This window comes from Afifella sp. H1R (assembly GCF_021462425.1).
GTDB classification, from domain to species: domain Bacteria; phylum Pseudomonadota; class Alphaproteobacteria; order Rhizobiales; family Afifellaceae; genus Afifella; species Afifella aestuarii.
On the sequence record NZ_JAKEDY010000001.1, the window covers coordinates 1,075,693 to 1,131,633 of the forward strand.

The 55,941-nt window shown below is 62.4% G+C and carries 59 protein-coding genes and 4 tRNA genes (1 of these 63 only partly in view); 9 read left to right on the top strand and 54 right to left on the bottom strand.

Annotated features, from left to right (window positions below; translation table 11 throughout):
* The 3 genes in view from L0F51_RS05095 to hxlB are tightly spaced (at most 13 nt apart) and all read left to right on the top strand, a layout consistent with a single transcriptional unit that may run on beyond the window.
* Positions 1–1,055: the 3' portion of an ABC transporter permease gene (locus L0F51_RS05095; protein WP_234628222.1), read on the top strand. 28 nt of this gene lie to the left of the window's left edge; the window shows 1,055 of its 1,083 coding nt (coding positions 29–1,083); its start codon lies off the left edge, out of view; its stop codon occupies positions 1,053–1,055.
* Between the two features lie 8 nt (positions 1,056–1,063).
* On the top strand, positions 1,064–2,122 hold the full coding sequence (locus tag L0F51_RS05100) for an ABC transporter permease (RefSeq protein ID WP_234628223.1): 1,059 nt from the start codon (positions 1,064–1,066) through the stop codon (positions 2,120–2,122).
* Positions 2,123–2,135: 13 nt separating this feature from the next.
* Positions 2,136–2,696, top strand: a complete 561-nt coding sequence (gene hxlB, locus L0F51_RS05105; RefSeq protein ID WP_234628224.1) for a 6-phospho-3-hexuloisomerase — start codon at positions 2,136–2,138, stop codon at positions 2,694–2,696.
* Positions 2,697–2,753: 57 nt separating this feature from the next.
* Here hxlB and L0F51_RS05110 read toward each other — a convergent pair whose 3' ends face one another.
* The 3 genes from L0F51_RS05110 to L0F51_RS05120 form a co-directional block, all read right to left on the bottom strand.
* Complete coding sequence (locus L0F51_RS05110; protein ID WP_234628225.1) at positions 2,754–4,244, bottom strand: sugar ABC transporter ATP-binding protein; 1,491 nt, start codon at positions 4,242–4,244, stop codon at positions 2,754–2,756.
* A 21-nt stretch (positions 4,245–4,265) separates the two neighbouring features.
* A complete protein-coding gene (locus tag L0F51_RS05115) occupies positions 4,266–5,267 on the bottom strand; it encodes an autoinducer 2 ABC transporter substrate-binding protein (protein WP_234628226.1) in 1,002 nt (333 codons plus the stop codon).
* Positions 5,268–5,439: 172 nt separating this feature from the next.
* Positions 5,440–6,843, bottom strand: a complete 1,404-nt coding sequence (locus L0F51_RS05120; RefSeq protein WP_234628227.1) for a PLP-dependent aminotransferase family protein — start codon at positions 6,841–6,843, stop codon at positions 5,440–5,442.
* Positions 6,844–6,921: 78 nt separating this feature from the next.
* Between L0F51_RS05120 and L0F51_RS05125 the strand changes: the two genes are divergently transcribed.
* A complete protein-coding gene (locus tag L0F51_RS05125) occupies positions 6,922–7,857 on the top strand; it encodes a DMT family transporter (protein WP_234628228.1) in 936 nt (311 codons plus the stop codon).
* Positions 7,858–7,972: 115 nt separating this feature from the next.
* The gene (locus L0F51_RS05130; protein WP_234628229.1) at positions 7,973–8,926 is read left to right on the top strand and encodes a DMT family transporter; all 954 of its coding nucleotides are present in this window, start codon (positions 7,973–7,975) and stop codon (positions 8,924–8,926) included.
* A gap of 46 nt (positions 8,927–8,972) precedes the next feature.
* Here the strand turns inward: L0F51_RS05130 and L0F51_RS05135 are convergent, their stop codons facing one another.
* Entirely contained in the window at positions 8,973–10,505 is a 1,533-nt protein-coding gene (locus L0F51_RS05135; protein ID WP_234628230.1) for an acyl-CoA carboxylase subunit beta, read from the bottom strand.
* 208 nt (positions 10,506–10,713) lie between these two features.
* Here L0F51_RS05135 and L0F51_RS05140 point away from each other — a divergent pair, with 208 nt between their 5' ends.
* Together L0F51_RS05140 and L0F51_RS05145 are read left to right on the top strand one after the other, a co-directional pair.
* A complete protein-coding gene (locus L0F51_RS05140) occupies positions 10,714–11,544 on the top strand; it encodes a cytochrome b/b6 domain-containing protein (RefSeq protein ID WP_234628231.1) in 831 nt (276 codons plus the stop codon).
* Positions 11,541–12,302: a molybdopterin-binding protein gene (locus L0F51_RS05145; RefSeq protein ID WP_234628232.1), complete on the top strand. Its 762-nt coding sequence runs from the start codon at positions 11,541–11,543 to the stop codon at positions 12,300–12,302. Before L0F51_RS05140 ends, L0F51_RS05145 begins: the two co-directional genes overlap by 4 nt.
* Positions 12,303–12,334: 32 nt before the next feature.
* Here L0F51_RS05145 and L0F51_RS05150 read toward each other — a convergent pair whose 3' ends face one another.
* The 49 genes from L0F51_RS05150 to L0F51_RS05390 all read right to left on the bottom strand — a co-directional run bounded on the left by L0F51_RS05150 (position 12,335) and on the right by L0F51_RS05390 (position 53,628).
* Complete coding sequence (locus L0F51_RS05150; protein ID WP_234628233.1) at positions 12,335–13,093, bottom strand: ATP12 family chaperone protein; 759 nt, start codon at positions 13,091–13,093, stop codon at positions 12,335–12,337.
* 51 nt (positions 13,094–13,144) lie between these two features.
* Positions 13,145–14,053 carry a DMT family transporter gene (locus L0F51_RS05155; protein ID WP_234628234.1) on the bottom strand — a complete coding sequence of 303 codons (909 nt, stop codon included), beginning with the start codon at positions 14,051–14,053 and terminating at the stop codon, positions 13,145–13,147.
* 5 nt (positions 14,054–14,058) lie between these two features.
* Positions 14,059–15,054, bottom strand: a complete 996-nt coding sequence (locus L0F51_RS05160; protein ID WP_234628235.1) for an RluA family pseudouridine synthase — start codon at positions 15,052–15,054, stop codon at positions 14,059–14,061.
* Between the two features lie 241 nt (positions 15,055–15,295).
* On the bottom strand, positions 15,296–16,930 hold the full coding sequence (locus L0F51_RS05165) for a BCCT family transporter (RefSeq protein WP_234628236.1): 1,635 nt from the start codon (positions 16,928–16,930) through the stop codon (positions 15,296–15,298).
* Between the two features lie 393 nt (positions 16,931–17,323).
* Entirely contained in the window at positions 17,324–18,649 is a 1,326-nt protein-coding gene (locus L0F51_RS05170) for a replication-associated recombination protein A (RefSeq protein WP_234628237.1), read from the bottom strand.
* Positions 18,650–18,656: 7 nt separating this feature from the next.
* Complete coding sequence (locus L0F51_RS05175; RefSeq protein WP_234628238.1) at positions 18,657–20,102, bottom strand: DegQ family serine endoprotease; 1,446 nt, start codon at positions 20,100–20,102, stop codon at positions 18,657–18,659.
* A 203-nt stretch (positions 20,103–20,305) separates the two neighbouring features.
* Positions 20,306–20,731 (bottom strand): 50S ribosomal protein L17, encoded by a 426-nt coding sequence (gene rplQ / locus L0F51_RS05180; protein ID WP_092816606.1) that lies wholly within the window; start codon positions 20,729–20,731, stop codon positions 20,306–20,308.
* Between the two features lie 50 nt (positions 20,732–20,781).
* Positions 20,782–21,798, bottom strand: coding sequence for a DNA-directed RNA polymerase subunit alpha (locus L0F51_RS05185; protein ID WP_092816615.1), 1,017 nt, complete (start codon positions 21,796–21,798; stop codon positions 20,782–20,784).
* An 82-nt stretch (positions 21,799–21,880) separates the two neighbouring features.
* Entirely contained in the window at positions 21,881–22,270 is a 390-nt protein-coding gene (gene rpsK, locus L0F51_RS05190; RefSeq protein ID WP_092816604.1) for a 30S ribosomal protein S11, read from the bottom strand.
* Positions 22,271–22,292: 22 nt separating this feature from the next.
* On the bottom strand, positions 22,293–22,661 hold the full coding sequence (gene rpsM / locus L0F51_RS05195) for a 30S ribosomal protein S13 (RefSeq protein ID WP_234628239.1): 369 nt from the start codon (positions 22,659–22,661) through the stop codon (positions 22,293–22,295).
* 184 nt (positions 22,662–22,845) lie between these two features.
* Positions 22,846–23,502 (bottom strand): adenylate kinase, encoded by a 657-nt coding sequence (locus L0F51_RS05200; protein WP_234628240.1) that lies wholly within the window; start codon positions 23,500–23,502, stop codon positions 22,846–22,848.
* Positions 23,499–24,836: a preprotein translocase subunit SecY gene (secY, locus tag L0F51_RS05205; RefSeq protein ID WP_234628241.1), complete on the bottom strand. Its 1,338-nt coding sequence runs from the start codon at positions 24,834–24,836 to the stop codon at positions 23,499–23,501. The genes L0F51_RS05200 and secY overlap by 4 nt, the downstream gene beginning before the upstream one ends.
* 40 nt (positions 24,837–24,876) lie before the next feature.
* On the bottom strand, positions 24,877–25,383 hold the full coding sequence (gene rplO / locus L0F51_RS05210) for a 50S ribosomal protein L15 (protein ID WP_234628242.1): 507 nt from the start codon (positions 25,381–25,383) through the stop codon (positions 24,877–24,879).
* A 31-nt stretch (positions 25,384–25,414) separates the two neighbouring features.
* On the bottom strand, positions 25,415–25,603 hold the full coding sequence (gene rpmD / locus L0F51_RS05215; RefSeq protein WP_234628243.1) for a 50S ribosomal protein L30: 189 nt from the start codon (positions 25,601–25,603) through the stop codon (positions 25,415–25,417).
* A 2-nt stretch (positions 25,604–25,605) separates the two neighbouring features.
* Positions 25,606–26,190: a 30S ribosomal protein S5 gene (rpsE, locus tag L0F51_RS05220; protein ID WP_092816594.1), complete on the bottom strand. Its 585-nt coding sequence runs from the start codon at positions 26,188–26,190 to the stop codon at positions 25,606–25,608.
* Positions 26,191–26,252: 62 nt separating this feature from the next.
* Positions 26,253–26,600: a 50S ribosomal protein L18 gene (gene rplR, locus L0F51_RS05225; RefSeq protein WP_128294258.1), complete on the bottom strand. Its 348-nt coding sequence runs from the start codon at positions 26,598–26,600 to the stop codon at positions 26,253–26,255.
* A 39-nt stretch (positions 26,601–26,639) separates the two neighbouring features.
* Complete coding sequence (rplF, locus tag L0F51_RS05230; RefSeq protein ID WP_092816590.1) at positions 26,640–27,173, bottom strand: 50S ribosomal protein L6; 534 nt, start codon at positions 27,171–27,173, stop codon at positions 26,640–26,642.
* A gap of 27 nt (positions 27,174–27,200) precedes the next feature.
* The gene (gene rpsH / locus L0F51_RS05235) at positions 27,201–27,599 is read right to left on the bottom strand and encodes a 30S ribosomal protein S8 (protein ID WP_092816588.1); all 399 of its coding nucleotides are present in this window, start codon (positions 27,597–27,599) and stop codon (positions 27,201–27,203) included.
* Between the two features lie 10 nt (positions 27,600–27,609).
* Positions 27,610–27,915: a 30S ribosomal protein S14 gene (gene rpsN, locus L0F51_RS05240; RefSeq protein ID WP_092816586.1), complete on the bottom strand. Its 306-nt coding sequence runs from the start codon at positions 27,913–27,915 to the stop codon at positions 27,610–27,612.
* 44 nt (positions 27,916–27,959) lie between these two features.
* Positions 27,960–28,532 (bottom strand): 50S ribosomal protein L5, encoded by a 573-nt coding sequence (rplE, locus tag L0F51_RS05245; protein ID WP_128294259.1) that lies wholly within the window; start codon positions 28,530–28,532, stop codon positions 27,960–27,962.
* Positions 28,525–28,842, bottom strand: coding sequence for a 50S ribosomal protein L24 (gene rplX, locus L0F51_RS05250; RefSeq protein WP_092816583.1), 318 nt, complete (start codon positions 28,840–28,842; stop codon positions 28,525–28,527). The genes rplE and rplX overlap by 8 nt, the downstream gene beginning before the upstream one ends.
* Before the next feature lie 13 nt (positions 28,843–28,855).
* Positions 28,856–29,224, bottom strand: coding sequence for a 50S ribosomal protein L14 (rplN, locus tag L0F51_RS05255; protein WP_092816581.1), 369 nt, complete (start codon positions 29,222–29,224; stop codon positions 28,856–28,858).
* A 60-nt stretch (positions 29,225–29,284) separates the two neighbouring features.
* Positions 29,285–29,530: a 30S ribosomal protein S17 gene (rpsQ, locus tag L0F51_RS05260; RefSeq protein ID WP_234628244.1), complete on the bottom strand. Its 246-nt coding sequence runs from the start codon at positions 29,528–29,530 to the stop codon at positions 29,285–29,287.
* 10 nt (positions 29,531–29,540) lie between these two features.
* Positions 29,541–29,744, bottom strand: coding sequence for a 50S ribosomal protein L29 (gene rpmC, locus L0F51_RS05265; protein ID WP_092816577.1), 204 nt, complete (start codon positions 29,742–29,744; stop codon positions 29,541–29,543).
* Between the two features lie 10 nt (positions 29,745–29,754).
* On the bottom strand, positions 29,755–30,168 hold the full coding sequence (gene rplP / locus L0F51_RS05270) for a 50S ribosomal protein L16 (RefSeq protein WP_092816575.1): 414 nt from the start codon (positions 30,166–30,168) through the stop codon (positions 29,755–29,757).
* A gap of 40 nt (positions 30,169–30,208) precedes the next feature.
* Positions 30,209–30,907, bottom strand: coding sequence for a 30S ribosomal protein S3 (gene rpsC, locus L0F51_RS05275; protein ID WP_234628245.1), 699 nt, complete (start codon positions 30,905–30,907; stop codon positions 30,209–30,211).
* A 17-nt stretch (positions 30,908–30,924) separates the two neighbouring features.
* Positions 30,925–31,305 carry a 50S ribosomal protein L22 gene (gene rplV / locus L0F51_RS05280; RefSeq protein ID WP_092816571.1) on the bottom strand — a complete coding sequence of 127 codons (381 nt, stop codon included), beginning with the start codon at positions 31,303–31,305 and terminating at the stop codon, positions 30,925–30,927.
* A gap of 2 nt (positions 31,306–31,307) precedes the next feature.
* Positions 31,308–31,586 carry a 30S ribosomal protein S19 gene (gene rpsS, locus L0F51_RS05285; RefSeq protein ID WP_092816569.1) on the bottom strand — a complete coding sequence of 93 codons (279 nt, stop codon included), beginning with the start codon at positions 31,584–31,586 and terminating at the stop codon, positions 31,308–31,310.
* 36 nt (positions 31,587–31,622) lie between these two features.
* A complete protein-coding gene (rplB, locus tag L0F51_RS05290; protein ID WP_128294261.1) occupies positions 31,623–32,459 on the bottom strand; it encodes a 50S ribosomal protein L2 in 837 nt (278 codons plus the stop codon).
* A 3-nt stretch (positions 32,460–32,462) separates the two neighbouring features.
* A complete protein-coding gene (locus tag L0F51_RS05295) occupies positions 32,463–32,756 on the bottom strand; it encodes a 50S ribosomal protein L23 (RefSeq protein WP_092816565.1) in 294 nt (97 codons plus the stop codon).
* Positions 32,753–33,373, bottom strand: a complete 621-nt coding sequence (gene rplD / locus L0F51_RS05300; RefSeq protein WP_234628246.1) for a 50S ribosomal protein L4 — start codon at positions 33,371–33,373, stop codon at positions 32,753–32,755. The genes L0F51_RS05295 and rplD overlap by 4 nt, the downstream gene beginning before the upstream one ends.
* Positions 33,373–34,095, bottom strand: coding sequence for a 50S ribosomal protein L3 (gene rplC / locus L0F51_RS05305; RefSeq protein ID WP_234628247.1), 723 nt, complete (start codon positions 34,093–34,095; stop codon positions 33,373–33,375). Before rplC ends, rplD begins: the two co-directional genes overlap by 1 nt.
* 27 nt (positions 34,096–34,122) lie before the next feature.
* Positions 34,123–34,431: a 30S ribosomal protein S10 gene (gene rpsJ / locus L0F51_RS05310; protein ID WP_092816559.1), complete on the bottom strand. Its 309-nt coding sequence runs from the start codon at positions 34,429–34,431 to the stop codon at positions 34,123–34,125.
* Between the two features lie 62 nt (positions 34,432–34,493).
* On the bottom strand, positions 34,494–35,669 hold the full coding sequence (gene tuf, locus L0F51_RS05315; RefSeq protein ID WP_234628248.1) for an elongation factor Tu: 1,176 nt from the start codon (positions 35,667–35,669) through the stop codon (positions 34,494–34,496).
* A gap of 41 nt (positions 35,670–35,710) precedes the next feature.
* Entirely contained in the window at positions 35,711–37,801 is a 2,091-nt protein-coding gene (fusA, locus tag L0F51_RS05320; RefSeq protein WP_234628249.1) for an elongation factor G, read from the bottom strand.
* Positions 37,802–37,822: 21 nt separating this feature from the next.
* Positions 37,823–38,293: a 30S ribosomal protein S7 gene (gene rpsG / locus L0F51_RS05325; protein ID WP_092816690.1), complete on the bottom strand. Its 471-nt coding sequence runs from the start codon at positions 38,291–38,293 to the stop codon at positions 37,823–37,825.
* A gap of 11 nt (positions 38,294–38,304) precedes the next feature.
* Complete coding sequence (gene rpsL, locus L0F51_RS05330) at positions 38,305–38,676, bottom strand: 30S ribosomal protein S12 (protein WP_026381892.1); 372 nt, start codon at positions 38,674–38,676, stop codon at positions 38,305–38,307.
* Between the two features lie 987 nt (positions 38,677–39,663).
* Positions 39,664–43,881, bottom strand: coding sequence for a DNA-directed RNA polymerase subunit beta' (gene rpoC, locus L0F51_RS05335; protein ID WP_234628250.1), 4,218 nt, complete (start codon positions 43,879–43,881; stop codon positions 39,664–39,666).
* Between the two features lie 102 nt (positions 43,882–43,983).
* Positions 43,984–48,138: a DNA-directed RNA polymerase subunit beta gene (gene rpoB, locus L0F51_RS05340; protein WP_234628251.1), complete on the bottom strand. Its 4,155-nt coding sequence runs from the start codon at positions 48,136–48,138 to the stop codon at positions 43,984–43,986.
* Positions 48,139–48,289: 151 nt separating this feature from the next.
* The gene (gene rplL, locus L0F51_RS05345) at positions 48,290–48,670 is read right to left on the bottom strand and encodes a 50S ribosomal protein L7/L12 (RefSeq protein ID WP_092816657.1); all 381 of its coding nucleotides are present in this window, start codon (positions 48,668–48,670) and stop codon (positions 48,290–48,292) included.
* 51 nt (positions 48,671–48,721) lie between these two features.
* Positions 48,722–49,240: a 50S ribosomal protein L10 gene (gene rplJ, locus L0F51_RS05350; protein WP_128293441.1), complete on the bottom strand. Its 519-nt coding sequence runs from the start codon at positions 49,238–49,240 to the stop codon at positions 48,722–48,724.
* Positions 49,241–49,568: 328 nt separating this feature from the next.
* Positions 49,569–50,267 (bottom strand): 50S ribosomal protein L1, encoded by a 699-nt coding sequence (rplA, locus tag L0F51_RS05355; RefSeq protein ID WP_234628252.1) that lies wholly within the window; start codon positions 50,265–50,267, stop codon positions 49,569–49,571.
* Between the two features lie 4 nt (positions 50,268–50,271).
* Positions 50,272–50,700, bottom strand: coding sequence for a 50S ribosomal protein L11 (rplK, locus tag L0F51_RS05360; protein ID WP_092816651.1), 429 nt, complete (start codon positions 50,698–50,700; stop codon positions 50,272–50,274).
* A 168-nt stretch (positions 50,701–50,868) separates the two neighbouring features.
* Entirely contained in the window at positions 50,869–51,399 is a 531-nt protein-coding gene (gene nusG / locus L0F51_RS05365) for a transcription termination/antitermination protein NusG (RefSeq protein WP_234628253.1), read from the bottom strand.
* A 19-nt stretch (positions 51,400–51,418) separates the two neighbouring features.
* Positions 51,419–51,616, bottom strand: a complete 198-nt coding sequence (gene secE, locus L0F51_RS05370) for a preprotein translocase subunit SecE (protein WP_092816647.1) — start codon at positions 51,614–51,616, stop codon at positions 51,419–51,421.
* A gap of 132 nt (positions 51,617–51,748) precedes the next feature.
* Positions 51,749–51,824 (bottom strand) — tRNA-Trp (locus L0F51_RS05375).
* 190 nt (positions 51,825–52,014) lie between these two features.
* Positions 52,015–53,190 carry an elongation factor Tu gene (tuf, locus tag L0F51_RS05380; RefSeq protein ID WP_234628248.1) on the bottom strand — a complete coding sequence of 392 codons (1,176 nt, stop codon included), beginning with the start codon at positions 53,188–53,190 and terminating at the stop codon, positions 52,015–52,017.
* Positions 53,191–53,450: 260 nt separating this feature from the next.
* Positions 53,451–53,524 (bottom strand) — tRNA-Gly (locus tag L0F51_RS05385).
* A 19-nt stretch (positions 53,525–53,543) separates the two neighbouring features.
* Positions 53,544–53,628: transfer RNA gene (locus tag L0F51_RS05390), tRNA-Tyr, on the bottom strand.
* Positions 53,629–53,826: 198 nt separating this feature from the next.
* Here L0F51_RS05390 and rlmB point away from each other — a divergent pair.
* Positions 53,827–54,606 (top strand): 23S rRNA (guanosine(2251)-2'-O)-methyltransferase RlmB, encoded by a 780-nt coding sequence (rlmB, locus tag L0F51_RS05395; protein WP_255701357.1) that lies wholly within the window; start codon positions 53,827–53,829, stop codon positions 54,604–54,606.
* Positions 54,607–54,612: 6 nt separating this feature from the next.
* Here rlmB and L0F51_RS05400 read toward each other — a convergent pair whose 3' ends face one another.
* Positions 54,613–55,137, bottom strand: a complete 525-nt coding sequence (locus L0F51_RS05400; protein ID WP_234628255.1) for a BA14K family protein — start codon at positions 55,135–55,137, stop codon at positions 54,613–54,615.
* A 421-nt stretch (positions 55,138–55,558) separates the two neighbouring features.
* Here L0F51_RS05400 and L0F51_RS05405 point away from each other — a divergent pair.
* A tRNA-Thr gene (locus L0F51_RS05405) sits at positions 55,559–55,634 on the top strand.
* Positions 55,635–55,941 lie beyond the last annotated feature (307 nt).

The following is a 55,941-nucleotide window of genomic DNA, read 5'->3' on the forward strand; positions in this document are numbered from 1 at the left end:
ATGCGCCAACGCCCGGCGCAGCCGCATCCTGGCGCGAGCGGCTATGGCCGCGCGGCGGCAGCGGATCTGGCGAGAACCTGCGGCTCCTCGCCCTGATCATCCTCGCTTACATCGTCATCGTGACGTTCCAGTCGCCGGATTTTCTGTCGCTTGCATCTCTGTTCGACCTGATCCGCACGGGCTCCGCCCTCACCATCGTCGCCCTCGGGGTTCTCGTCGTCATGGTCACGGGTGGGATCGACGTGTCCTTCCTTGCGAACGCGATTCTGTCGGCCTGGATCGCCACCGCTTTGTCCAACGCTCTCGGGATCGACAGTCTCGCATTCGCGCTCACCGTCGCGATCGGCATCGGCACCTTCGTCGGCCTCGTCAACGGCCTGATCATCTATCTGTTTTCGCTCCCGACCTTGATCACGACCCTTGCGATGCAAGGGGTTCTGCAAGGCGTGCTCATGGTCTTTCTCGGCGCACGGCCGATCACCGCGGGCTTCATGCCCTCCTCGCTGCGCGATTTCGGCACCTCAGTCCTGTTTGAGATCCCGGCCGGCCCCGGCTTCACCGGGCTTTCGGTCTTCGCAATCCCCCTCGTGATCGTGATTGCGCTCACCTGGTATCTTCTCAACCGAACGCCGATCGGCCGGGCGAGCTATGCCCTCGGCTCCAATCCCCTCGGCGCCGTGCGCTCCGGCGTCGAAGTCTTGAAGATCAACCTCGTCGTCTATGGCTATGCCGGTGCGCTTGCGGGCCTCACCGGCCTCATGATGGTGTCGGAAATCCGCCTCGTGAACCCGGTCTCGCTCGTCGGCAACGAACTCATCGTGCTCGCGGCCGTCGTCATCGGAGGCGCGAAGCTGACAGGCGGCACAGGCTCCGTCGGCGGCGTCGTTCTCGGCATGGCGCTGATCACGCTCTTGAGCAACACGCTGGTGACCCTTGGGCTTTCCGCCTCGTGGAATCGCTTCTTCATTGGCGCGGCCATGGTGGCCATCGCTGCGATCTCTCATTACCGGGCGAAGCAGCGCAATCTGAAGCTCCTCAACTTCCAGGATGTGTGAGCACGGCCATGGCTGATACAACGCCTTCTCACCCCGCACCCACGAGCAAGCGGCCAGGATTGCAGGCCCGCCTCAACGAAGAATTCCTGGCCGAAGTCGTTCTCTACGGCATCGCAGCGATCGTGCTCGCTCTGATCGCCATGCGTCTTGGCGGTGCGTTCTTCAATGCCACCAACCTCGTCTCGGTTCTCGAGCAGGTGCCGGAATTCGCCCTCTTCTCGCTCGCCATGGCGATTGCCATGATCACCGGCGGCATCGATCTTTCCGTGATCGCGGTCGCCGACCTGTCGGCGATCTTCGCGGCCTACATCATGACCAATCCGAGCATCGTCGACGCGCTCGGACCCGGCGGCGCGATCGCGCTCGCCACCGTCGTGGCGCTCGGAGCGTCTGTGCTGATGGGGCTTTTCAACGGCATCATCATCGCCCGTTTCGGCGTCCCGGCGCTGGTGACGACGCTTGGCACGATGCTGCTCTATTTCGGCCTCGCCTCAGGCCTGACGGGCGGCGTCGGCATCACCGGCATGCCTTCGGCGTTTACCGACATTTTGATGCTGAAGCTCGGGCCGATCCCGGTTTCGTTCTGCGGATTGGCGGTGCTGTTCGTCCTCGCATCCTTCTACATCCGCAATTCACTGTTTGGAAAAACCCTCTACCTCTACGGCGACAACAAGGTCGCGGCCCTCTTCACCGGCCTGCCGATCAACCGCGCCATCATCATTTCCTATGCGCTTTCCGGCCTCCTCGCCGGCGCTGCCGGCCTCATCATGCTGGCGCGCTTCAATTCCATGAAGGTCGGATTCGGCGACACGTTTCTGCTGCAGGCGATCCTGGTCGCGGTTTTGGCCGGCATGGATCCCTATGGCGGCCGCGGGCGGCTTCTCAACGTGCTCGCCGCCGTCCTGCTTTTGCAATGCGTGGAGAACGCCTTCACCATCGAAGGGCTCTCGCCCTATGCCAAGAAGATGATTTGGGGCGGTCTTCTCCTCATCTTCATGGCGCTGAACTTCTTCGTGCGCAGGATCGTGAGGCGCTCGCTGACGCGCGCCGCGCTCCGTGCTGGCTGATCAGGAGATGACAATGGAAACGATCACAAGCGGCTTTGAACGGGCCGTCGAAGAACTGAGCCAGGTGGCGAAGCGCCTGGATGAAGCCGAGATCAGCGCCTTCATGGACGCGATCATCAAGGCGAAGCGGGTCTTTCTGATCGGTGTCGGGCGCGAAGGCCTGTCGACCCGGGCTTTCACCATGCGCCTCATGCATCTCGGCAAGGAAGCGCATTGGATCTGGGACGACACGACGCCCTCGATCGGGCCGGGTGATCTGCTGATCGCCACCTCGGGCAGCGGCTCGATCGGCCATATCGATTATGTGCACGACCAGGCCGTCGCGGCCGGCGCCGCCACCATCGTGGTCACCGGCGATCCGAGCGGCACGACGGCGCAGAAGGCGAAACAACGCCTGTTCCTGCCGGCCGCCGTCTTCAAGGGGAAGGCCGACGTGGTGCCATCCACGCAGCCGATGGGCAATCTCTTCGAGCAGGCCCTGCTCATTCTCTTCGACCAGATCGTGATCGCGCTTGCCGAGCGCATGCAGGTCGACCGCGAAACCATGGTCGGGCGTCACCGCAACGTCGAGTGACGTCGCGGCTTTTCCAGACGCTTAAGCTCTCGATCGAAATCGAAACCGACAGGACGCTCAGTCGTCCTGCCGGATCGTTGCGGCGATGCGAGCCGATGTAATCTCCGGACCCGAAAATTCCTCGACGATCCGTCCCGTGCGGAAAACGAGGACGCGGTTGCAGCTCATGGCGAGCTCGTCGAGATCGTCGGAAATCATGATGACGCCACAGCCTTCGCGTGCCAGCGTCTGCACGATTTCATGGATCTCGGCCTTGGAGCCGATATCGATGCCGGCCGTCGGATTGTCGAGAATCAGGATCTTCGGCTCGGTCGCCAGCCATTTGGCGAGCACGACCTTCTGCTGATTGCCGCCGGAGAGGCTCTGCACCGGTTCTGCGGCCGATGGGGTTTTCACCCGCACCTTCCTCACCCATTCGTCGCCGATCGTCGCTTCCTTGTCGCTCGAAATGAGCGATAGCGCGCCCTTGATGCGCTCATAGATCGACGAGGCGATGTTCATGCGGATCGGCTTGCGGCCGAAGAGCCCCTGGCTCGCCCGATCTTCCGAGACGAGCACGATCCCAGCGCGCACGGCATCCTGCGGCGAGGTGATGCGCAATTCCGCACCGTCGACGAGCACACGGCCGGACTTCGCCGGATTGAGACCGAAGAGCGAGAGCGCGGTCTCCGTGCGCCCGGAACCAGTCAGGCCGGCAAAGCCCAAAACCTCGCCCGCGCGCAGCGCGAAAGACAGATCGCGGTACTGACCGTCGCGCTGAAGATCCTGAACTTCGAGGAGAACAGACGCATCCGCCCTCACCTCGTCGCTCTTTCCAGCAACGACGCGCACACCCGTCATCAGGAAGCCGAGCTCGCTGACATCGATATCGGCAGGCGCGTATTCACCCACTTCCTTCCCGTCGCGGAGCACGTAGATGCGGTCTGCGATCTCGAACACCTCGTCGAGCTTGTGGCTGACGAAGATGACGGAAATTCCGCGTTCCTTGAGGCGCCGCACCATGGTCAGCAATTGCTCGACATCGCGCGCCGGCAGCGCGCTCGTCGGCTCATCCATGATCAGCAGGCGGCATTCCTGTGTCAGGGCGCGCGCGATGGCCGTCGTTTGCTTCGCGCCGAAGGACAGATCTCCGAGCCTCGCATCGAGCGGCAGCTTCGCCCCGAGGGAGGCAAGCGCGTCTTCCGCCGTCTTTCGGCACGCCTTCCAGTCGACCCACAATCCCTTGCGATGCTGGATCTCGTGGAACGCGATGTTCTCGGCAACCGTGAGGTCCGGGAAGATCGCCAGATCCTGATAGATGATCTGGATGCCAAGGCGCATCGCCTGCGACGGGCTCAAGCGCTGATAGGCATGGCCATCGAAAACGATGTTGCCGGAATCCGGCTCCTCGGCACCGCAGATGCACTTCATGAGCGTCGACTTGCCGGAGCCGTTCGTGCCGGCGATGCACAACACCTCGCCGGCGGCAATCGACAGGTCGACATGATCGAGGGCCTGGGTCGCGATATATCGCTTGCTCAGGCCCTCCAAGCGGATCAGTTCAGCCATGATCGCTGAGCATCCCCTGGGTCAGAACTTGTAGTCCTTCCAGTTCTCTGCGGTCAGGATCAGTGTCGCATCGCCATAGACGACACCGTCCTCGATGGTGACTTTGTCGTAGCCCGGCCGCTTCAGGTCCATGCCCGCCTCGACGGTTTCGCCGTTCAGAAGCTTGTAGGCGACAAAGGCGGACGCGTAACCGGCATCGGCAGGACGCCAGCAGAGCGCCACATTCTGATAGCCGTCCTCGAGATACGGGCCATTGATGCTCGGAAGGCCGAGACCGACCACGGCGATGTCCTTGCGGCGCAGCTTCTCGACCGCGAGGGCCGCCATCGATGTGCCCGACACCGAGCAGCCGACGATACCCTTGAGGTCCGGGTAGCGCTTCAGCACCTCGTTGACCTTGTCGAGCGCGGTCTTCTCGTCGTTGTTGTCCTCGATCGGCTCGGACAGGACGAATTCCATGTCCGGGTAATCGGCCTTGATGTGCTCCATGCCGGCATTGAACCACTGCATGTGCGTTTCCATCGTCAGCGCACCGACGATCGCGACGAACTTGCCTTCGCCATTCATGGCCTTGGCGAGCTTATCGAACATGAGGGCGCCGAAATCCTCGTTCTTGAAGGCTTCGACATCGTAATCGGCCGTGCCCGCAAGGCTCTTCGCCTCATGGCTGACGATGACGATACCGGCGTCCTTGGCCTTCTGCAGCACCGGCTCCATGGACTTCGGATCGTTCGGGACGACGAGGATGGCGTCGACATTCTTGGCGATCAGGCTTTCGACCATCTGCGCCTGCTTGGCGGGGTCTCCGGTCTCGGGTGCGATCTGATAGGCGTTGACGCCGAAATCCTTGGCGAAATCCTCCACGCCCGTGCGCATGTCATCGAACCAGGAGATACCCTCCTGCTTGGCGCACATGACGATCTCGAATTTCTTGGGCTGAGCCCAGACTTTCGACGCTCCCGGAAGCGCGGCACCAGCCGTCAGAAGGGCGGCGGAACCGAGCAATCTTCTTCTTGTAATCACTGTTGGTCTCCTTTGTCTCCGAGGAGGAGAGCACGCTGCGCCTGCCCTTTTAATTGCACCTTGATTTGCATCAAGGACAATTTTGAGCCCGATCGTCGCGCAAAAGCGTCAGCCTGGCGACAAAGGGACAGCCTAAGGACGCCACCCGCACGAGCGCACCAAAGCCCGCTGCTCAGACGATGAAGGCAGCCTCTCCCGGCCTTTCGTCGAGAAGCCGTTTGAGGCGCCAGAGCCCGTCTTCCACCCGCGAGTGAGACGCCTCATGGCTAAGGCAGAGGCGAACCGCGGCAGGCGCGACGGCGGGATCGACGCAAAAGGACCGTGCGGAGCGCAAGGCGACACCCTCACGCTGCGCCGCCGCTTCGAAGGCATCCGGCCGCCATCCTTCCGGCAGATGCAGCCAGATATGAAAGCCCGCCGGATCGGCCGCCAAGCGGCTCCCTTTCAACGTCTCACGCGCCAAGGCCTGCCGCGCCTCGGCAGCCTGGCGCTTCTCTTCGTTGAGGCGCTCCGCCGTCCCATCTTCGATCCAGCGTGTCGCGATCTCCGCCATCAGCGGCGGCGGCATCCACGAGGAGAGTGCGACACCCGCCCGCAAGGCTCTCTCATGGCGCATGGGCGCGCTCAGATAGCCGACCCGCAGACCCGGCGCGAGGCTCTTTGAGGTGCTCGCCACATAGATTGTCTGATCGGGCAGACAGGCTCCGAGAGGCGCAGGCCGCGAGCGCGGTAGAAAGCCGAAAACATCGTCCTCCAGAATGTCGATGCCGTGGCGCTCGGCGACTTCGGCGACGGCCCGACGGCGCGCCTCGGACATCGTCGCAGTCGTCGGCGTGTGCAGCGTCGGCATGGTGTAGAGAAGTCGGGCGGCCGTCGCCCTGCATTGTTCGTCGAGAGACTGAGGTAAGAGCCCCTCCCTGTCCATGGCGACAGGAAAAACCCTGAGACCGAGACGCTCGGCCGCCGCCAGGACGGGTGCATAGGAGAGCTCCTCGGCAAGGATCGCATCGCCGGGCCGCGCCAGCGCCAGGAGCGCCACGAAGAGCCCCTGCTGCGAGCCGTTGGTAAGCACGATCGACCGCCCCTGATGGGGAAGCCCCAGCGTTTCGATCCATGCGCCCGCGGCCTCTGCGTGCCGCTCTGCCGTTCGTCCCGGCCAGTGATCGAGAAAAGCCCCGAGCCCCGGCTCACCCGAGATTGCGCGCAGCGTTTCTGCAAGTTGCCTCTCCGCCTCGCCGAGCGGCGGCAGATTGTTGGCGAAATCGATCGCATCGCCCGCAGGCCGCGCGAGCCCCGCGTTCCATGCACCGCTTGCCGCGGCAGTGACCGCTTTCACATCGCGCACATAGGTGCCGCGCCCCACGCTGCCTTCCAGAAAGCCGCGACGCACCGCCTCGCCATAGCCGCGCGTCACCGTCGAGAGCGACAAGCCCAGCCGCCAGGCGAGATCGCGCTGCGGCGGCAACCGCTCGCCGGCGCTCAAATCCCCCGCAGAGATCGCTGTGCCGATCGCCTCGGCGAGTGCCGTGTAGGCCGGGCCGGAAAAGCGGGAAAGATCAGGGGTCCACATTGCCATCAATACAATAATCCGATTGCATTCAATATCGCACGAGACATACCAATACAATCACACGCGTCTTCTCATGGAACGGTGATGTCCCCGTCGCATCGCACCGGCATTCTCTACGCCCTTTGTTGCCTCGCCATCCTATCGGCGATGCCGGTCATCGCCGACGCGCGTCCCGAAGGATCGAGCGGCCTCTCCTTCGCCATCTGGCTCACCTTCTGGCAGCTTGTCGCGGGTCTTCCGCTCTTTATCGTCGAGCTCCGGCGCTGGGCGCCCCCGAGCGCGGCGGCACGACGGCCTTCCGCCCGAACGCTCGCAATCGCGCTCCTGACCGGGGCGATGTTCGCGGTGGCGACTTACATGTATGTGGTGGCGGCCAAGAAGGCCGGGCCCGTCAGCATGGTGATCGCGCTGCAGGCCTATCCGCTCTTCGCCATCCTTCTGGAGGCGGTTCTTCTCGGCAAACGCAAGAGCACCACCGAGCTCGGCTTCACCGCACTCCTCCTCGCGGCTCTCGTCTATCTCACCACCGGCGGCACGTTTCGCGTGGCGGACATCTCATGGTGGTCGGCCTATACCCTCGGCATCCCGGCATTGTGGGCCATCGCACATGTGCTGCTGCGCCAGGTTCTGATGACGACGTCGATCACGCCAAACCAGGTGACCGTCACCCGCCTCGTTATCTCCGGCATCGTGCTTCTCGCCCTTCAGGCGGTCATTGGCGAACCGGGCGCTCTCTTGCAGGGTTTCACCGATCCGACCTTCCAAAAGGCCGCGATCCTCCTCGGCGTCGCCTACTATCTGGAGCTCGTCCTGTGGTTCAACGCCATCCGTCATATCGATGTCTCCGTCGCGAGCTCGATCACCGTGCCGACCCCAGCGGTCACCATGCTCATCACGGTGGTCGTGCTCGGCGGGCGCGTGGAGACGTTTCAGATTCTGGCGATGGTCGTCATCTGCGTGGCACTCTATGGGCTCCTCTTCGCCGGCCGTCATACGCGCCGCGCACCCTCGCCCGGTTGACCGTCCGGGATAGCACCAGCACGACCGTGCGAACCGGCGCCTGATCCCATCGTGGCGCGGGCCATGCCATCACGCGTTGGTGGCCCGCCCTGAGGCTTTGTGGCAAGGACGGCGAATGGCATCGCTCCCCTCCTCTCTGACCAACACACCCGCCGAGATGGTCCGCGGCATCATGATCTTTGTCGCCGGCGGCATAATCATCCCGACGATGGATGCCTTGAGCAAGCTCCTCATCACGCAGCACGGCCTTTCGGCCGGCGAAGTCGGAGCCGTTCGTCTCTTTCTCCAGGGCGTGCTGATCTTGCCCCTGCTCCTGCATTGGGAAGGGGCCGCCGCTCTGCGCATTCCGCATCTCGGGCTCAACCTCCTGCGGGGTGCCTGTCTCGGTTTCGGCAGTCTCGCCTTCTTCGCCGCGCTGCGTTTCCTGCCGCTCGCCGACGCGATTGCGATCTTCATGATCGAGCCGATGATCGTCACGCTGCTGTCCGGCCTCTTCCTCGGCGAAAAGGTGGGCTGGCGGAGGATCGTGGCGGTCCTTGTCGGATTTGCCGGAGCCCTCATCATCATCCAGCCGAGCTACGCGGTCTTCGGGCTGCCCGCTCTCTTGCCGGCGCTGACTGCCTTCCTCGTCGGAATCTATTTCATCTTGAGCCGCCACGTGGCGCACGGTGCGAGCGCCTTCGCGATGCAGTTTTATGCAGCTCTCGGTGGCTTTGCGGTCATCGTCGCCGCGATGATCGTCTGCCGTCCTCTCGGCTTCGACGATCTTGCCTTCTCGTGGCCGGCAAGCACTCTTGCCTGGGTTCTGTTGCTGGCGACAGGCGTGATCGGGACATTCGCCCATCTTCTCTTCAACCGAGCCTACCAGCTCGCCCCGGCCTCGGTCCTCGCCCCTTTCGGCTATACCGAGATTGTCTCCGCGGTGGCTCTCGGCCTCCTGGTCTTCGGCGACCTCCCGAATGCCCCGAAATGGGCCGGGATGGCGATCGTCGTCGGCTCCGGCATTTTCATCTATCTGCGCGAGCATCGAATCGCCCGCACAACGGCAAAGCCGCCGGTCACGCACTGAGGCGACCGGCGGCTCGAGAGGCTCAAGCGTTCAATCGTTCAAGCGCTCAGAGCGGGATGTTGTCGTGCTTCTTCCAGGGATTGGCGAGTTCCTTGCGGCGCAGGAGCCGGAAGGCGCGGGCAACCCGCCGTCTGGTCGATTGCGGCATGATCACGTCGTCGATATAGCCCCGCTCCGCCGCCACGAACGGATTGAGGAAATGATCCTCATAGGTCTTGGCGTGCTCGGCGATCTTCTCCGGATTGTCGATATCCTTGCGGAAGATGATCTCCACCGCACCCTTGGCGCCCATGACGGCAATCTGGGCCGTCGGCCAGGCATAGTTGATATCCCCTCGCAGATGCTTGGAGGCCATGACGTCGTATGCGCCGCCGAAGGCCTTGCGCGTGATCACCGTCACCTTCGGCACCGTCGCCTCGGCATAGGCAAAGAGGAGCTTGGCGCCGTGTTTGATGAGGCCGCCATATTCCTGCGACGTGCCGGGCAGGAAACCCGGAACGTCGACGAAGGTGAGGATCGGGATGCCAAAACAATCGCAGAAGCGCACGAAGCGTGCCGCCTTCCGAGAGGCATCCGAATCGAGGACGCCGGCCAAAACCATCGGCTGGTTTGCCACGACACCGACCGTACGCCCCTCGATGCGACCGAAGCCGGTGAGGATGTTTTTCGCATGGTCGGGCTGAATCTCGAAGAAGGCCCCCTCATCGAGCGTCTTCAGGATGGCTTCCTTGATGTCGTAAGGCGTGGTCGCCGAATCCGGGACCAGCGTATCGAGAGATTTCTCCTGCCGATCCCAAGGATCGTGGACCGGGATTTCCGGCAGGTCGGCCTTGTTGTTGAGGGGCAGGTAATCGTAGAGGCGACGGATCTCCAAAAGCGCCTCGACGTCGTTTTCAAAGCCGCCGTCCGCCACCGACGACTTCACGCAATGCACCGATGCGCCACCGAGCTCTTCGGCCGTCACCGTCTCGTTGGTCACGGTCTTCACGACATCCGGGCCGGTCACGAACATGTAGGACGTGCCGCGCACCATAAAGATGAAATCGGTCATCGCCGGCGAATAGACGTCGCCACCCGCACAAGGCCCCATGATCACCGAGATCTGCGGAATGACGCCGGAGGCAAGAACGTTGCGCTGGAAAATCTCAGCATAGCCGCCAAGTGCCGCAACGCCTTCCTGGATGCGCGCGCCGCCGGCATCGAAAAGCCCGATGATCGGCGTGCCGTTCCTGAGCGCCATGTCCTGGACTTTGCAGATCTTCTCCGCATGCGCCTCGGAAAGCGACCCGCCGAAGACGGTGAAGTCCTTGGCGAAAACGTAGACGGGGCGGCCGTTGATCGTCCCCCATCCGGTGACGACGCCGTCGCCCGCGATCTTCTGCTCCTCCATGCCGAAGGCCGAAGAACGGTGCTCGACGAACATGTCGAACTCTTCGAACGAGCTGTCGTCGAGGAGCACCACCAGGCGCTCGCGCGCGGTCAGCTTGCCCTTGTCATGCTGGCCCGCAATACGCTTCTCGCCGCCGCCCGCGCGCGCATTGGCACGCCGCTTTTCCAACTCCACTAGAACGTCACGCATTCTACCCCCCAATCAGATTGATCTTGTTTCCATGGCCATTAGCCGGTTTAGAATCTCGTCTTCATATAACGGCCTACGCCAAACGGGAGCATTTGTTGAGAGAGATCGGATGCGAATCTGGCGTTGATGTGAAGAGGCACGACCGCTTCGTGACATTGCGGGCCGTGGCGCACGCTATATTCATGGGGATCACGAAGGGAATGCACCAATGCCAGAGCCGGCCGAACCGCAAACGGAAATCGTCTACCGGCACAGATGGGCAACGCGCCTCTGGCATTGGCTGAACGCGTTCTGCCTCTTCTTCCTTCTCGCGAGCGGTCTGCAGATCTTCAACGCGCATCCCGCGCTCTATCTCGGCACCCAGTCGAACTTCTCCAACTCCCTCGTCTCCATGACCGCCATGCGTACGGGTGACGGCAGCCTGCGAGGCATTACGGAAATCGGCAGCATGGACTTCGACACGACCGGCTTTCTGGGCGCCTCACGCGACAGCAGCGGGGCACTTGTCGCGCGCGGTTTTCCCGCCTGGGCGACCATCCCGAGCTATCGCGACCTTGCGACCGGTCGGGTCGTGCACTTCTTCTTCGCCTGGGTGCTCGTGGCGGGTGGCCTCGCCTATGTCTGCGTCAGCCTTTTCAACGGCCATTTCCGCCGCGATCTCATTCCCCGCCGCGGCGAGCTACGCGCCATGCCGCGCGCGATCGGCGATCACCTCCGCTTCCGCTTCGGACGAGAGGCGCATTACAACATTCTGCAAAAGCTCTCATACCTCATCGTCATCCTCGGCCTCATTCCAACGATGGTCGCCACCGGTCTCGCCATGTCGCCGGGGATGGATGCTGCACTGCCCTGGCTTCTCGATCTGTTCGGCGGACGCCAGTCGGCACGCACGCTGCACTTCATGACGATGAGCCTGCTCGTCCTCTTCTTTGTCGTTCACATCGCCATGGTCCTGGCGGCGGGCCCGGTCAACGAAATGCGTGCCATCCTCACCGGGCGGTACCGCGTGCGGCCCGAGGCGAAGGGGAAAACCTCATGACCATCACCCTGACGCGTCGCGGCCTTATCCGGGCCGCCGCCATTGGCGGTGGAGCCGCGCTACTGTCCGGTTGCGACCGCATCGTCCAGAATCCGATGGCACGCGCTTTCTTGCAGCGGGCCGAAGATCTGACGATGGCCGCGCAGCGCAGCCTCCTCGATCGTGAGGCGCTGGCGCGCGAGTATTCCGAAAGCGAGATCATCCAGCCGCAGCGTCCGAACGGCTCGATCAGTCCGCGCGATCCGGATTATCGGGAGATGGCCGCGAATGGCTTCGCCGATTGGCGTCTTTCCGTCACCGGCCTCGTCGAACGACCGCAATCCCTGTCGCTCGACGAATTACGTGCCATGCCGGCGCGCACGCAAATCACGCGGCATGACTGCGTCGAGGGATGGAGCTGCATCGCCAAATGGACGGGCGTGCCCCTCACCGCCGTCCTCGATGAAGCCGGTATCAAACCCGGTGGCAGCTACGTGGTCTTCCGCTGCGCTGACACGCTCGGTCGCGAAAAATACTACGAATCGATCGACATGATCGACGCCCGTCACCCGCAGACGATCCTCGCCTACGGCCTCAACGATGAAACCCTGCCGGTCGCAAACGGTGCGCCGTTGCGCGTGCGCATCGAACGCCAGCTCGGCTACAAGATGGCGAAGTACGTCATGGGCATCGAGGTCGTGGGGAGCTTCGCCTCAATTCGCGGCGGCAAGGGCGGTTATTGGGAAGACCGCGGCTACGAATGGTATGCCGGCATCTGAGCCATAACCGCCAGCCGAAACGGAAGGACAGTTCAGGCGCGCAGCACCAATGCCGCCACCGAGAACTCAGAGCCGCGACGCTCACGCCGCTCCTTCGCCTCGAAATCCTCACCCCATTGCGAGATGTTGAAATCCTCGTCGACATGCGCAGCGGCCCAGGCCGCCTCGGCATCGATCACACCTTCCGCCAGGGCGAGCGCGATGAGGGCCGATCCGGTCAGCGTGGTTGCCGTGTGGAGAGCCGCGAGCGACAGCGGCTCGTCAAATCCCTCGAGAGCCTCGCGCACCGCCTGAAGCCCCTCTTCCGGTTGATCGACCGGCATGACCCCTTCGACCAGACGGAAGCGAACCGAAAAGCGACTTTCCGCCCAGGCAAGCAGCGGGTCCCAGATCTCGCGCTGCCGGGCGACGAGAGCTTCCGGCTCGCCGGCACGGTAAAAGAGAAGGTCCGTGCCCGCATAAGCCGCCACCTCTTCGCGCACCGCAGGCATTTCGTCGGCCACCCCATCGATCGCCACATTGGCGAGGCGTGTGAGCGGCATCGTCAGAGGATCGATGCGTTCGCCTTGAGCGTCCCATTCCCCGGCGAGGCTTTGCCCGAGATCTGCGCGCGCAACGGCAAGCGGCTTCTTGCCCGGCGTGCGGGCCGGACGCCCGTCGAGGCGAAGTTCGAAACCCGATTCCGTTTCAACGGCTTCGGCCCGTTTGTAGAATCTCTTTGGCAGCTCCCTTGCCGCGTGCTCGCGCGCCTTCGACATCGCATCGTCGGGCTTTGCAGGAAAATCGGGCAACAGGCTCTCCTTGCTCAATGGATCTGGGCGCAATAGTCAGGGCTCAACATCTCACGCGCCCGGCGGCACGACACGGCGGACCGGCGCGGGCCTGTTGACCAGATAGATACCTCCGGCGACGAGCAAAAGGGCAAGGCCGTGACGCCAGCCGACAGGATCGCCAAGGAGCACCGCCCCGAAGAAGACGCCGGAGACCGGAACGATAAAGGTGAAGGCGTGGAGCAGCGGCGCGGAATGGCTTCTCACCAGCCAGAACCAGGCGAGATAGCTCGCCCCGGCGACGACCACACCTTGATACAGGAAGGCGACGAGTTCGGTCGAGGTCACAGGCCCAATCCCCGCCTCCCCGACAAGGAACGACAAGGCAAAGCCGAGCGGGGCCGAGACCAGCAACTGGTAGAGAAGGATCTCTTCGGCGGGCGCTTCGCGCAAGCGCGTGCCCTTCACGACCAGGGTCGTCCCGCCCCAGAAGACGGCGGCCAGGATGCACAGCACGTCACCAGCGGCCGTATTGAGCGTTCCCGGGCTCAGCCCGTCGAGGAAGGCGACGATGATCCCCACGAACGCGAGCGCCAGCCCAGCGGCTTTTGCCGCAGAAATCCTGTCTCCCAGCCAAAAGTGGGCTCCGATGGCGACGAAGAAGGGAGCGGTATTGAGGAAGACGACGCTGCGTGAGGCCGTCGTCACCGTCAGACCAAAGAAAACGAGAGCGAACTCCATCCCGAAAAGCATCCCGGTCAGGACACCCGGGCCGAAACGCCGACCCGAGCGAAAAACCGGCACGCCGCGCGCAAAGCACCAGAGAAGGACGAGCACGCCGGCCACTGCCGAGCGCAGGCCCATCTGCAGCATAGGCGGGAAGCCACCGAGTGCCACTTTGATGGCGACCTGGTTGAGCCCCCACATCACGGTCAGGAGCACGAGCAGAGAGGCGGGCTTCGCCCCAAGCGCTTGCGACATCGCGGTCAAACGGCCTCGGCCGCAGCCTCCCCGCCAGTCTCGTCGAAGCCGAGCACGGCCCAGCTCTGCGCCATATGCGGCGGCAGCGGCGCCGTCACATCGAGAACTCCGCCGGTGGGATGAGGCAAAATGATTCTCCGAGCAAGGAGATGCAGCCGGTTTTGAATGCCACCTGGCAACTCCCAGTTCTCCACGTCGAAATATTTGGAATCGCCGATGATCGGATTGCCGATATGGGCGGCATGGGCTCGAAGCTGATGCGTGCGCCCCGTCACCGGCCGCATGATGAGCCACGAGAGCCGCGAGCCGGCCTGATCGGCAACGGCGTAATGCGACAGAGCATGATCCGCCCCCCGCTCGCCATGGCGGGCCACGCGCATACGCTCCGCGTCGTCGCCTTCGCCGCGCACCAGAAACGTCGAGATTTTGCCCTGCGGCGGCTTCGGAACGCCCTTCACCAGCGCCCAATAGAGCTTGCGGCTCTCCCGCTCCTTGAACGCCTTGCCGAAAAACGCCGCGGCACTGCGCGTGCGGGCCACGACAAGCACGCCGGCCGTGTCGCGGTCGAGACGATGAACGAGCCGCGGCTTACGACCGTGGCGATCACGAAACGCCTCCAGCATCCCGTCGACATGACGATTGACGCCCGATCCGCCCTGAACGGCGAGGCCGGCAGGCTTGTTGAAGACGTAGACCTGGCTGTCCTCGTAGAGAAGCGCGTCGTTCAGCACATCGACATCGCGCCGGTCGCGGATGGTCGCTTTCGTCTGCGGGCGCACATCGCCTGTCGCAAGCGGCGGCACACGTACCTCCTGACCAGCGACGAGACGGGTCGAGGTTTTCACCCGCCCCCCGTCCACACGCACCTGGCCGGAGCGAAGAAGCTTCTGCAGATGGCCGAAACCCAGGCCCGGATAATGCTCCTTGAACCAACGATCGACGCGCATGCCGGATTCGTCCCGGTCGACGCGCCGCATCACGACGGAGGCCGGTGCACTCATGACAGGCTCCCGGAGGCTGGCGCGCGGAGCGACCGCGACACCAAAGCCACGGGCCTCGCGCGAAGGCCGGAATATCGGTTGCGGGCGATAAAGAGAACTTGCTTCATAACCGCAGCGCTTAGAGCGTTTTGTCGGCCGAATGAAGCCCGCCTCGCGACGACCGCGCGTTTTTGCGTCCCGAACGTCAACAAAAAAGGGCGCGGGGTGACCGCGCCCTTCTTCAGAACCGAGGTTTTGACGGTCAGGCCGTCGCCTCTGCCTCCTGCGCTTCGACCAGCGCCCGCTGCTCGCCCTTCAAGCCCTGATAAATGCACCACACCATCAGAAGCAGAATGAAAACGAATGGAAAGCCCGTCGCGACAGCTGCCGATTGCAGGGCTTTGAGCCCGCCTCCGAGAAGGAGCGCGATGGCCACCAGCCCTTCGAAGGTCGCCCAGAAGACACGCTGCGCGACCGGCGCATCGACCTTGCCGCCGGCGGTGATCGTATCGATCACCAGCGAGCCGGAATCCGACGAGGTGACGAAGAAGACAATCACCAGGACGATGCCGATGAACGACGTGATCGAAGCGAGCGGCAAATGCTCCAGCATCAGGAAGAGCTTCACAGGCAGCTCGGCACTGACGGCCCCGTCATAACCATTCATCAGCTGCGAGATCGCGGTCCCGCCAAAGGCCGTCATCCAGAAGATGCTGACGACGGTCGGGATGATGAGGACGCAGATCATGAACTCACGCACCGTCCGCCCATACGAAACGCGCGCAATGAACATGCCGACGAAGGGAGACCACGAAATCCACCAGGCCCAGTAGAAGGTCGTCCAACCATTTCGGAAACTGTCATCGCTCCGGCCGATCGGGTTCGCCAGCGGAATGATGTCGCGCGCATAGGCGACGATGTTCTCAAAAAAGCCGGAGACGATCGTCAGCGTCGGTCCCACCGCCACGACAAAGACGAGCAGAAGGAAGGCCAGCGCCATATTGATCTCGCTCAGCCGCTTCACGCCCGCGTCGAGGCCAGCCAGCACCGAAGTCAGTGCGCAGCCGGTGATGGCGACGATCAGCCCCACCTTCCATGGATCGGTATCCGGGATGCCGAAGATGTGGTTGAGACCGGCCAGCGCCTGTTCCGCACCGAAGCCGAGCGAGGTCGCCAGACCGAAAAGCGTCGCAAAGACCGCGAGCGTATCGATGACATGACCGAGCCAGCCCCAGACGGCCTCACCGAAGATCGGGTAAAAGGCGGAGCGGATCGTCAGCGGCAGGCCCTTGTTGTAGCTGAAAAGCGCAAGAGCGAGCGCGACGACGGCATAGATCGCCCACGGGTGCAGACCCCAATGGAAGATCGTGGCCGCCATGGCGAGCCGCCTTGCACCTTCCGGATTGTCGGGCGCGCCCATCAAAGGCGCATCGCTGCCGGCCTGCGCGGCGTCTGATGCGACGGACGCGTTGTAATGCGTCAGAGGCTCCGACACGCCGTAGAACATGAGCCCGATACCCATGCCCGCAGCGAAGAGCATGGCGAACCATCCAGAGTAATTGTACTCCGGTCTTGCATCAGGACCGCCCAGCCGGATTTTCCCGAGAGGCGAGACGATCAGAAACAGGGAAAATAGGACGAAGACGTTTCCGGCAATCAGGAAGAGCCAGTCGAGGTTCGATGTCAGGAACGGCCGCAGCCAGGTGAAGAAGCTCTCCGCGCCCTCTTGAAAGAGGAGGGTGAAAACGACGAACAGAATGATCGTCAGCCCTGACACGATGAATACGGGGTTGTGAAAATCGAGGCCGAAAACCTGGATATTGTCCTGACCGACTTCATAGTCGGTCGGTATATCCTCGGTCGCGTCGCCTGTTTGATCCACCGTCTGTTCGCTCATATGGCTCCTCGTTTGTCTGTTGGACGAACGAAAGCACCGCTCTGAGGCGGGATCCGTCGCACATCTTTGTGAAGCCCAAGAGGAGGTAGAAGGCGGCTCCGCAGGGTCAAGGAAGAGCACGCCAGATTTTTGCCACCTCAAGACCCATTTGTGGTGACAATCGTCACCGAAGGGCCCTTACGCCACTCGGCGCAAGCGCCGGTGCCCAGGCGGATATCTTCGGAGTCTCAGGCACTTGCTCCGTGACGCCACATTCGCGGTTGAGGGTCCCCGCGCCGCTCGGAGCCTCAGCGAATAAATCCGTCGATTCTTTCGATGCAATGGCCGCCCAGGCGAGAAAAAGCCATTTTCTCACGAGAAGGCGATGCCGATTGGCATCAGGCGCACGATCGATCAGGTCTCGTCTTCGCCTCTGGCACGCTCGCGCCGCAGCCGGTCCCAATGATCGAGCCGTCGCTTGAGCTCCGCTTCGAATCCACGTCCGGTCGGCACGTAAAAGTCCTGACGCTCCAGCTCGTCGGGGAAATAATTCTGCCCCGAGAACGCCTCTTCCTGAGCATGGTCATAGGCGTAGCCGGCCCCATAGCCTTCAGACTGCATGAGCTTGGTCGGGGCATTGAGAATGTGCTTCGGTGGTTGGAGCGAGCCGGCCTCCTTGGCCGTCCGGCGCGCGGCGCCATACGCCTTGTAGAGAGCGTTCGATTTGGGGGCCGTTGCGAGATAGACCACGGCCTGGGCAATGGCGAGTTCGCCTTCGGGCGAACCCAGCATGTGGTAAGCCTCTTTTGCGGCATTCGCCTGCACGAGCCCCTGCGGATCGGCGAGGCCGATATCCTCAACCGCCATGCGGATCACCCGCCGGGCCAGATACATCGGGTCTTCGCCCGCATCGAGCATGCGCCCGAGATAGTAGAGAGCCGCCTGCGGGTCGGAACCGCGCACAGATTTGTGCAGGGCCGAAATCAGATTGTAATGACCATCCTGGCTCTTGTCGTAGATCGGCGCCCGCCGCTGCAGAACCGTCTGCAGACGCTTCGCATCGAAGGTTTCGTCCTTTCCCGCGGCGCGCCAGACCTCTTCGGCGAGCGCGAGAACGGCCCGCCCGTCACCATCGGCCATACGCAGAAGAACGCCGCGCGCTTCCTCGTCGAGCGGCAGCTTTCGCCCTTCCTCTTTTTCGGCGCGTTCGACGAGCTTGCCGAGCGCCTCAGAATCCAGCGGGCGAAACACCAGAACGGCCGCACGCGACAGAAGCGCCGCGTTGAGCTCGAAGGAGGGGTTTTCGGTAGTCGCCCCCACGAGCGTCACCGTCCCGTCCTCCATGACGGGAAGAAAGCTGTCCTGCTGTGCGCGATTGAAGCGATGGATTTCGTCGACGAAGAGGAGCGTCCCCTGCCCCGTCTGCCGACGCGCACGCGCCGCCTCGAAATGCTTCTTGAGATCGGCAACACCGGAAAAGATCGCAGACAGCTGCTGGAAATAAAGGTCCGTTTCGCGGGCCAGAAGCCGCGCGACCGTGGTCTTGCCCGTCCCAGGCGGCCCCCAGAAGACCAGAGAGCCGAGAGAGCGCGTCCGAAGCATGCGGGTGAGCGTGCCGTCCTCACCCGTCAGATGCGGCTGGCCGACGACATCGGCGAGCTTCTTTGGTCGCAGCCGGTCAGGCAGCGGCTGCGGCGCGCTCTTTTCCAATCCGGCTGCTGTGAAGAGATTGTCCGACAAATGCCCCTCATCCACCGATGACAAGCCGCGAAAGCCGGCCACCACGGTTGACCGTGATCCGCCACAATCGCTGCTTTTGGCTCGTCATACGCTTCAGCTCGCTCGACGATTCGACAGAGTGCCCCTGCAGGGCAACGACAATATCACCCGGCTGCAGGCCAAGCTGCGCGGCGGGTGAACGCGGCTCCACCTTGGTGACCGCGACGCCCTCTTGGTCACTCGGCAGCCGCAGTCTCTCCGCAAGCCTCGGCGAGAGATTGGCGACCGTCGCCCCGGTCAGCGGCGAATAGCCGTCAAGAAGCTGCTCGTCGGCCCGCACCGTCTCAGGCGCCGATTCTAACGAAACCGTCAGCGTCTTCTCTGCCCCATCGCGCAGGACGACAAGCTTCTCCGTCTCGCCAATTCCCTTGATCGTCAGCCGGTATTCGAGCGAACGCGGATTGGCCACCTCGTAGCCATCGGCCGACAGGACGAGATCGCCGACCGCAAGACCGGCCTTTTCGGCAGGAGAGCCCTCGAAGACCTTGACGACGAGCGCCCCCTGGGGCCGCGGCAGATCGAGTGAGCGGGCAATATCCGGCGTCACCTTCTGGAACGTCGCCCCGATCCAGGGGCGCACAACTTCCGTCCCGCCGGCGAGCGCCTGGGCGGCCACCGCCTGCGCCATGTTGGAAGGAATCGCGAACCCGATCCCGTTCGAACCGCCAGACCGCGAGAAGATCGCTGAATTGATACCGACAAGCCGGCCCTTCACATCGATCAATGCGCCACCCGAATTGCCCGGGTTGATGGCAGCATCCGTCTGGATGAAGAATGCCATGTCGGAGATGCCGACCTCCGTTCGCGCCACCGCGGAGACGATGCCGCTGGTCACCGTCTGCCCGACCCCGAACGGGTTGCCGATCGCGAGGACGAGATCGCCGACCTCGAGATCGTCCGAATCGGCGAACGAAAGCGTCGGAAAATCCGCCTCCCCGTCCGAGATCTTCAAGATTGCGAGATCGCTCTGTTCGTCGCGCAACAGAATTTCAGCCTCAAACTCGCGCCCGTCCGACAAGGCCACCTTCACTTCATCGGCACCACGGATGACGTGGTAATTCGTGACGACGAGGCCGGATGCATCGACGATGACGCCGGAACCGAGCGAATTGCGCGCACGCTCACGCGGCACGCCGAAAGGCGACCCGAAACCACCATCACCGAAGAAATGCCGGAAGAAGGGATCGTCTGCGAACGGCGACGGCGCTGTGCGCACAATCTGTTTCGCATAGACATTGACGACCGCAGGAGCGGCTTTCTTCACGATCGGGGCAAAGGAAAGAGAAATCTCTTCACGGCTTTGCGGCACGTCCTGAGCGTGCGCGAGCGGCACACCGACGAGGACACCGCTCGAAACACCGGCAGAGGCGAGCAGAAGACAACAGGCAAGGCGAAACTGACGAAACGACGTCACGAGAGCCTCCAATTTAGCAGCGGGAATGCGGGAGCGACCTTGACGCGCGTCACGGTCGTCCGCGCTTGAAAAGAGTGAGCCAGGAACCGGTCAAATCCGGAAATTCTATGTCGTGCGGGCAATGATCCGGCCACATGCCGCCTGCGCCAACAAAAAAGGGGCCACGCGGGCCCCTTTTCGCAATCCAGGAAGACCGACGAGCCTTACGCTGCGGCTTCAGCAACCTCGGCCGCTTCCATGCGAGCCCGATCTTCGGCGCCGCGCGCATCCTCGTCGCGATCGACGAATTCGATCACACCGACCGGCGCACTGTCACCATAGCGGAAGCCGGCTTTGAGCACGCGGGTGTAACCACCGTTCCGCTCACCGTAGCGCGGACCGATCGTCTCGAAGAGCTTCTTGACCATCTCTTCATCGCGCAGCCGCGACATCGCGATCCGGCGCGCATGCAGGTCGCCGCGCTTTCCGAGCGTGACGAGCTTCTCCACGAACGGCCTGAGCTCTTTTGCCTTCGGCAGGGTTGTCACGATCTGCTCGTGGCGAATGAGCGCCGCCGCCATATTGGCAAACATCGCCTGACGATGGCTCGACGTCCGATTCAGCTTACGGCCGGTCTTTCTGTGGCGCATGGCCCTGTCTCCTCATTCGAACGACGGCTCCCGCCGCTGTTCATCAAAGCTTAGTATTGATCTTCGAAGCGTTTGGCGAGATCGTCGATATTGTCGGGCGGCCAATTGGCCACTTCCATACCGAGATGCAGGCCCATGGAGGCGAGAACCTCCTTGATCTCGTTCAGCGACTTGCGGCCGAAGTTCGGCGTGCGCAGCATCTCCGCCTCGGTCTTCTGAATGAGATCGCCGATATAGACGATGTTGTCGTTCTTCAAGCAGTTGGCCGAGCGAACCGAAAGCTCCAGCTCGTCCACCTTCTTCAGAAGCGCCGGGTTGAAGGCGAGCTCCGGGGTCGCCTCGTGGACCTCTTCCTTCTTCGGCTCGTCGAAGTTGACGAAGATCGAAAGCTGGTCCTGCAGGATCCGGGCCGCATAGGCGACGGCATCGTCCGGCGACACCGAACCGTCGGTCTCGAGCGACAAGGTCAGCTTGTCATAGTCGAGGACCTGGCCTTCACGCGTATTCTCGACGCGATAGGAAACCTTCTTGACCGGCGAATAGAGGCTGTCGACCGGAATGAGGCCGATCGGCGCGTCTTCCGGGCGGTTGCGATCCGCCGGGACATAGCCCTTGCCGGTATCGACCGTCAGCTCCATGCGAATGTCCGCGCCCTCGTCGAGCGTGCACAGAACGTGTTCGGGGTTGAGCACCTCGATATCGCCGACCGTCTGAATGTCGCCCGCCAGGACGACGCCCGGACCGGACTTCCTGAGCGTCAGCCGCTTCGGACCTTCGCTCTCCATCTTGATGGCGATTTCCTTCACGTTGAGGACGATGTCGGTGACATCCTCCCGAACGCCGGCGATGGACGAGAATTCGTGCAGAACGCCGTCGATCTGCAGGCTGGTCACAGCCGCACCCTGCAGCGAGGACAACAGCACGCGGCGCAGCGCATTGCCGAGCGTCAAGCCGAAGCCGCGCTCAAGCGGTTCTGCGACGACGGTAGCGATGCGGCTCGCATCGGACCCGTGCTTCACATCAAGCTTGTTCGGCTTAATGAGATCCTGCCAGTTCTTTTGTATCACCACGGGGACGAACCTTTCGTTTTGTGCTCTCGCATGCAGACGCGACTCGCATCCGCGAGCCGCATACACCTCAAATGCGAGATCAGACGCGGCGCCGCTTCGGGGGACGGCAGCCGTTGTGGGGGATCGGCGTCACGTCACGGATCGAAGTAATGGTGAAGCCCGCAGCCTGCAGCGCGCGCAGAGCCGATTCACGGCCCGACCCGGGTCCGGAAACCTCGACCTCGAGCGTCCGCATGCCGTGCTCCTGCGCCTTCTGCGCAGCAGTCTCGGCCGCGATCTGAGCGGCATAGGGCGTCGACTTCCGCGACCCTTTGAAGCCCATCGCGCCGGCAGAGGACCACGAAATCGCGTTGCCCTGCACGTCGGTGATGGTGATCATCGTGTTGTTGAACGTCGAATTCACGTGGGCGATGCCCGACGTAATGTTCTTTCGCTCGCGCCGACGCACCCTGGTGGTATCTTTCGCCATCTAAGTCAGGCCTTCCTTGGCGTTATTTCTTCTTGCCGGCGATTGCCTTGGCCGGTCCCTTGCGGGTCCGGGCATTGGTATGGGTGCGCTGTCCGCGCACCGGCAGCCCGCGCCGATGGCGCAGCCCGCGATAGCAGCCGAGATCCATCAGCCGCTTGATGTTCATGGCCGTCTCGCGACGGAGATCGCCCTCGACGATATAGTCGCGATCGATCGCTTCGCGGATCTGCAAGATCTCCGCGTCCGACAGCTCGTTGACGCGACGCGACAGGTCGATGTTCGCTTTCTCAGCGATTTCACGCGCCATGGCCGGTCCAATTCCATGGATGGCCTGCAGCGCGATCACGACGCGCTTGTTGGTCGGAATGTTGACGCCAGCAATACGTGCCACGTCTTTCTCCTCTTTGTCTGGCGCAGTCCGCATCCGCGGCGCGCCCCGGCTTCACCTATTCGGGACGAAACGCCAAAAAACGACGCCCCAAGCTTCATCCGAGCTTCGGCGCCGTTATCCGCACTTCAGGATTGCGCCGGAGATAGTCCTTACGCGGCCGCCCGTCAACCGCATCGACAGAAGATCAGCCCTTCAAATCGCCCATAACGTCTTCGATTGCGGCTGCGACGTCTTTCGCGGGCATCATTCCGTCGACCTGACGGAGTTTTCCCTTCGCCCAGTAGTACCCGACGAGGGGTGCCGTATCGCGATAATACGCAGCAAGCCGCTTGCGAATCGTTTCCTGGTTGTCATCGTCGCGCCGCCGGAACTCGGTCGAGCCGCAGACGTCGCAGACACCTTCCTTGGCCGGCTTCTTCATCGTGTCGTGGTAGATCTCGCCGCAATTGGCGCAAGAGTACCGACCCGCAACCCGATCGACCAGAGCCTCGTCCTCGACCGTCAAGAGCACGACGCCGTCGAGCGGCATGCCCTTTTCCGAAAGCAGGACTTCGAGCGCGTCCGCCTGCGGCAAAGTCCGCGGGAAGCCGTCGAGCACGAAGCCCCTCTGGACGTCGGCCTCGTCGAGCCGCTCCGACATGATGTTGATGACCACCTCGTCCGGAACGAGATTGCCGCTGTCCATGATGGCCTTCGCCTTGAGACCGACGTCGGTGCCCGCGGCGGCAGCGCCGCGAAGCATGTCACCCGTCGATAGCTGCACGAGGCCGTGCTTCTCTACAAGTCGCTGGGCCTGGGTGCCCTTCCCGGCTCCGGGAGGTCCCAGAATGATCAGTCTCATCGACGCCGGCTCCCGCGCAGCTTCGATTTCTTGACCAGCCCTTCGTACTGGTGCGCGAGCAAATGGCCCTGCACCTGTGAAACAGTATCCATAGTCACACTGACAACGATGAGGAGCGAGGTGCCGCCGAAATAGAACGGCACGGAGAGCTCTGCGATCAGAAATTCAGGAAGAAGACACACAATGACGAGGTAGGCGGCACCCGCGACGGTGATCCGCGTCAACACGTAGTCGATATATTCCGCGGTGCGCTCACCCGGGCGGATACCCGGAATGAAGCCGCCATGCTTCTTCAGCTGGTCGGCCGTGTCCTTCGGATTGAACACGATCGCCGTGTAGAAGAAGGCGAAGAAGATGATCAACGCCGCGTAGATCGCCATATGCAGCGGCTGCCCACGACCGAGCATCGCCGTCACCTGAGCAAGCCAGGCGGGTCCCTGCCCGGCCGAGAAATTCGCCACCGTGATCGGCAGAAGCAGAAGCGACGACGCGAAGATCGGCGGGATGACGCCCGAGGTATTGAGCTTCAGCGGCAGATGCGACGTGTCGCCCTGGAACATCCGGTTGCCCATCTGACGCTTGGGATACTGGATGATGAGCCGCCGCTGGGCCCGCTCGACGAAGACGATGAAGGCGATCACGGTGACGACCAGAACCATCACGGTCAAGATCACCGGCGTCGACAAGGCGCCCTGACGTCCGAGCTCGAGCGTACCCGCCAAAGCGTTCGGCAGATTGGCGACGATGCCGGAGAAGATGATGAGCGAAATGCCGTTGCCGATGCCGCGCGAAGTGATCTGCTCACCGAGCCACATCAGGAACATCGTGCCGCCGGTCAGCGTCACGACGGCGGTAAACCGGAAGAACCAACCCGGATCTGCGACGATGCCGCTTGAGGAGCCCTCGAGGCCTACGGCGATGCCATAGGACTGGAACGCGGCCAGCACCACGGTCAGATACCGTGTGTACTGGTTGATGACCTTGCGGCCCTGCTCGCCTTCCTTCTTCAGCTGCTCCAGCGTCGGGATCACCGTCGTCATCAGCTGAATGATGATCGAAGCCGAGATATAGGGCATGATCCCGAGCGCAAAGATCGCCATGCGGCCGACGGCACCGCCGGCGAACATGTTGAAGACGCCCAGGATACCCTGCGACTGCTGCTCGAACGCCTGCTGCAGGGCTTCGATGTTGATGCCCGGCAACGGGATATACGTGCCGAGCCGATACACGAGCAGCGCACCGAGAGTGAACCAGATCCGCTTTTTGAGCTCCGTCGCCTTCGAAAAGGCGCCGAAGTTCAAATTGGCGGCAAGCTGTTCGGCTGCAGAAGCCATTGGAACTCCGAATGCGGTTTAGGCAGGGAGCCGTCTTCGCTTAGGCGGAGGCGTCTTCGCTCTTGCCGGATTGGGATTTGGCCGGGACCGGTTCGATGATCGTGACCGAGCCGCCAGCCTTCTCCACAGCCTCGATGGCCGCGCGCGAGGCGCCGGCGACCTTGAGGGTCAACTTCGCGGTAAGCTCGCCATCGCCGAGGATACGCACACCGTCCTTCGTCCGACGGATGACACCGGCGGCCTTGAGAGCAGCCGCATCCACATCGGCCTTGGCGTCGAGCTTGCCGGCATCAACCGCCTGCTGCAGACGCCCGACATTCACTTCCGTGAAGTCTTTGGCGAAGATGTTGGTGAAGCCCCGCTTCGGCAGACGACGATGCAGCGGCATCTGGCCGCCCTCGAAGCCCTTGATTGCGACGCCCGAACGCGAGGTCTGACCCTTCACGCCGCGGCCGCCGGTCTTGCCGAGGCCCGACCCGATGCCGCGACCGACGCGCTTGCGCCCTTTGACGGCTCCCGGATTATCGGAAAGTTCGTTGAGTTTCATTGGGTTTAAGCCCCGATTCAAAATCGTTGTGTCAGTTCTCGTCGACGACGCGAACGAGATGCTGAACCTTGGCAATCATGCCGCGGGTCGCCGCAGTGTCTGGCAGAACGGACCGCCGGCGCTGCTTGTTGAGCCCGAGCCCGATCAGCGTCTGCCGCTGCACGCCAGGACGGCGCAGCGGGCTGCCGGTCTGCTCCACAGTGATCGTCTTCTCAGCCATGATCAGGCTCCCTGCGCCTCACTGCCGACTTCGTGCTGGCGACGGGCCTGCAGCGTCGACACCTTGATGCCGCGACGTGCCGCGACCGAACGCGGGCTGTCCTGCTTCTTCAGAGCCTCGAACGTCGCCCGCACCATGTTGTACGGGTTGGACGTGCCGAGCGACTTCGCGACGACATCATGCACGCCGAGCGTCTCGAAAACCGCACGCATCGGACCGCCGGCGATGATGCCGGTACCGGCCGGAGCCGCACGCATCAGAACACGTCCGGCGCCGTGGCGACCGTGAATGTCGTGATGCAGCGTGCGGCCTTCGCGCAGCGGAACCCGGATCATCGACCGCTTTGCCGCTTCCGTGGCCTTGCGGATCGCTTCCGGGACTTCGCGCGCCTTGCCGTGACCGAAGCCGACCCGACCGCGCTGATCGCCGACCACGACGAGCGCGGCGAAACCGAAGCGGCGACCGCCCTTCACGACTTTGGCGACGCGGTTGATATGCACGAGCTTGTCGACGAATTCGCTGTCGACCTTCTCCTCGCGCTCCCGGCGTCCGCCGCCACCGCGCTGTGAACGTTCTCTTTGCGCCATTTTAACCTTCGTCCGTCTGTTTGCTCGACTGCCGGGTCGGCCCGACGACCTGTCTCATATTCCTAAAAGTCCAGCCCGGCTTCGCGGGCGGCATCTGCCAGGGCTTTGATTCGCCCATGATAGATATAGCCTCCGCGGTCAAACTGCACCTTTTCGATACCGGCTGCCTTCGCACGCTCTGCCAAGAGCTTGCCAACGGCAGACGCGGCCTGGACATTCGCGCCGCTCTTCAGCGTCTCACGCAGATCCTTTTCCACGGTCGAAGCGGAAACCAAGGTCCGCCCCTGCGTGTCGTCGATGATCTGAACATAGATATGCTGCGAAGAACGGAACACGGAAAGCCGCGGCCGCCCGTAAGCAACCCGCTTCAGCGCCGCCCGCACCCGGCCCTTGCGGCGCTCGGTACGCATCCGTTGACGCGTCGTTGAGGTTCCCATCGTTGCGCTCCGTTACTTCTTCTTACCTTCCTTACGGAAGATACGTTCCTCTGCGTATTTGACACCCTTGCCCTTGTAGGGCTCCGGCGGGCGCCAATCGCGGATCTCTGCGGCCACCTGGCCGACCTGTTGCTTGTCGATACCGCTGATGACGATTTCCGTCGGGCGCGGTGTCTGAATCTGGATACCTTCCGGCACCGGATAGGTGACGTCGTGGCTATAGCCAAGCGAAAGGCTCAGCGCCTGGCCCTGGGCCTGCGCACGATAGCCAACGCCGTTGATCTCCAGACGCTTCTCAAAGCCCTGGCTCACACCGGTGACGATGTTCTGCACCAACGTGCGGGACATTCCCCAGGCTGAGCGGGCCTTCTTCGACTTGTTGACCGGATCGACCTTGATGCCGTCATCGTCCATGGCGACATCGACGTCGTCGACGAGGACCACAGAAAGCTCGCCCTTCGGGCCCTTCGCTTTGACCGTGTGGCCGTCAACCGACGCCGTCACACCGGACGGGATCGAAACGGGCTTCTTGCCAATTCGCGACATGATCTCTTACTCGCTTCTTCAGCCCGCCTAGAAGACGCGGCACAGAACCTCGCCGCCCACATTCTGCTCGCGAGCGTCATAATCCGCCATGACACCTTTCGGCGTGGAGAGGATCGAAACGCCCAAGCCCTTATGAACGGTCGGGATCGATTTCACAGACGCGTAGACCCGCCGCCCCGGCGTGGAGACGCGCTGAATCTCGCGGATGACCGGCTCGCCCTCGTTGTACTTCAGCTCGATCTCGAGCTCCGAAATACCGTTGGCGTGATCGACTTCCGAATAGCCGCGGATGTAACCTTCCGCCTGCAGGACGTCGAGAACGCGCATCCTGAGCTTGGAGGACGGAGAGCTGACTGAGGTCCGCCGGCGCCCCTGCGCATTGCGGATACGGGTCAGCATATCGCCGAGAGGATCATTGATAAGCATGATTTCTCTCCTACCAGCTCGACTTGACGAGGCCGGGGATCTTGCCCTCGTTGCCCAGCTCGCGAAGGGCAATACGGCTCATCTGAAGCTTGCGATAGAACGCACGCGGACGACCCGTCACCTCGCAACGGTTCCGCACCCGGCTCGGAGCCGAGTTCCGCGGCAGCTTCGCAAGCTTAAGCCGGGCAGCGAAACGCTCCTGGTCCGACAGCGATTCATCCGCCGCCAGCGCCTTCAGCGCCTCCCGCTTCGCCGCATACTGCTTCACGAGCTTCATGCGGTGCCGGTTCTTCTCGATTGCGCTCTTCTTCGCCATACTTACCTCTTCACGCCCTAACCGCGTCTAGCAGGCTGTGCCTGCTACTGCCGGAAGGGAAAGTTGAATTCCCTGAGGAGCGCCCGCCCCTCATCGTCCGTCTGCGCAGTCGTGCAAACGATGATGTCCATGCCCCAGATCTGATCGACCTTGTCGTAGTTCACTTCCGGGAAGACGATGTGCTCTTTGATGCCAAGCGCGTAGTTCCCGCGCCCGTCGAAGCTCTTCGGATTGAGGCCACGAAAGTCACGCACACGCGGCAGAGCCACGTTGACGAGACGATCGAGAAACTCGAACATCCGCTCGCGGCGCAGCGTCACCTTGACGCCGACCGGCATGCCTTCGCGCAGCTTGAACGTCGCGATCGACTTGCGAGCCCGCGTGATGACCGGCTTCTGGCCGGCGATCAGAGCGAGATCCTCGGCAGCCGACTGAACCTTCTTGGAATCGGAGACCGCTTCGCCGACGCCCATATTGAGGACGACCTTGTCGAGCCGCGGCACCACCATCGGGTTCGCGTAGCCGAACTCTTCCTTCAGCTTCGGCACGATCACATCGCGGTAATGTGCCTGCAGCCGCGGCGAGTAGCTGTCGATATCGAAAGCAGCCTCAGCCATCGATCGTTTCTCCTGAGCGCTTGGCGTAGCGGACCTTGCGGCCGTCTTCCAGAACCCGGAAGCCAACCCGCGTCGGGCCACCCGTCTCTTTGTCTTCGAGCGCGAGATTGGACAGATGCACCGGCGCTTCCTTGCGCACGATGCCGCCCTCTTCGCTCGCGGTCTGACGCTGATGACGGGTGATCATATTCACCCCGCGCACCAGCGCCCGGTTCTCTTTCGGGATCACCCGGATCACTTCGCCCTTGCGGCCCTTATCCTTGCCGGCAAGAACGATGACCCGATCACCCTTTTTGATCTTCGCGGCCATCAACAAACCCTTTTCACAGCACTTCCGGTGCCAGCGAGATGATCTTCATGTGGTTCTTCGCGCGGAGCTCGCGCGGAACCGGGCCGAAGATACGCGTGCCGACCGGCTCTTTCTGGTTGTTCACCAGCACAGCCGCATTCTTGTCGAAGCGGATGACGCTGCCGTCCGCACGACGAATGTCCTTCGCGGTGCGCACCACGACCGCCTTCATCACATCGCCCTTCTTCACGCGTCCGCGCGGAATGGCTTCCTTGACGGAGACGACGATGATGTCGCCGACATGGGCGTATTTTCTCTTCGAGCCGCCGAGCACCTTGATGCACTGCACGCGGCGCGCGCCGGAATTGTCCGCCACATCGAGGTTGGTCTGCATCTGGATCATGGCCCGACGTCCTTCTTGTTCTTCATCCGGAACCGCTGTTCCGACAGTTGTTTCTGTGCGCTATTCGGTCGGTGCTTCGCGGCCGATCGCCAGCCAGCACTTGTTCTTCGAAATCGGACGGGTCTCCTGGATGAAGATCACGTCGCCGACCTTGAACTCGTTGTTCGGGTCATGCGCCTGATACTTCTTCGTCCGACGGACCATCTTCTTCAGGAGCGGATGTGTAAAGCGCCGCTCGACGTCGACGGTAACCGTCTTGTCGGAGATGTCGCTTACCACCGTGCCTTGCAACACGCGTTTCGGCATTCTTCGCTCCTCAAGCCTTCGCCGCGGCGGCATGCTTCTGCGCCGCAATGGTTTTGATACGCGCAATCGTGCGGCGGACCTCGCGGATGCGGGCGGTCTTCTCCAGCTGGCCGGATGCCTGCTGGAAGCGCAGATTGAGCTGCTCCTTCTTCAAGCGGCCGAGCTCGTCGTTAAGCTCGTCCACCGATTTGGTATGAAGTTCGGTCGCCTTCATGGCCTCTTCCTCACTCGCCGATCCGGGTGACGACACGCGTCTTCACCGGCAGCTTCGCAGCTCCAAGACGCAGCGCCTCACGCGCAGTCGCCTCGCCGACGCCGTCGATCTCAAACATTACGCGGCCCGGATGAACGCGGCACGCCCAGTATTCCGGCGAGCCCTTGCCCTTACCCATACGCACTTCGGTCGGCTTCGACGACACCGGCACGTCCGGGAAAATACGGATCCACACACGACCGGCACGCTTCATATGACGCGTGATCGCCCGACGAGCCGCTTCGATTTGCCTGGCGGTAATCCGCTCCGGTTCCATCGCTTTGAGGCCGAAGGAGCCGAAGTTCAGATCCGTCCCGCCCTTCGCCGCTCCGTGGATGCGGCCCTTATGCGCCTTGCGGAACTTGGTGCGTTTGGGTTGCAGCATGTTCTTCTCTCAATTCCCTTGTCCGATCAGCCGCAGCGTCTTAGGCCGACGCGCCACGGCGCGAGGCTTCAGGCCCTTCGAGCAGCCGCTTCTCGGATGCAAACGGGTCGTGCTCCAGGATTTCGCCCTTGAACACCCACACCTTGATGCCGATCGTGCCGTAGGCGGTATGCGCCGTGGCCGTGCCGAAATCGATGTCCGCGCGCAGCGTGTGCAGCGGAACGCGACCTTCGCGATACCATTCAGCCCGCGCGATTTCCGCGCCACCGAGCCGGCCGCCGCATGCGATCCGAATGCCCTGCGCGCCAAGACGCATCGCCGACTGAACCGAGCGCTTCATCGCCCGGCGGAACGCCACACGACGCTCCAGCTGCTGCGCGATCGACTGAGCGATCAAGGCCGCGTCAGTCTCGGGCTTGCGCACCTCAACGATGTTGATGTGCACTTCCGAGTCGGTCATCCGCGCCACCTTGCGGCGCAGCTTCTCGATATCGGCGCCCTTCTTGCCGATCACGATGCCCGGCCGAGCCGTCTGGATCGTCACGCGGCACTTCTTGTGCGGGCGTTCGATCACGATGCGCGACACCGCGGCCTGCTTGAGATCTTCCATCAGAGCGCGGCGGATCTTGAGATCCTCGTGCAACAAGGGCCCGTATTCCGCGTCACTGGCGAACCAGCGGGAATCCCAGGTCTTGTTGATGCCGAGCCTGAGGCCGATCGGATTGACTTTCTGTCCCATACCTTACTCCTCGGCGCTTAGGCCGCGTCCTCGACTTCGCGCACGACGATGGTGAGATTGGAAAACGGCTTGGTGATCCGTCCGACCCGGCCGCGCGCTCTCGGAGAAAAGCGCTTCATCACGAGCGCCTTGCCGACGTGAGCTTCCGCAACGACCAGATTGTCGACGTCCAAGTCGTGATTGTTCTCCGCATTCGCAACCGCGCTCTCCAGGGTTTTCTTCACCTGAATGGCGATGCGTTTGCGCGAGAAGGTGAGATCGGCAATCGCCGTCGACACCTTCTTGCCACGGATGAGGCCGGCAACCAGGTTCAGCTTTTGCGGCGAAATGCGCATCATGCGCGCAACCGCCTTGGCCTCGTTGTCGCCGAGCGCCCGCTCACGCTTGGGCTTACCCATGGTTACTTCCTCTTCGCCTTCTTGTCCGCCGCATGACCGTAATAGGTGCGGGTCGGAGCGAATTCGCCGAACTTGTGCCCGATCATGTCTTCCGTCACGAGCACAGGGATATGCTTGTGCCCGTTATGGACGCCGAAAGTGAGCCCGACGAACTGCGGGAGAATGGTGGAGCGACGGCTCCAGATCTTGATCACTTCCTTGCGGCCGGACTCGCGGGCCTTCTCCGCCTTCTTGAGGAGGAAGCCGTCAAAGAACGGACCTTTCCAGACTGAACGTGCCACTTCGATTGAACTCCTGATCCTGCCTGTGCCGGCCCGTTACTTCTTGCGGGCGTGGCGAGAGCGGACGATGTATTTCTGCGATGCCTTGTTGGACCGCGTGCGCTTGCCCTTTGTCGGCTTGCCCCAGGGGGTCACCGGGTGACGGCCGCCCGAAGTGCGTCCTTCACCACCGCCGTGCGGATGGTCGATCGGGTTCATCGCCACACCGCGAACACTCGGCCGACGTCCAAGCCAACGCGACCGTCCGGCCTTGCCGAGGCTCACATTGGAATGATCCGGGTTGGAGACGGCGCCGACTGTCGCCATGCACACACCCTGAACCAGACGCTGCTCGCCAGATCCGAGACGCAGAACCGTATAGCCCTGGTCACGTCCGACGATCTGCGCGTAGGCGCCCGCTGAGCGCGCCATCTGGCCGCCACGGCCCGGCTTCAACTCAACATTATGCACGATCGTGCCGACCGGCATCGCCCGCAGAGGCATGGCGTTGCCCGGCTTCACGTCGATATTCGACTGGCCCGAAACGATGGTGTCGCCCTCGGCGACGCGCTGCGGCGCCAGGATGTACGAAAGCTCGCCGTCCTCGTAGCGCACCAGAGCGATGAATGCCGACCTGTTCGGATCGTATTCGAGGCGCTCCACCGTTGCCGGCACGTCGAACTTGCGACGCTTGAAATCAATGATGCGATAGCTGCGCTTGTGACCACCGCCACGCCGACGCGCCGTCGCCCGACCGAGATTGTTGCGTCCGCCCGACTTTGTCAGACCTTCCGTCAAGCTCTTCTCGGGCTTGCCATTCCAGAGGCCCGAGCGGTCGACGATGACCAGCTGACGCTGGCCCGGCGTACGCGGATTGAAGGTTTTCAAAGCCATCGCTTAAAGACCCGTCGTCACGTCGATCGAGTGCCCTTCCTGAAGGGTCACGATCGCTTTTTTGAAATCGCCCTGCCGGCCTTTGATGCCGCGGAAGCGCTTGGTTTTGCCCTTGCGCAGGAGCGTGTTCACCGCCGTCACTTTGACCTTGAAGAGCTCTTCCACGGCAGCACGGATTTCCGGCTTCGTGGCATCCTTCTTCACCTTGAAGACGACCTGATTGTTCTCAGACGCAAAGGTCGACTTTTCGGTGATCACCGGCGACAGGATTGTGTCGTAGTGTTTGAGGCTGGTCATTTGAACCGCTCCTCCAGCGCCTCGATCGCCGACTTCGTCAAAACCAGCTTCTCGCGACGCAGAATGTCGTAGACGTTGATGCCCTGCACAGGCAGCACATCGACATTGCGCAGATTGCGCGCCGCCTTGGCGAAGTTGTCGTCGAGCTGCGCACCGTCCACGATGAGGACGCTGTTGAGCCCGAGCCCGGCAAATTGAGCGGCGAGACCCTTGGTCTTCGCTTCGCCCGCCTTGGCGTCATCGATGATGATCAGCGTGTCCGTCTGAGCTCGCACAGAAAGGGCGTGCTTCAGAGCAAGAGCGCGAACCTTCTTCGGCAGCTCGATCGCGTGGCTGCGAGCAACCGGACCGTGCGACTTGCCGCCGCCGCGAAACACGCCAGGCTTCTTCGAACCGTGACGGGCGCGACCGGTGCCCTTCTGACGATACATCTTGGCGGTCGTCATCGAGACTTCGCCGCGATCCTTCGCCTTATGCGTACCCGCCTGACGCTTCAGGAGCTGGTAGCGGATCATGCGCTGCAGGAGATCCTGCCGCGGCTCGAGGCCGAAGACCTCGTCCGATACCGACACCTGCCCGGCAGATTCACCGGCGAGCGTGGTGACTTGAAGTTCCATTATTCTGCGCCCCCTTCGGCGGTCTCGGGCGTTGCAGCAGCGCCAGCATCCTTGCGCAGCGCGGCCGGCGTCGGAACGCCCTCAGGCGCCGCCTTCTTGATCGCGTCGCGAACCAAAAGCCAGCCGCCCTTGGCACCCGGAACGGCGCCGCGCACGAGAAGGAGACCCTTCTCGGCGTCGGTGCGGACGATCTGCAGATTCTGCGTCGTCACCCGCGTGTCGCCCATATGACCGGCCATCTTCTTGTTCTTGAAGACCTTGCCCGGATCCTGGCGGTTACCCGTCGAACCATGGGAGCGGTGCGACACGGACACGCCGTGGGTCGCACGCAGACCACCAAAATTGTGCCGCTTCATGGCACCGGCGAAACCCTTACCGATCGAGGTGCCGGTGACGTCGACATACTGACCGGGCAGAAAATGCTCGGCCGTAATCTCGGCCCCGACTTCGATCATGTTTTCCGGGCTCACGCGAAATTCGGCGACCTTACGCTTGGGCTCGACTTCGGCCTTCGCGAAATGGCCGCGCATGGCCTTCACGGTATTCTTCGGCTTGGCGCGCCCGACACCGAGCTGCACGGCCGTGTAGCCGTCCTTCTCCGCTGTGCGCTGAGCGACGACCTGGCAATTGTCGAGCCTCAAAACGGTGACCGGCACCTGTTCGCCGGCTTCCGTGTAGACCCGGGTCATGCCGAGTTTTTTTGCGATGACGCCAGAACGCATCCTGGTCTTCCCTTCGTCAGGTATCCGCTAGAGCTTGATCTCGACGTCGACGCCCGCCGCGAGGTCGAGCTTCATCAAAGCATCGACCGTCTGCGGTGTGGGATCGAGGATGTCGAGCAGGCGCTTGTGCGTGCGGATTTCAAACTGCTCGCGGCTTTTCTTGTCGACATGCGGCGACCGGTTCACCGTGAACTTCTCAATCCGGGTCGGCAGCGGGATCGGCCCGCGGACCTGCGCCCCGGTCCTCTTCGCCGTCGAGACGATTTCCGCCGTCGACGTATCGAGAACGCGGTGATCGAAGGCCTTAAGCCGGATCCGGATGTTCTGTCCGTTCATTTCATTGCCTCACAGACGGGGCGTGGTGTCCGCGGGTGCGAACAAGCCACGCCCGATCGCGGTTACTCGATGATTTCGGAGACGATGCCGGCGCCGACGGTGCGGCCGCCTTCACGGATGGCGAAGCGCAGCTTCTCTTCCATCGCGATCGGCACGATCAGCGTCACGTCCATCGTCACATTGTCGCCCGGCATCACCATCTCGGTGCCTTCCGGCAGCGTCACGACACCCGTCACGTCCGTCGTCCGGAAGTAGAACTGAGGACGGTAGTTGGTGAAGAACGGCGTGTGCCGACCACCCTCTTCCTTCGTCAGAATGTACGCTTCCGCCTTGAACTTCGTGTGCGGCGTCACCGAACCCGGCTTGCACAGGATCTGCCCGCGCTCCACGCCCTCGCGGTCGATGCCGCGAAGCAGCGCGCCGATGTTGTCGCCCGCCTGGCCACTGTCGAGCAGCTTGCGGAACATCTCGACGCCCGTCACCGTCGTCTTGCGGGTGTCGCGGATGCCGACGATCTCGACTTCCTCACCCACCTTGATCTGACCACGCTCCACACGACCCGTCACGACCGTGCCGCGGCCGGAGATCGAGAACACGTCTTCGATCGGCATCAGGAACGGCTGGTCGATCGGACGCTCCGGCGTCGGGATGTAATCGTCGACAGCCGCCATCAGAGCGCGGATCGAATCCTCGCCAAGCGCCTTGTCGCCGTCCTCGAGCGCCACAAGCGCCGAGCCCTTGATCACCGGAATGTCGTCGCCCGGGAATTCGTAGGACGACAGAAGCTCGCGAACCTCGAGCTCGACGAGCTCAAGAAGCTCCTCGTCGTCGACCTGGTCGACCTTGTTCATGTAAACGACAAGCGCCGGAACACCGACCTGACGGGCGAGCAGAATGTGCTCACGCGTCTGCGGCATCGGGCCGTCGGCCGCCGACACAACCAGGATCGCGCCGTCCATCTGCGCCGCGCCCGTGATCATGTTCTTCACATAGTCCGCGTGCCCAGGGCAGTCGACATGTGCGTAGTGACGCTTCTCCGTCTCGTACTCAACATGCGCCGTCGAGATCGTGATGCCGCGCGCCTTCTCTTCCGGCGCCGCATCAATCTGGTCGTAAGCCCGATACTCGCCGAAGAACTTCGTGATCGCCGCCGTCAGCGTCGTCTTGCCATGGTCGACGTGACCGATCGTCCCGATGTTCGCATGCGGCTTCGTGCGCGAAAATTTCTCTTTTGCCATCAGCTCTCTCCGTCTGACTTCTCAACCTGTTTCTGAAGAAATCAGGCGTATTTCGATTGAATTTCCTGGGCGACCTGGCTCGGCACCGGCGAGTAATGGTCGAACTGCATGGTGTACTGGGCACGCCCCTGGCTCATCGAGCGCAGCGTGTTGACGTAACCAAACATGTTGGCAAGCGGCACCATGGCGTTGATGACGGTGGCATTGCCCCGCATCTCCTGGCCCTGCACCTGCCCACGCCGGGAATTGAGGTCACCGATCACAGACCCGGTATAATCCTCCGGCGTCACCACCTCGACCTTCATGACCGGCTCGAGAAGAACCGGCTTGGCCTTCTGGGCACCTTCGCGGAACGCGGCACGAGCCGCGATTTCGAAGGCGAGCACCGAGGAGTCAACGTCATGGTACGCACCGTCGAGGAGCGTCGCCTTGAGGTCGACCATCGGGAAGCCGGCCAGCACACCATTGCCAAGGACGCTTTCCAGGCCCTTCTGGACGCCCGGAATGTATTCCTTCGGCACGTTGCCGCCGACGATCTTGGATTCGAACGCGAAACCCGCACCGGGCTCCTGCGGCTCGAACACGATCTTGACGCGGGCGAACTGGCCCGAACCGCCGCTCTGCTTCTTATGCGTGTAGTCGATCTCGGCAGCCTGCGTGATCGTCTCGCGATACGCCACCTGCGGCTGACCGACATTCGCCGCGACCTTGAACTCGCGCTTCATGCGGTCGACGAGGATGTCGAGATGAAGCTCGCCCATGCCGGCGATGATCGTCTGACCGGATTCCTCGTCCGTCTTCACGCGGAAGGACGGGTCCTCCTGCGCCAGGCGGTTGAGGGCGAGGCCCATCTTCTCCTGGTCAGCCTTGGAATTCGGCTCGATCGCGATCTCGATGACCGGATCCGGGAATTCCATCCGCTCCAGGATGACCGGCTTCACTGGGTCGCAGAGCGTATCACCCGTCGTCGTGTCCTTAAGACCGACGAGCGCGACAATGTCGCCAGCGAACGCTTCCTTGATCTCTTCACGGTTGTTGGAGTGCATGAGAAGCATACGACCGATGCGCTCGCGCTTTTCCTTCACCGTGTTCATCAGGCTGGCACCCGATTCGAGCTTGCCCGAATAGATGCGGGCGAAGGTCAGAGAGCCGACGAACGGGTCGTTCATGATCTTGAACGCGAGCATCGAGAGCGGCTCGTCGTCCGAGGAGACGCGCTTGACCTCTTCGCCATTCTTCGGGTCGATGCCGCGGATCGCGTGCACTTCGACCGGGCTCGGCAGATAGTCGACGACCGCGTCGAGCAGAAGCTGAACGCCCTTGTTCTTGAAAGCCGAGCCGGCAAGGATCGGGAAGAACTGCACGGCGCAGGTGCCCTTGCGGACGAGCCGGCGGATCGTGTCGTTGTCCGGCATGTTGCCTTCGAGATAGGCTTCCATGACGGTGTCGTCGAGCTCGACAACGGTCTCGATGAGCTTCTCGCGCCACTCATCGGCCCGATCGCGAAGATCCTCTGGGATTTCCACGTCGTCCCACTGTGCGCCGAGCGTCTCGTCGCGCCAGAGGCGAGCGTTCATCTCGATGAGATCGACGACGCCCTTGAAGTCGCTTTCCGCGCCGACCGGCAGCTGAAGAACCAGCGGCTGAGCACCGAGACGATCCTCGATCATCTCCACGCAGCGGTAAAAGTCGGCGCCGATCTTATCCATCTTGTTGACGAAGATCATGCGCGGAACTTTGTACTTGTCCGCCTGGCGCCAAACCGTCTCGGTCTGCGGCTCGACGCCGGCATTGGCGTCGAGAAGAGCAATCGCACCGTCGAGCACACGCAGCGAACGCTCGACTTCAATCGTGAAGTCGACGTGGCCTGGCGTGTCGATGATGTTGAGGCGCCGCTTCTTGCCGTCGCGACCCGCCCAGAAGGTGGTCGTCGCAGCCGACGTGATCGTGATGCCCCGCTCCTGCTCCTGCTCCATCCAGTCCATGGTGGCGGCGCCCTCATGGACCTCGCCCATCTTATGGCTCTTGCCGGTGTAGAAGAGGATCCGCTCCGTCGTCGTGGTCTTTCCGGCATCAATGTGCGCCATGATGCCGAAATTGCGGTAGTCCTCGATCTTATAGTCGCGTGGCATGTGGGGCCCCGTTTCTTTCGGTTACCAGCGGTAATGCGAGAAGGCGCGGTTCGCTTCCGCCATGCGGTGCGTATCTTCGCGCTTCTTCACCGCATTTCCGCGGTTGTTGGCAGCGTCCATGAGCTCGCCGGAAAGGCGCTCCTTCATGGTCCGCTCATTACGGCCGCGGGCGGCCGTGATCAGCCAGCGAATGGCCAGCGCCTGACGGCGATCCACCCGGACTTCGACCGGCACCTGGTACGTCGCACCACCGACACGGCGGGAGCGCACTTCCACATGCGGCATGACGTTGTCGAGCGCCTGATGGAAGACGGCGACAGGATCCTGGCGCATCCGGCCTTCCACACTCTCGAGCGCCCCATAGACGATCGATTCAGCGGCCGACTTCTTACCGTGATACATCACGGAGTTCATGAACTTGGAGATCACCCGATCCCCATACTTCGGATCGGGATTGATTTCCCGCTTGTCTGCACGACGGCGTCGCGACATCGCCCCTCTCCTTACTTCGGCCGCTTGGCGCCGTACTTCGAACGACGCTGGCGACGGTCTTTGACGCCCTGCGTATCGAGGACGCCGCGCAGAATGTGATAGCGAACACCCGGAAGGTCCTTCACGCGCCCGCCGCGGATCATCACCACGGAGTGCTCCTGAAGATTATGGCCCTCGCCCGGGATATAGCCGACGACTTCGTAGCCGTTGGTGAGGCGCACCTTGGCAACCTTACGCAGCGCGGAGTTCGGCTTCTTCGGCGTCGTCGTGTAGACGCGCGTGCACACACCGCGCTTCTGCGGATTGGCCTCGAGCGCCGGCACCTTGTTACGCCGCGGCTTGTCGTGACGCGGCTTGCGGATGAGCTGGTTGATCGTCGGCATTAATATGTCCGGCTTCCGTTCTATCGAATCCCTCACGAACACGACATGAATCGCGCCGCATCACCTTTAGAAGGTTGCAGCGCTCGAAACAGAGGATTGCGGGAGACCGCAATCATGATCCAAAACTCGTATCGCATTCAAACCCGGGCAGCGTTTAAGCCTTGTAGTCTCGCGCAATGGACGCACGAAACAGGGCTTGGCTTACCGCCTGCCCCTTGGGTGGTGCTCATCTAGCCAGTGGTAGGGTTCGCGTCAACCCCGAGGCCCGGGTTTTCTTAACGTTTGCGGCGTCAGGGCCCGGAATCGACGATTCAAAGCTCGCTTTGGCGCCGGCCTGGCCACAGGATCCATCGCAGCAGGGCGAAATGTTCGCCGATCGCCTCCGAAAGGCGGCCGCATGCGATTCTAATCGAAAGAGAATCGCTCCCACAAGAGCTGCGAGGCCCGAAATTCACGGAAAACGAATCGCCGGGACCTCTAGCCACCTGGCGCTCCGATTCGCCGAGCGCGACAGATACCGTCGACTAAACAAAAAAAGGCCGGCGCTACGGCCGGCCCTTTTGTTGAACTGAAAATCTGCCTCAGTTGAGGTACGGGATCGCTGCGATCGTCGCGTACCCGAACGTCAACCCGAAAAACAGCAGGGTGCGTTTGACAAGGTGTCCGGCCATCTATCCTGTTCCGTTGAGTTCTGGTTCCCCTCGGCCCCGTTAACGGCGGGCGGCCGAAAAGGTTCATCCCCAGAGACTGATCTTGTGAGCCTTGCGGCGGTTTTTCGCCGGCCGCGCTGCTCTAAAGGAATAGCCGGCCTGCACAAGCGATTTTCACGCGAGAAAATGTCGAGGAAGTAAATGGTTCACAGTTCGCTCGGGCCTGTGCTCCGCCGGCCACAGAGGTCGCGTCTGCGGCGCCCCGACGCAGCCGTATAACGCGAAAGCCCCGGCGCTCGGCCGGGGCTTTCAAACTCAACGGAGACCCTTCGAAGGGCTATTCGGCCGCGTCGACCGGGGCTCCCTCGCCGCCGCTCAGATCGACGAGAGCGGACTTGGCGGAGATCTCCGCCCGCTTGCGCTCGTCCTCGGCGATGAGCTCGTCCCGCCGCTGAGCGATCGCGCGCAGCCGCGCAATCGCGCCGCCGGTACCGGCCGGGATAAGGCGGCCGACGATGACGTTCTCCTTGAGGCCTTCGAGCGTATCGATCTTGCCGTTGACGGCAGCATCGGTGAGCACCCGAGTGGTCTCCTGGAAGGAGGCCGCGGAGATGAACGAGCGGGTCTGCAGGCTCGCTTTGGTGATACCCAGCAGCACCGGCACGCCTTCGGCGGTCCGCTTGCCCTCTTCGTGGAGACGCGCATTGATCGCATCGAGCTCGATACGGTCGACCTGCTCGCCCGAGATGAGGTCGCTGTCGCCCTGCTCGGTGATCTCGACCTTCTGCAGCATCTGGCGAACGATCACCTCGATGTGCTTGTCGTTGATCAACACGCCCTGCAGTCGGTAGACCTCCTGGATCTCGTTGACGAGGTAAGCCGCAAGCTCTTCCACGCCCTTGATCGCCAGGATGTCGTGCGGGGCCGGCAGACCATCGAGAATGAAGTCGCCCTTCTCGATCACGTCGCCTTCCTGCAGATGGAACGGCCGTCCCTTCGGGATCAGATATTCCACCGGCTCGCCTTCACCATCGACAGGCTCGATCACGATACGCCGCTTGTTCTTATAATCGCGGCCAAAGCGGACCATACCTGCCTGCTCGGCAATGATGGCGTGATCCTTCGGACGTCGCGCTTCGAAGAGCTCCGCCACCCGCGGCAGACCGCCGGTGATGTCGCGCGTCTTGGCGCTTTCAAGCGGGATACGTGCCAGCACATCGCCCGGTGCCACCTCGTCTCCCGGCTCCACCGAGAGAATGGCATCGACCGAGAGCTGGTAGCGGGCGTCGCCGCCACGCTCGAGCTTCGCCGGCTCGCCGTTCGCATCGAAGACGACGAGAGCAGGCTTCAGGTTCGCCCCACGCGGGCTTGCCCGCCAGTCGATGACGACGCGCTTCGTGATGCCGGTCGATTCGTCGGCCGTCTCCGTCACGGAGGCGCCTTCGACCATATCCTCAAACGACACCTTGCCGCCGACTTCCGTCACGATCGGCCGGGTATACGGATCCCATTCGGCAATCCGCTGCCCCCGCTTGATCGTGTCGCCCTCGTCCACGAACAGCTTGGCGCCGTACGGGACGCGGTGGCTCGACCGCTCCTTGCCCTTCTCGTCGAGAATGGCGACCTGCATGTTGCGGCCCATGGCGATGAGCCGGCCTTCGGAATTGCGCACCACAGAACGGTTGCGAATTTCGACCGTGCCCTCGAACGTCGATTCCAGGAACGACTGGTCGACCACCTGCGCGGTACCGCCGATGTGGAAGGTCCGCATGGTGAGCTGCGTTCCCGGCTCGCCGATCGACTGCGCCGCGATGACGCCGACGGCCTCGCCCATATTGACCGGCGTACCGCGAGCCAGATCGCGACCGTAGCACTTGCCGCAGACGCCGTATTTGGTCTCGCAGGTGAGAACCGAACGAATGAGCACGGATTGCACGCCGGCCGCCTCGATCGCTTCCACATGCCGCTCTTCGATGAGCTCGCCCTTCGGGACAATGATCTCGCCCGTCGCAGCATCCGTCACGTCTTCGGCTGCCGTGCGTCCAAGGACGCGCTGGCCGATCGTCGCGACAACCTGACCCGCATCGACAATCGCCTGCATGGTGAGGCCGTTCTCCGAGCCGCAATCCGTCTCGGTGATGATGCAGTCCTGGGCCACGTCGACGAGACGGCGCGTGAGATAACCCGAGTTCGCCGTCTTCAAAGCGGTGTCGGCCAGACCCTTTCGGGCACCGTGCGTGGAGTTGAAGTACTCCAGAACCGACAGGCCTTCCTTGAAGTTGGAGATGATCGGGCTCTCGATGATCTCGCCGGACGGCTTGGCCATCAGGCCACGCATGCCCGCCAGCTGCTTCATCTGAGCAGGAGAGCCACGCGCACCGGAATGCGACATCATGTAGATGGAGTTGACCTGCTTCTGGCGCCCGGTCTCTTCATCGAATTCGACCGCCTGGATCTTCTTCATCATCTCGTCGGCGACCTTGTCGGTGCACTTCGCCCACGCGTCGACGACCTTGTTGTACTTCTCGCCCTGAGTGATCAGGCCGTCGTTGTACTGCTGCTCATATTCGGCCGCGAGCTGACGCGTCTCTTCGACGAGCGCCGTCTTCGCCTCCGGAATGACCATGTCATCCTTGCCGAACGAAATGCCGGCGCGGGCCGCCTGACGGAAGCCGAGCTGCATGATCCGGTCGCAGAAGATCACGGTCTCTTTCTGGCCCGTATGCCGGTAGACCGTATCGATCGTCCGGCTGATCTCCTTCTTCGTCATCAGCTTGTTGCAGATGTCGAACGGGATGGCCGGATGCTTCGGAAGAAGCTCGCCGATCAGCATACGCCCAGGCGTTGTCTCGTAGATCTTCGAGTTCGGCTCGCCATCCGGGCCGATCCCCTTGTAGCGACCCTTGATCTTCGTGTGCAGCGTCACCGCACCGACCTCGAGCGCATGATGCAGCTCGTTGATCGAGCCGAACAGCATCCCCTCGCCCGGCTCGTTGTCCTGCATCACCGAGAGATAATAGAGGCCAAGAACGATATCCTGCGACGGCACGATGATCGGCTGACCATTCGCCGGGTGCAGAATGTTGTTGGTCGACATCATCAGGACGCGGGCTTCGAGCTGTGCTTCCAGCGACAGCGGCACGTGGACCGCCATCTGGTCGCCGTCGAAGTCGGCATTGAAGGCTGCGCAGACGAGCGGATGCAGCTGGATCGCCTTGCCTTCCACCAGCACCGGCTCGAAAGCCTGAATGCCGAGGCGGTGCAAGGTCGGCGCCCGGTTCAGCATCACCGGATGCTCGCGGATGACCTCGTCGAGGATATCCCAGACTTCCGGCTTCTCCTTTTCCACCAGCTTCTTCGCCTGCTTCACCGTGGCCGAATAGCCCTTGGCGTCGAGGCGCGAATAGATGAACGGCTTGAACAGCTCGAGCGCCATCTTCTTCGGCAAGCCGCACTGGTGCAGCTTCATCTCCGGGCCGACCACGATGACCGAACGGCCGGAATAGTCGACGCGCTTGCCGAGAAGGTTCTGCCGGAAGCGGCCCTGCTTGCCCTTCAGCATGTCGGAGAGCGACTTCAGCGGGCGCTTGTTGGTGCCCGTGATGACGCGGCCACGACGGCCGTTGTCGAACAGCGCGTCGACGGATTCCTGCAGCATCCGCTTTTCGTTGCGGATGATGATGTCCGGCGCACGAAGCTCGATGAGGCGCTTCAGGCGGTTGTTGCGGTTGATGACGCGGCGATAGAGATCATTGAGATCCGACGTCGCGAAACGGCCGCCATCGAGCGGCACGAGCGGACGCAGATCCGGCGGAATGACCGGAACGACCGTCATCACCATCCATTCCGGACGGTTGCCGGACGCCATGAAGGCCTCGATGACCTTGAGGCGTTTGGCGAGCTTCTTCGGCTTCAGCTCCGTCGTCGCTTCGGCGATCTCCTGGCGCAGGCGCACGGCCTCCGTCTCGAGATCGATCGCCATCAACAGCTCGCGCACGGCCTCCGCGCCGATCATGGCGGTGAAGCTGTCGGCACCGTACTGATCCTGCGCCTCGAGATACTCGTCTTCGGAGAGCAACTGCTTCTCCTGGAGCGGCGTGATGCCCGGCTCAACGACGATGTAGTTCTCGAAATAAAGGACGCGCTCGATGTCCTTCAGCGTCATGTCGAGCATGAGGCCGATGCGGGACGGCAGCGACTTCAAGAACCAGATATGAGCAACCGGAGCGGCGAGCTCGATATGGCCCATACGCTCGCGCCGAACGCGCGCGAGCGTCACTTCCACACCGCACTTTTCGCAGATGATGCCCTTATACTTCATCCGCTTGTACTTGCCGCACAGGCACTCATAGTCCTTGATCGGGCCAAAGATGCGCGCGCAGAACAGACCGTCGCGTTCAGGCTTGAACGTCCGGTAGTTGATGGTTTCCGGCTTTTTGATCTCGCCGTAAGACCAAGACAGAATCTTCTCAGGGCTCGCGAGCGAAATTCGAATCTGATCGAACGTCTGCTGCTGCGCCTGCGGGCTGAAGATGTTCATGACCTCTTGGTTCATAGGGTCATTCTCCTTGCCAATGTTCCTCGCGCCGCACCAAGCGACGCCGCGCCGCCGGGGGAAGCGGCTGGGTTAGTCTGGTCGAGGCAATGGGATGCCGCACTATTCTGCGGCATCCTTGTCGTAACTCTGTGGCAGAGAACGCATCTTCTCGGAATCTTCCAGATCGACGCTGAGGCCGAGCGAACGCATCTCTTTGACGAGAACGTTGAAGCTCTCCGGGATACCCGCTTCAAAGGTATCGTCGCCTCTGACGATCGCTTCGTAGACCTTGGTACGGCCCGCGACGTCGTCCGATTTCACCGTCAGCATCTCTTGCAAGGTATAGGCCGCGCCGTAAGCTTCCAGGGCCCAGACCTCCATTTCGCCGAAACGCTGTCCGCCGAACTGCGCCTTACCGCCCAGCGGCTGCTGGGTGACGAGCGAGTACGGGCCGATCGAGCGTGCATGGATCTTGTCGTCGACGAGATGGTGCAGCTTCAGCATGTAGATGTAGCCGACCGTGACGTTACGATCGAACGGTTCGCCGGTTTTGCCGTCGAAGAGCTGCGCCTGGCCCGAGCGGTTGAGACCCGCCTTTTCCAGAAGCTCGTCGATATCGGCCTCTTTGGCACCGTCGAAGACCGGGGTCGCAATCGGCACACCGGTGGTGAGCTGATGACCGAGACGCACGACCGATTCATCGTCGAACGACGAGATCTTCTCGTTCTTGTCGTTGTCGTCGTAGATGCCCGACAGATGTGAGCGCAAAGGCTGCACGTCGCCGCTCTTGCGGTAGGCTTCCACGAGTTCGCCGATCTGCTTGCCGAGATTGGCGCAAGCCCAGCCGAGATGCGTCTCGAGAATCTGTCCGACATTCATGCGGCTCGGCACGCCGAGCGGATTGAGCACGATATCGGCATGCGTCCCGTCTGCCAGGAACGGCATGTCCTCGACCGGCACGATCTTCGACACGACACCCTTGTTGCCATGCCGGCCGGCCATCTTGTCGCCAGGCTGGATCTTGCGCTTCACAGCGACGAAGACCTTGACCATCTTCATGACGCCAGGAGGCAGCTCGTCACCGCGCTGCAGCTTCTCCACCTTGTCGATGAAGCGGTTTTCCAGACGCTTGCGGCTCTCGTCGTACTGCTGCTTCAGGCCCTCGATGTCCGACATCTTCTTGTCGTCGCCGACGGCGAACAGCCACCACTGCGAGCGGGGATATTCTGCCATCACCTCATCGGTGATTTCAGTGCCCTTCTTGAAGCCCTTCGGTCCGGCGGCACCCGCCTCGCCGCGCAGCATGTCGGCCAGACGGCCGTAGATGTTGCGGTCGAGGATCGACTGCTCGTCGTCGCGGTCCTTGGCGAGACGCTCGATCTCTTCGCGCTCGATCGCCATCGCGCGCTCGTCCTTCTCCACGCCGTGGCGGTTGAAGACGCGCACTTCCACGATGGTGCCGTAGGTTCCTGGCGGCATGCGGAGCGAGGTGTCCCGCACATCCGAGGCCTTCTCGCCGAAAATCGCGCGCAGGAGCTTCTCTTCCGGCGTGATCGGGCTTTCGCCCTTCGGCGTGATCTTGCCGACCAGAATGTCGCCCGGCTGCACTTCCGCACCGATATAGACGATGCCCGCCTCGTCGAGATTGCGAAGCGCCTCTTCCGAGACGTTCGGAATATCGCGCGTGATCTCTTCCGGACCGAGTTTCGTGTCGCGCGCCATCACCTCGAATTCCTCGATATGGATCGAGGTGAAGACGTCGTCGCGAACGATCCGCTCCGACAGGAGGATGGAATCCTCGAAGTTGTAGCCGTTCCACGGCATGAACGCGACGAGCACGTTCCGGCCGAGCGCCAGATCACCGATATCCGTCGACGGACCGTCAGCGATCACCTCGCCCTTGCGCACTTGCTCGCCGACCCGCACCAGCGGACGCTGCGTGATGCAGGTGTTCTGGTTGGACCGCTGGAACTTCTGCAGCCGGTAGATGTCGACACCGGACTTTGAGGTGTCGATCTCTTCCGTGGCCCGAATGACGATACGCGTCGCGTCGACCTGATCGACGACGCCGGTCCGCCTTGCCGTAATCGCTGCACCGGAATCGCGCGCCACGATCGGCTCCATGCCGGTGCCGACGAGCGGCGCTTCGGCGCGCACCAGAGGCACGGCCTGCCGCTGCATGTTCGATCCCATGAGCGCGCGGTTGGCGTCGTCGTTTTCCAGGAACGGAATGAGCGCGGCCGCCACCGAAACGAGCTGCTTCGGCGACACGTCCATGAGGTCGACCTTGTCGCGCGACACCATCGAGACGTCGCCGCTATGACGGCAGGTGACGAGCTCGTTGGCGAACCGTCCCTCGTCGTCGAGCTGAGCGTTCGCCTGGGCGACCGTGTACTTCGCCTCTTCCATGGCCGAGAGATAGACGACTTCGTCCGTCACCTTGCCTTCGACGATCCGCCGATACGGGCTTTCGATGAAGCCGTATTTGTTGACGCGCGCAAAAGTGGCGAGCGAGTTGATGAGGCCGATATTCGGGCCTTCCGGCGTCTCGATCGGGCAGATGCGGCCGTAATGGGTCGGATGCACGTCGCGCACTTCGAAGCCGGCCCGCTCACGCGTCAGACCACCCGGACCAAGCGCCGACAGGCGCCGCTTGTGGGTGATTTCCGACAGCGGATTGGTCTGGTCCATGAACTGCGACAGCTGCGACGAACCGAAGAACTCGCGCACCGCGGCGGCCGCCGGCTTGGCGTTGATCAGATCCTGCGGCATCACCGTGTCGATCTCGACCGACGACATGCGCTCCTTGATCGCGCGCTCCATGCGCAGAAGGCCGACACGGTACTGATTTTCCATCAGCTCGCCGACCGAACGCACGCGGCGATTGCCGAGATTGTCGATGTCGTCGATCTCGCCGCGACCGTCACGCAGGTCGAGGAGCATGCGGATGACCGCAAGGATGTCCTCCTTGCGCAGGACCCGCATCGTGTCCTCGGTCTGAAGGTCGAGGCGCATGTTCATCTTCACGCGGCCGACCGCAGAGAGGTCGTAGCGCTCCGGATCGAAGAACAGCGACTGGAACATCGCCTCTGCCGTCTCGATCGTCGGCGGCTCGCCCGGGCGCATCACACGATAGATGTCGAACAGCGCGTCCTCGCGGCTCTCGTTCTTATCGGCCGCCAGCGTGTTGCGCATGTAAGCGCCGACATTGACGTGATCGATCTCGAGAAGCGCGATCTCGTTGCGATTGAGCTCGCGAAGCTGGTCGAGCATCTTCTCGGAGACCTCGTCGCCGGCCTCCGCATAGATCTCGCCCGTCTCGAAGTTGACGATGTCCTCGCCGAGGAAACGGCCGAGAACCTGCTCGTCGGAAACGACCAGCGACTTGACGCCCTTTTCCACCAGCTGACGCGCCAGACGGGCGGTGATCTTCTTGCCGGCCTCGACGACGACTTCGCCGCTCGCGGCGTCGACATAGTCTTCGCTCGCCTTCGTCCCACGCAGCTTTTCCGGGTCGAAAGGAACGATCCAGCCGTTGTCACCGCGCGTCGCCGTCACGATGTCGTAGAAGGTCGAGAGGATTTCCTCGCCGTCCATCCCGAGCGCCATCAAAAGCGACGTGACCGGAATCTTGCGGCGGCGGTCGATGCGCGCATGCACGACGTCCTTGGCGTCGAACTCGATGTCGAGCCAGGAGCCGCGATACGGAATGATGCGGGCGGCAAACAAAAGCTTGCCCGAGGAGTGCGTCTTGCCCTTGTCGTGGTCGAAGAAGACACCCGGCGAGCGATGCATCTGGGAGACGATGACGCGCTCGGTGCCGTTGATGATGAACGTGCCGTTGTCGGTCATCAGCGGCATGTCGCCCATATAGACGTCCTGCTCTTTGATGTCCTTGACGGACTTCGCACCCGTATCCTCGTCCACATCGAAGACGATCAGCCGCAGCGTCACCTTGAGCGGCGCGGCGTAGGTTATGTCACGCTGCCGGCATTCGTCGGTGTCGTATTTCGGCGGCTCGAATTCGTAGCGCACAAACTCCAGCATCGCCTGGCCGGAGAAGTCCGTGATCGGGAAAACGGACTTGAAGACGGCCTGAATGCCTTCGTCGCCGCGGCCGCCCTCTGGCTCTTCCACCATGAGAAACTGATCGTAGGAGGATTTCTGCACCTCGATCAGGTTCGGCATCTCGGCCGCTTCGGTGATGTGACCAAAGAACTTGCGGATGCGGCGGCGGCCGGAAAAGCTTGCGGTCTGAACGGCAGTGTTCGCCATGGATGGTCCTCGTCCTCGCTCGGAGCGGATGTTGACGGCTGTCTGGAGGGTCGCCATGACGGGCGACCATCGAGAAAGCCTGCGGGCGGCCCCGCGTTTGTGCGGGACCGCCCAATCTCAAACGCACAAAACTCTGTGCGCCAACAGAAGCTTACTTGAGCTCGACGGTAGCGCCGGCTTCTTCGAGCTTCTTCTTGATCTCTTCGGCCTCGGCCTTGGAGGCCGCTTCCTTGACCGGCTTCGGAGCGCCTTCGACGAGATCCTTCGCCTCTTTCAGTCCGAGGCCGGTGATGGCGCGGACTTCCTTGATGACGTTGATCTTCTTGTCGCCGGCAGAGGCGAGGATGACGTCGAACTCATCCTTTTCCTCTTCCGCGGCAGCCTCGCCGCCGGCAGCGCCACCGGCAGCCGCAACGGCAACCGGAGCAGCGGCGGAGACGCCCCACTTCTCTTCCAGCATCTTGGAGAGCTCAGCGGCCTCCAGCACGGTCAGGTTGGACAGATCGTCCACAATCTTAGCAAGATCAGCCATTTACTCAGTTCCTTGTCGGTTCGAACCGGATTGGTCTCTTCAAGGTCGGCCTCAAGCCGCCTCGTCCTTTTTCGCGTACGCTCCGAAAACCCGGGCAAGCTGTCCGGCCGGCGCCTGAGTGACACCCGCAAGGCGGGTGGCAGGCGTGTTGATCATGCCGACCAGCTTGGCACGCAGCTCATCCAGCGACGGAAGCTTGGCAAGTGCCTCCACTCCGTCCTTGTCCAGGTTGGTTGCACCCATGGCGCCGCCGAGAATGACGAACTTCTCCTTCGCCTTGGCGAAGTCTGCGGCGACTTTGGGGGCAGCGACGGGATCATCTGAATAGGCGATGACCGTCGGACCCTGGAACAGATCGCTGATATGCTCGGCGTCCGTGCCCTTCAGAGCGAGCTTGACGAGGCGGTTCTTGACCACCTTGAGGCTCCCGCCCGCAGCGCGCATGCGACCGCGAAGGTCGGTCATGTCGGCGACGGTCAGGCCGGAATAGTGGGCAACGACCACAACGCCCGTGTCCGAAAACACGCCGTTGAGGCTGTCGACCATTTCGCTTTTCTGCGCTCTATCCACTGCCTCTTCCTCATCTGCCTCCCCACCTTTTGACAGGGAGACGGCTTCGCTTCTGCCGCCCTGCCCTTGCGGGCCACTCCTTGCGGAGAGGGCGGCGGTGAACGCCTGTCCCCCTGCCTTCGCGACGGAAGGCGCGGGCCCCGGAAACCCGGGGGCTGAGGTTCGAACCGACTGCCTTTCGGCGAATTCGGCCCATCACCGTCTCATGCAGGCCCTTCGTGACACTCGGGCTTAAGAGGACAAAATTCCTCACCTGCAGTCTCGGACAGGTCGGCCGCCGGCTTGCCGGCGGCCTTTCCGGCCGGATCGCTCCGGCTGGAATTTCTACTCAGCTCGCGGAAAGCGAGCTGACGTCGATTTTGACACCAGGTCCCTGCGTCGAAGCGATCGTCACGCGCTGAAGGTACGATCCCTTGGCGCCGCTCGGCTTGGCGCGGTTGACCGCCTCAGTGAACGCGCGGAGGTTTTCGACGAGCGCCTCCTCGCTGAACGAGGCCTTCCCGATACCGGCGTGAACGATACCCGCCTTCTCGACGCGGAACTCCACCGAACCGCCCTTGGCGTCCTTGACGGCCTTGGCAACGTCCATCGTGACGCTTCCGACCTTCGGGTTCGGCATCATGCCGCGCGGCCCGAGAATCTTGCCGAGACGACCGACGAGCGGCATCATGTCCGGCGTGGCGATGACCCGATCGAAGTTGATTTGGCCATTCTGAACCTGTTCTACAAGGTCTTCCGCCCCGACGACGTCGGCACCGGCCTTCTGCGCATCGTCGGCCTTTTCGCCACGCGCGAAGACGGCGACGCGGACCGTACGGCCCGTACCGTTCGGCAGCGAGACGACGCCACGCACCATCTGGTCGGCGTGACGCGGATCGACACCGAGATTGAACGCCACCTCGACGGTTTCGTCGAACTTCGCCTTGGCGCGCTCTTTGACCATGCGGACCGCCTCATCGGCGGCGTAGAGCTTTTCGCGATCGATGCCTTCCGAGATCGACTGCATACGCTTTGCTACTTTCGCCATGACGTCAGCCCACCACTTCCAGGCCCATCGAGCGCGCGGAGCCCTCGACCATACGCATCGCCGCCTCGACGTCGGCCGCGTTGAGATCCTTCATTTTCTGCTCGGCGATCTCGCGCACCTGATCGCGCGACACCTTGCCAGCACCATCCTTGCCCGGCGCCTTCGAGCCCTTCTGGACCTTGGCGGCCTTCTTCAGGAAGTAAGACACCGGCGGCGTCTTCATCGCGAAGGTGAAGGATTTGTCGGCAAAGATGGTGATCACCACCGGCACCGGAGAGCCCTTCTCCATTTCCTGAGAAGCGGCGTTGAAATCCTTGCAGAACTGCATAATGTTCAGACCGCGCTGACCGAGCGCCGGTCCGATCGGCGGAGACGGATTAGCCGCACCCGCCGGTACCTGCAATTTCAGGTACCCTGTAATCTTCTTTGCCATCTTTCACTCCGTTATGTGCCGCCCGGAGACAGACCCCGGCGGCGCGGCGCGACGCGTGGTCCGGCCTTGATGGGACGCTGTGGCCACCGTCCCGACCTCCCACACTTCACTGGAAGACCGAAGCCTTCCGTTCGACCACCGGATCGCACGGACCGGCGGCCATTCGGGTCAGAGCTTTTCGACCTGCCCGTATTCCAGCTCGACGGGGGTCGAGCGACCGAAGATCGACACCGCCACCTTGACGCGCGCCCTCTCCTCGTCGACCTCCTCGACATTGCCTTCGAAGGACGCGAAAGGTCCGTCGGCAACACGAATTCGCTCGCCAATCTCGAAATTGACGGAAGGCTTCGGACGATCGACGCCCTCCTGCACCTGCGCCATGATGCGCTCGGCTTCCGAGTCGGGAATCGGCACGGGCTTGTTGTCGGCACCAAGGAAGCCGGTCACTTTCGGCGTGTTCTTGATGAGATGGAACGCCTCGTCGGTCATATCCATCTTGACGAGCACATAGCCCGGAAAAAACTTGCGCTCTGCGTCGACCTTACGGCCGCGGCGCACCTCGACGACCTTCTCCTTCGGAACCAGGATCTCATCGATCAGATGATCGAGCCCCGCCGCCTCCGCTTTTTCGCGAATGGACTCGGCGACCTTGTTCTCAAAATTCGAGTAGGCGTGGACGATATACCAGCGTTTCGCCATCAATCTCTGCCTTGCGGGCTCAGCCGGCGGCGCCGAGCAGCAACCCGACGCCCCAGCTCATAATCTGGTCCGCGACGAAAAAGAAAATCGCCGCCAGAAATACCATGACGAAGACCATCACGGTTGTGATCAGCGTCTCGCGCCGAGTGGGCCAGGTGACCTTGCCGACTTCGGTCCGCGTCTGCTGTAGGAATTGAAAAGGATTGGTTTTCGCCATGCCGCCGAACTCAAAGGCGCGCGATCACCCTGACCGCGCGCCTCCGAACCTTCTAGTTAGTCAGTTTCATCCGTCGACGCAACCCCCTCATTAAGGCTCCCTTAAGAGTGGATCGCGATCCCGTCTGTAATCTGGCAGGGGCGGAGGGATTCGAACCCCCGACCACCGGTTTTGGAGACCGGTGCTCTACCAGCTGAGCTACACCCCTTCATCCGGCATCATCGCGAAATGCGATTTGCCGGAACGAAATTCGCTTGAGCGACCATGGCGGCCGACTCGCCTGCGCTGGAACTACACAGATGCAGCTGCCGGCGCAAGCGCAACCGAGCAACCTTCGAGCGTGAAAGGCCAATCCGCAGCAATCCGTCACGGTCGCCCCTCTTCACGCCCGATCGCGGTTACTCGATGATTTCGGAGACGATGCCGGCGCCGACGGTGCGGCCGCCTTCACGGATGGCGAAGCGCAGCTTCTCTTCCATCGCGATCGGCACGATCAGCGTCACGTCCATCGTCACATTGTCGCCCGGCATCACCATCTCGGTGCCTTCCGGCAGCGTCACGACACCCGTCACGTCCGTCGTCCGGAAGTAGAACTGAGGACGGTAGTTGGTGAAGAACGGCGTGTGCCGGCCACCCTCTTCCTTCGTCAGAATGTACGCTTCCGCCTTGAACTTCGTGTGCGGCGTCACCGAACCCGGCTTGCACAGGATCTGTCCGCGCTCCACGCCCTCGCGGTCGATGCCGCGAAGCAGCGCGCCGATGTTGTCGCCCGCCTGGCCACTGTCGAGCAGCTTGCGGAACATCTCGACGCCCGTCACCGTCGTCTTGCGGGTGTCGCGGATGCCGACGATCTCGACTTCCTCACCCACCTTGATCTGACCGCGTTCCACACGACCCGTCACGACCGTGCCGCGGCCGGAGATCGAGAACACGTCTTCGATCGGCATCAGGAACGGCTGGTCGATCGGACGCTCCGGCGTCGGGATGTAATCGTCGACAGCCGCCATCAGAGCGCGGATCGAATCCTCGCCAAGCGCCTTGTCGCCGTCCTCGAGCGCCACAAGCGCCGAGCCCTTGATCACCGGAATGTCGTCGCCCGGGAATTCGTAGGACGACAGAAGCTCGCGAACCTCGAGCTCGACGAGCTCAAGAAGCTCCTCGTCGTCGACCTGGTCGACCTTGTTCATGTAAACGACAAGCGCCGGAACACCGACCTGACGGGCGAGCAGAATGTGCTCACGCGTCTGCGGCATCGGGCCGTCGGCCGCCGACACAACCAGGATCGCGCCGTCCATCTGCGCCGCGCCCGTGATCATGTTCTTCACATAGTCCGCGTGCCCAGGGCAGTCGACATGCGCGTAGTGACGCTTCTCCGTCTCGTACTCAACATGCGCCGTCGAGATCGTGATGCCACGCGCCTTCTCTTCCGGCGCCGCATCAATCTGGTCGTAAGCCCGATACTCGCCGAAGAACTTCGTGATCGCCGCCGTCAGCGTCGTCTTGCCATGGTCGACGTGACCGATCGTCCCGATGTTCGCATGCGGCTTCGTGCGCGAAAATTTCTCTTTTGCCATTTCCCTCTACCAAGGCTGAGTTCGACGGGGATTTTCGGCGCGCCTAGTACGATGGTCCGCGCGATGGTGCAAGAGGCCGTGCGTCACATGCACGCGACAAAGACGATCCTGGCGGACGATCCTGGCGAGACGCCGCAAAGGTCTGGCGGCACGCTGTCGGCGGGGTCATGCAGCAGAGCCCCAAAGTGACGCGCGCATCAAGACGCCGCGCAATCGATGCGCGGCGCAAAGCGGGTCTAGGTGCGGCTCTTGTCGAAATCTGGAGCGGGTAGCGGGAATCGAACCCGCATATTCAGCTTGGAAGGCTGCTGCTCTACCATTGAGCTATACCCGCGCAGCGCTTCGCGGGCCGCTGGTGGAGGGGGTTGGATTCGAACCAACGTAGGCATAGCCAACGGGTTTACAGCCCGTCCCCTTTAGCCACTCGGGCACCCCTCCGGTGCGGCCGTCGAAACGACTGGCGAAAGCGAGGTCTCGGTTGGACAACCGAAACCGTCGGTGGCGGCGTATATGCAGGTGGCGCCCCGGCCTGTCAACGCCCGCAACACGAAAGCCCACCGTTGCCATTCCCTGAAGTTCGGTGCGAAGGGAGAAGCCGGTAAATTGAGCAAGCAAGCGATGTCCAACGATACGAATATGAGAAGGCGCCGTCGCCCCGGCGAGAAGAGCGGACGGCCCACTCGACGAAGCCCGCGCACGCCCCCAGCCGATTCGCCTTCGGTCATCTATGGCTTTCACGCCGTCAGCGAAGCCTTGAAGAATCCGAAGAGAAAGATCCATCGGCTCGCCGCAACGGCCAATGCGCTCAACCGGCTCAAAGGCCTCGTGCCGGACATGGAATGGCCAGACCCGTCGACCACGCGCGAGATGGACAAACTGCTCGGCGCCGACACGGTGCATCAAGGCGTCGCGCTTTTCTGCGACCCCTTGCCCGAACCTGAACTTTCCGATTGCATCGGAGCCGACATGATCGTCGCGCTCGATCAGGTGACGGACCCGCACAATGTGGGCGCGGTCCTTCGCTCCGCCGCCGCCTTCGGCGCGAGTTTTCTGATCATGACGGCGCGCCATTCGCCGCCAGAGACCGGCGTTCTTGCGAAGACCGCCTCCGGCGCGCTGGAACATGTCGAAATCGTGCGGGTGAGAAATCTCTCCAATGCGTTGGAGGAACTGCGAGAGGCAGGCTTCCACCTTCTGGGCCTCGACGGCGAGGCCACGGACGCGCTCGGCGACACCCCCGTGCCCAAACCCGCCGTTCTCGTGCTCGGCGCCGAAGGCAAAGGCCTGCGTGAAAAAACCGCTGCGACTTGCGATCGGCTCGTGCGGCTTCCTACACGTCCGCCGATCGCAAGTCTCAACGTCTCCAATGCGGCAGCCATCGCGCTTTACGAAGCGAGCCGCTCCGAAAGCCGCTAAGTTGCCTCAGCGGCAGAGGCGGCGCGGGCCGTTATAGGGCTGGAACGTGCCGCTGCGCGGATCGAAGCTGCGATACTTCGAAGCGCAATAGGCATACCATTCGCGCGACCAAGGGGCGGGCCGTGCTCCGGCATAGGCCGGAGGGGCCGCATAATAGCGCGGCTGGGCCATGGCGCTGCCGAGAGCGAGCCCAAGACCCAAGCCGGCGACACCCGCTCCAATGCTGTTCCTGTTGCGATGCCGGTAATAGTGGCGCCCGTAGCGGTAGTGCCGATCACGGTAGTGCCGCCCGCGGTAATGATGACCGCGATATCGGTGGCCGTTATAGTAGCGACGGGGCGCACGAGGCCCGATGCGGTGGCCGCCCCGCCAGTGACGATCCTGCACTTTGATGAGAGGGCCTTCGACACCACTCGCCGGTGAAGCCTGGGGCGCGCGAGGCATCGCTGCCATCGTCGGCGAGAGAGATGCAATCACCATCGAAAGCCCTGCCGCGATCGCGATTGCTGCCCGAGTAGACCTGGATTGCATGACGAAAATCTCCTGAGGACCGCACCACAAGATTCTCGTGCGGCCAACCATTCTTAGAATGCTAACAAATTAAGCAGCTGCATGTTCCCCATTGAAAAGGTCCGATCACGTTTCTTTTACTGCCGGGCGTCGGAACGCGGTCGATTCATGGTTTCCTCCCCTCACCGTCATCGCTGCCCGAGCTTCCGCCCCTGACAGGCATCCCCTGACAGGCATCGAGGCCGATCGCGCGGCCTCGTTGGCCGGGCATGTTGTCCGAAAAGGCACTCGTTGTGACAGGCTTGCGAGCCCGCCGACGAAGCTGTTGCGCCTGTCAGAAGGAGCGGTTAGGGAATATCGGCTCCAGGCGGCGTCAAACGGCGGAATTTGGAGCCCTGAAAGCGCACCAGAGGCCCAGCCAGTCTCTGCCGTCACGCGTCATGCCGGCTTAGCTCAGTTGGTAGAGCATCTGATTTGTAATCAGGGGGTCGGGGGTTCGAGTCCCTCAGCCGGCACCATTTTCACCATTGATATATCTCGCCTTTTTAATCAGCTGCCGTTTCTTAAAAAACACCACCAACAAAATCATCCGGCCGCACGGAGCGACATCCCTGCCCGGCCGAGAGAAAAGACGTCACTCACGTCTCTCCGATGATCTGGTGATGATGGCCCTAGACTTTCTCTGCAGTCTGCCGGCTCGTGTCCAGGAAACCGGCCACCTTCCATTGTCGACGCCCGACTGCATCGGCCATGTCTCCGCCGTGTGCCGGAGTGCGTGCCCGACGACGTCTTCCTCTGAAAAACCAGAGCGCCGGCCCTCCGCAC

What these genes read in the sequence shown, in the direction of transcription:
- L0F51_RS05100 (WP_234628223.1), top strand. Translation starts at nt 1,064, where the DNA reads ATGGCTGATACAACGCCTTCTCACCCCGCACCCACGAGCAAGCGGCCA.
- hxlB (WP_234628224.1), top strand. Translation starts at nt 2,136, where the DNA reads ATGGAAACGATCACAAGCGGCTTTGAACGGGCCGTCGAAGAACTGAGC.
- L0F51_RS05110 (WP_234628225.1), bottom strand. Translation starts at nt 4,244, where the DNA reads ATGGCTGAACTGATCCGCTTGGAGGGCCTGAGCAAGCGATATATCGCG.
- L0F51_RS05120 (WP_234628227.1), bottom strand. Translation starts at nt 6,843, where the DNA reads ATGGCAATGTGGACCCCTGATCTTTCCCGCTTTTCCGGCCCGGCCTAC.
- L0F51_RS05125 (WP_234628228.1), top strand. Translation starts at nt 6,922, where the DNA reads ATGTCCCCGTCGCATCGCACCGGCATTCTCTACGCCCTTTGTTGCCTC.
- L0F51_RS05130 (WP_234628229.1), top strand. Translation starts at nt 7,973, where the DNA reads ATGGCATCGCTCCCCTCCTCTCTGACCAACACACCCGCCGAGATGGTC.
- L0F51_RS05135 (WP_234628230.1), bottom strand. Translation starts at nt 10,505, where the DNA reads ATGCGTGACGTTCTAGTGGAGTTGGAAAAGCGGCGTGCCAATGCGCGC.
- L0F51_RS05140 (WP_234628231.1), top strand. Translation starts at nt 10,714, where the DNA reads ATGCCAGAGCCGGCCGAACCGCAAACGGAAATCGTCTACCGGCACAGA.
- L0F51_RS05145 (WP_234628232.1), top strand. Translation starts at nt 11,541, where the DNA reads ATGACCATCACCCTGACGCGTCGCGGCCTTATCCGGGCCGCCGCCATT.
- L0F51_RS05155 (WP_234628234.1), bottom strand. Translation starts at nt 14,053, where the DNA reads ATGTCGCAAGCGCTTGGGGCGAAGCCCGCCTCTCTGCTCGTGCTCCTG.
- L0F51_RS05160 (WP_234628235.1), bottom strand. Translation starts at nt 15,054, where the DNA reads ATGAGTGCACCGGCCTCCGTCGTGATGCGGCGCGTCGACCGGGACGAA.
- L0F51_RS05165 (WP_234628236.1), bottom strand. Translation starts at nt 16,930, where the DNA reads ATGAGCGAACAGACGGTGGATCAAACAGGCGACGCGACCGAGGATATA.
- rplQ (WP_092816606.1), bottom strand. Translation starts at nt 20,731, where the DNA reads ATGCGCCACAGAAAGACCGGCCGTAAGCTGAATCGGACGTCGAGCCAT.
- rpsK (WP_092816604.1), bottom strand. Translation starts at nt 22,270, where the DNA reads ATGGCGAAAGATACCACCAGGGTGCGTCGGCGCGAGCGAAAGAACATT.
- L0F51_RS05200 (WP_234628240.1), bottom strand. Translation starts at nt 23,502, where the DNA reads ATGAGACTGATCATTCTGGGACCTCCCGGAGCCGGGAAGGGCACCCAG.
- secY (WP_234628241.1), bottom strand. Translation starts at nt 24,836, where the DNA reads ATGGCTTCTGCAGCCGAACAGCTTGCCGCCAATTTGAACTTCGGCGCC.
- rplO (WP_234628242.1), bottom strand. Translation starts at nt 25,383, where the DNA reads ATGAAACTCAACGAACTTTCCGATAATCCGGGAGCCGTCAAAGGGCGC.
- rpmD (WP_234628243.1), bottom strand. Translation starts at nt 25,603, where the DNA reads ATGGCTGAGAAGACGATCACTGTGGAGCAGACCGGCAGCCCGCTGCGC.
- rpsE (WP_092816594.1), bottom strand. Translation starts at nt 26,190, where the DNA reads ATGGCGCAAAGAGAACGTTCACAGCGCGGTGGCGGCGGACGCCGGGAG.
- rplR (WP_128294258.1), bottom strand. Translation starts at nt 26,600, where the DNA reads ATGCGTACCGAGCGCCGCAAGGGCCGGGTGCGGGCGGCGCTGAAGCGG.
- rplF (WP_092816590.1), bottom strand. Translation starts at nt 27,173, where the DNA reads ATGTCGCGAATTGGCAAGAAGCCCGTTTCGATCCCGTCCGGTGTGACG.
- rpsH (WP_092816588.1), bottom strand. Translation starts at nt 27,599, where the DNA reads ATGCTTATCAATGATCCTCTCGGCGATATGCTGACCCGTATCCGCAAT.
- rpsN (WP_092816586.1), bottom strand. Translation starts at nt 27,915, where the DNA reads ATGGCGAAGAAGAGCGCAATCGAGAAGAACCGGCACCGCATGAAGCTC.
- rplE (WP_128294259.1), bottom strand. Translation starts at nt 28,532, where the DNA reads ATGGCTGAGGCTGCTTTCGATATCGACAGCTACTCGCCGCGGCTGCAG.
- rplX (WP_092816583.1), bottom strand. Translation starts at nt 28,842, where the DNA reads ATGGCCGCGAAGATCAAAAAGGGTGATCGGGTCATCGTTCTTGCCGGC.
- rplN (WP_092816581.1), bottom strand. Translation starts at nt 29,224, where the DNA reads ATGATCCAGATGCAGACCAACCTCGATGTGGCGGACAATTCCGGCGCG.
- rpsQ (WP_234628244.1), bottom strand. Translation starts at nt 29,530, where the DNA reads ATGCCGAAACGCGTGTTGCAAGGCACGGTGGTAAGCGACATCTCCGAC.
- rpmC (WP_092816577.1), bottom strand. Translation starts at nt 29,744, where the DNA reads ATGAAGGCGACCGAACTTCATACCAAATCGGTGGACGAGCTTAACGAC.
- rplP (WP_092816575.1), bottom strand. Translation starts at nt 30,168, where the DNA reads ATGCTGCAACCCAAACGCACCAAGTTCCGCAAGGCGCATAAGGGCCGC.
- rpsC (WP_234628245.1), bottom strand. Translation starts at nt 30,907, where the DNA reads ATGGGACAGAAAGTCAATCCGATCGGCCTCAGGCTCGGCATCAACAAG.
- rplV (WP_092816571.1), bottom strand. Translation starts at nt 31,305, where the DNA reads ATGGGTAAGCCCAAGCGTGAGCGGGCGCTCGGCGACAACGAGGCCAAG.
- rplB (WP_128294261.1), bottom strand. Translation starts at nt 32,459, where the DNA reads ATGGCTTTGAAAACCTTCAATCCGCGTACGCCGGGCCAGCGTCAGCTG.
- L0F51_RS05295 (WP_092816565.1), bottom strand. Translation starts at nt 32,756, where the DNA reads ATGACCAGCCTCAAACACTACGACACAATCCTGTCGCCGGTGATCACC.
- rplD (WP_234628246.1), bottom strand. Translation starts at nt 33,373, where the DNA reads ATGGAACTTCAAGTCACCACGCTCGCCGGTGAATCTGCCGGGCAGGTG.
- rplC (WP_234628247.1), bottom strand. Translation starts at nt 34,095, where the DNA reads ATGCGTTCTGGCGTCATCGCAAAAAAACTCGGCATGACCCGGGTCTAC.
- rpsJ (WP_092816559.1), bottom strand. Translation starts at nt 34,431, where the DNA reads ATGAACGGACAGAACATCCGGATCCGGCTTAAGGCCTTCGATCACCGC.
- tuf (WP_234628248.1), bottom strand. Translation starts at nt 35,669, where the DNA reads ATGGCAAAAGAGAAATTTTCGCGCACGAAGCCGCATGCGAACATCGGG.
- fusA (WP_234628249.1), bottom strand. Translation starts at nt 37,801, where the DNA reads ATGCCACGCGACTATAAGATCGAGGACTACCGCAATTTCGGCATCATG.
- rpsG (WP_092816690.1), bottom strand. Translation starts at nt 38,293, where the DNA reads ATGTCGCGACGCCGTCGTGCAGACAAGCGGGAAATCAATCCCGATCCG.
- rpsL (WP_026381892.1), bottom strand. Translation starts at nt 38,676, where the DNA reads ATGCCGACGATCAACCAGCTCATCCGCAAGCCGCGTCACGACAAGCCG.
- rpoC (WP_234628250.1), bottom strand. Translation starts at nt 43,881, where the DNA reads ATGAACCAAGAGGTCATGAACATCTTCAGCCCGCAGGCGCAGCAGCAG.
- rpoB (WP_234628251.1), bottom strand. Translation starts at nt 48,138, where the DNA reads ATGGCGAACACTGCCGTTCAGACCGCAAGCTTTTCCGGCCGCCGCCGC.
- rplL (WP_092816657.1), bottom strand. Translation starts at nt 48,670, where the DNA reads ATGGCTGATCTTGCTAAGATTGTGGACGATCTGTCCAACCTGACCGTG.
- rplA (WP_234628252.1), bottom strand. Translation starts at nt 50,267, where the DNA reads ATGGCGAAAGTAGCAAAGCGTATGCAGTCGATCTCGGAAGGCATCGAT.
- rplK (WP_092816651.1), bottom strand. Translation starts at nt 50,700, where the DNA reads ATGGCAAAGAAGATTACAGGGTACCTGAAATTGCAGGTACCGGCGGGT.
- nusG (WP_234628253.1), bottom strand. Translation starts at nt 51,399, where the DNA reads ATGGCGAAACGCTGGTATATCGTCCACGCCTACTCGAATTTTGAGAAC.
- secE (WP_092816647.1), bottom strand. Translation starts at nt 51,616, where the DNA reads ATGGCGAAAACCAATCCTTTTCAATTCCTACAGCAGACGCGGACCGAA.
- tuf (WP_234628248.1), bottom strand. Translation starts at nt 53,190, where the DNA reads ATGGCAAAAGAGAAATTTTCGCGCACGAAGCCGCATGCGAACATCGGG.
- rlmB (WP_255701357.1), top strand. Translation starts at nt 53,827, where the DNA reads ATGAGAAGGCGCCGTCGCCCCGGCGAGAAGAGCGGACGGCCCACTCGA.
- L0F51_RS05400 (WP_234628255.1), bottom strand. Translation starts at nt 55,137, where the DNA reads ATGCAATCCAGGTCTACTCGGGCAGCAATCGCGATCGCGGCAGGGCTT.